The organism is Streptomyces sp. NPDC002463 (assembly GCF_042889835.1).
GTDB classification, from domain to species: Bacteria; Actinomycetota; Actinomycetes; order Streptomycetales; family Streptomycetaceae; genus Streptomyces; species Streptomyces nymphaeiformis.
The window spans coordinates 1-56,881 of record NZ_JBIARL010000015.1; the positions used below are offsets into that span (position 1 = coordinate 1).

Annotated in this window: 50 protein-coding genes and 2 tRNA genes (1 of these 52 cut by a window edge); 26 read left to right on the top strand and 26 right to left on the bottom strand. The window is 71.8% G+C overall.

From position 1 onward, the window contains the following. Positions 1–198 precede the first annotated feature (198 nt). Complete coding sequence (locus tag ACFYX3_RS27795; RefSeq protein ID WP_389018699.1) at positions 199–2,784, top strand: bifunctional FO biosynthesis protein CofGH; 2,586 nt, start codon at positions 199–201, stop codon at positions 2,782–2,784. Between the two features lie 179 nt (positions 2,785–2,963). Continuing rightward, the gene (locus ACFYX3_RS27800) at positions 2,964–4,079 is read left to right on the top strand and encodes an ADP-ribosylglycohydrolase family protein (RefSeq protein ID WP_389018702.1); all 1,116 of its coding nucleotides are present in this window, start codon (positions 2,964–2,966) and stop codon (positions 4,077–4,079) included. Between the two features lie 140 nt (positions 4,080–4,219). Here the strand turns inward: ACFYX3_RS27800 and ACFYX3_RS27805 are convergent, their stop codons facing one another. Together ACFYX3_RS27805 and ACFYX3_RS27810 are read right to left on the bottom strand one after the other, a co-directional pair. Further along, positions 4,220–5,002: an SDR family oxidoreductase gene (locus ACFYX3_RS27805; RefSeq protein ID WP_385659464.1), complete on the bottom strand. Its 783-nt coding sequence runs from the start codon at positions 5,000–5,002 to the stop codon at positions 4,220–4,222. 89 nt (positions 5,003–5,091) lie between these two features. Next, positions 5,092–6,744 carry a recombinase family protein gene (locus ACFYX3_RS27810; protein ID WP_389018707.1) on the bottom strand — a complete coding sequence of 551 codons (1,653 nt, stop codon included), beginning with the start codon at positions 6,742–6,744 and terminating at the stop codon, positions 5,092–5,094. A 177-nt stretch (positions 6,745–6,921) separates the two neighbouring features. Here ACFYX3_RS27810 and ACFYX3_RS27815 point away from each other — a divergent pair, with 177 nt between their 5' ends. Continuing rightward, the gene (locus tag ACFYX3_RS27815) at positions 6,922–7,767 is read left to right on the top strand and encodes a hypothetical protein (RefSeq protein ID WP_389018710.1); all 846 of its coding nucleotides are present in this window, start codon (positions 6,922–6,924) and stop codon (positions 7,765–7,767) included. 97 nt (positions 7,768–7,864) lie between these two features. Here ACFYX3_RS27815 and ACFYX3_RS27820 read toward each other — a convergent pair whose 3' ends face one another. The 3 genes from ACFYX3_RS27820 to ACFYX3_RS27830 form a co-directional block, all read right to left on the bottom strand. Further along, positions 7,865–8,065, bottom strand: a complete 201-nt coding sequence (locus ACFYX3_RS27820; RefSeq protein WP_116160455.1) for a DUF397 domain-containing protein — start codon at positions 8,063–8,065, stop codon at positions 7,865–7,867. A 180-nt stretch (positions 8,066–8,245) separates the two neighbouring features. Then, on the bottom strand, positions 8,246–9,106 hold the full coding sequence (locus ACFYX3_RS27825) for a helix-turn-helix domain-containing protein (RefSeq protein WP_389018714.1): 861 nt from the start codon (positions 9,104–9,106) through the stop codon (positions 8,246–8,248). Between the two features lie 206 nt (positions 9,107–9,312). Further along, complete coding sequence (locus ACFYX3_RS27830) at positions 9,313–10,011, bottom strand: GPP34 family phosphoprotein (RefSeq protein WP_116160457.1); 699 nt, start codon at positions 10,009–10,011, stop codon at positions 9,313–9,315. Positions 10,012–10,194: 183 nt separating this feature from the next. Between ACFYX3_RS27830 and ACFYX3_RS27835 the strand changes: the two genes are divergently transcribed. Both ACFYX3_RS27835 and ACFYX3_RS27840 read left to right on the top strand, forming a co-directional pair. Then, positions 10,195–12,519, top strand: coding sequence for a serine hydrolase (locus ACFYX3_RS27835; RefSeq protein WP_389018719.1), 2,325 nt, complete (start codon positions 10,195–10,197; stop codon positions 12,517–12,519). A gap of 146 nt (positions 12,520–12,665) precedes the next feature. Next, positions 12,666–14,594: an MFS transporter gene (locus ACFYX3_RS27840; RefSeq protein WP_389018722.1), complete on the top strand. Its 1,929-nt coding sequence runs from the start codon at positions 12,666–12,668 to the stop codon at positions 14,592–14,594. A 10-nt stretch (positions 14,595–14,604) separates the two neighbouring features. On the opposite strand, the gene ACFYX3_RS27845 is transcribed toward ACFYX3_RS27840, so the two are convergent. Continuing rightward, a complete protein-coding gene (locus ACFYX3_RS27845) occupies positions 14,605–14,970 on the bottom strand; it encodes a hypothetical protein (RefSeq protein WP_376582367.1) in 366 nt (121 codons plus the stop codon). Positions 14,971–15,128: 158 nt separating this feature from the next. On the opposite strand from ACFYX3_RS27845, the gene ACFYX3_RS27850 reads away from it, so the two are divergent. Further along, complete coding sequence (locus ACFYX3_RS27850; protein ID WP_389018726.1) at positions 15,129–15,422, top strand: hypothetical protein; 294 nt, start codon at positions 15,129–15,131, stop codon at positions 15,420–15,422. A gap of 51 nt (positions 15,423–15,473) precedes the next feature. Here the strand turns inward: ACFYX3_RS27850 and ACFYX3_RS27855 are convergent. Next, positions 15,474–15,546: transfer RNA gene (locus tag ACFYX3_RS27855), tRNA-Arg, on the bottom strand. 163 nt (positions 15,547–15,709) lie between these two features. Between ACFYX3_RS27855 and ACFYX3_RS27860 the strand changes: the two genes are divergently transcribed. After that, on the top strand, positions 15,710–17,329 hold the full coding sequence (locus ACFYX3_RS27860) for a class I adenylate-forming enzyme family protein (protein WP_389019225.1): 1,620 nt from the start codon (positions 15,710–15,712) through the stop codon (positions 17,327–17,329). Here the strand turns inward: ACFYX3_RS27860 and ACFYX3_RS27865 are convergent. Beyond that, complete coding sequence (locus tag ACFYX3_RS27865; RefSeq protein ID WP_389018730.1) at positions 17,316–18,587, bottom strand: M6 family metalloprotease domain-containing protein; 1,272 nt, start codon at positions 18,585–18,587, stop codon at positions 17,316–17,318. The two genes, ACFYX3_RS27860 and ACFYX3_RS27865, sit on opposite strands and share 14 nt — an antisense overlap. A 297-nt stretch (positions 18,588–18,884) precedes the next feature. Between ACFYX3_RS27865 and ACFYX3_RS27870 the strand changes: the two genes are divergently transcribed. Then, the gene (locus ACFYX3_RS27870) at positions 18,885–19,547 is read left to right on the top strand and encodes a TetR/AcrR family transcriptional regulator (RefSeq protein WP_389018733.1); all 663 of its coding nucleotides are present in this window, start codon (positions 18,885–18,887) and stop codon (positions 19,545–19,547) included. A 68-nt stretch (positions 19,548–19,615) separates the two neighbouring features. Then, positions 19,616–21,151 carry an MFS transporter gene (locus ACFYX3_RS27875; RefSeq protein ID WP_389018735.1) on the top strand — a complete coding sequence of 512 codons (1,536 nt, stop codon included), beginning with the start codon at positions 19,616–19,618 and terminating at the stop codon, positions 21,149–21,151. Positions 21,152–21,229: 78 nt separating this feature from the next. On the opposite strand, the gene ACFYX3_RS27880 is transcribed toward ACFYX3_RS27875, so the two are convergent. Beyond that, entirely contained in the window at positions 21,230–21,736 is a 507-nt protein-coding gene (locus tag ACFYX3_RS27880) for a MarR family winged helix-turn-helix transcriptional regulator (protein ID WP_389018739.1), read from the bottom strand. 88 nt (positions 21,737–21,824) lie between these two features. Between ACFYX3_RS27880 and ACFYX3_RS27885 the strand changes: the two genes are divergently transcribed. Then, complete coding sequence (locus tag ACFYX3_RS27885; protein WP_376582357.1) at positions 21,825–22,613, top strand: dioxygenase; 789 nt, start codon at positions 21,825–21,827, stop codon at positions 22,611–22,613. 4 nt (positions 22,614–22,617) lie between these two features. On the opposite strand, the gene ACFYX3_RS27890 is transcribed toward ACFYX3_RS27885, so the two are convergent. Continuing rightward, positions 22,618–23,625, bottom strand: a complete 1,008-nt coding sequence (locus tag ACFYX3_RS27890; RefSeq protein WP_389018744.1) for a questin oxidase family protein — start codon at positions 23,623–23,625, stop codon at positions 22,618–22,620. A gap of 386 nt (positions 23,626–24,011) precedes the next feature. On the opposite strand from ACFYX3_RS27890, the gene ACFYX3_RS27895 reads away from it, so the two are divergent. Beyond that, on the top strand, positions 24,012–25,013 hold the full coding sequence (locus ACFYX3_RS27895) for a sigma-70 family RNA polymerase sigma factor (protein WP_389018747.1): 1,002 nt from the start codon (positions 24,012–24,014) through the stop codon (positions 25,011–25,013). A gap of 334 nt (positions 25,014–25,347) precedes the next feature. Here the strand turns inward: ACFYX3_RS27895 and ACFYX3_RS27900 are convergent, their stop codons facing one another. Further along, positions 25,348–26,307, bottom strand: coding sequence for a helix-turn-helix transcriptional regulator (locus ACFYX3_RS27900; protein WP_389018750.1), 960 nt, complete (start codon positions 26,305–26,307; stop codon positions 25,348–25,350). A gap of 62 nt (positions 26,308–26,369) precedes the next feature. Between ACFYX3_RS27900 and ACFYX3_RS27905 the strand changes: the two genes are divergently transcribed. Further along, positions 26,370–27,911: an MFS transporter gene (locus ACFYX3_RS27905; RefSeq protein WP_389018753.1), complete on the top strand. Its 1,542-nt coding sequence runs from the start codon at positions 26,370–26,372 to the stop codon at positions 27,909–27,911. A gap of 138 nt (positions 27,912–28,049) precedes the next feature. On the opposite strand, the gene ACFYX3_RS27910 is transcribed toward ACFYX3_RS27905, so the two are convergent. From ACFYX3_RS27910 to ACFYX3_RS27930, 5 genes are all read right to left on the bottom strand, one after another. After that, a complete protein-coding gene (locus ACFYX3_RS27910; protein ID WP_376582348.1) occupies positions 28,050–28,892 on the bottom strand; it encodes a DUF6227 family protein in 843 nt (280 codons plus the stop codon). A gap of 72 nt (positions 28,893–28,964) precedes the next feature. Continuing rightward, positions 28,965–30,044, bottom strand: a complete 1,080-nt coding sequence (locus ACFYX3_RS27915; protein ID WP_389018758.1) for a P1 family peptidase — start codon at positions 30,042–30,044, stop codon at positions 28,965–28,967. 26 nt (positions 30,045–30,070) lie between these two features. Beyond that, positions 30,071–30,847 (bottom strand): SDR family oxidoreductase, encoded by a 777-nt coding sequence (locus tag ACFYX3_RS27920; protein ID WP_389018761.1) that lies wholly within the window; start codon positions 30,845–30,847, stop codon positions 30,071–30,073. Positions 30,848–31,043: 196 nt separating this feature from the next. Further along, a complete protein-coding gene (locus ACFYX3_RS27925; protein WP_389018764.1) occupies positions 31,044–33,506 on the bottom strand; it encodes an ATP-binding protein in 2,463 nt (820 codons plus the stop codon). A gap of 32 nt (positions 33,507–33,538) precedes the next feature. Then, positions 33,539–34,720 carry a low temperature requirement protein A gene (locus tag ACFYX3_RS27930; protein ID WP_389018767.1) on the bottom strand — a complete coding sequence of 394 codons (1,182 nt, stop codon included), beginning with the start codon at positions 34,718–34,720 and terminating at the stop codon, positions 33,539–33,541. A gap of 114 nt (positions 34,721–34,834) precedes the next feature. On the opposite strand from ACFYX3_RS27930, the gene ACFYX3_RS27935 reads away from it, so the two are divergent. From ACFYX3_RS27935 to ACFYX3_RS27960, 6 genes are read left to right on the top strand one after another with little or no spacing between them, the layout of a single operon-like run. Beyond that, positions 34,835–35,980, top strand: coding sequence for an MFS transporter (locus tag ACFYX3_RS27935; RefSeq protein WP_389018770.1), 1,146 nt, complete (start codon positions 34,835–34,837; stop codon positions 35,978–35,980). After that, positions 35,977–38,301, top strand: a complete 2,325-nt coding sequence (locus ACFYX3_RS27940; protein WP_389018773.1) for a molybdopterin oxidoreductase family protein — start codon at positions 35,977–35,979, stop codon at positions 38,299–38,301. Before ACFYX3_RS27935 ends, ACFYX3_RS27940 begins: the two co-directional genes overlap by 4 nt. A 7-nt stretch (positions 38,302–38,308) precedes the next feature. Next, positions 38,309–38,956 carry a 4Fe-4S dicluster domain-containing protein gene (locus ACFYX3_RS27945; protein ID WP_389018776.1) on the top strand — a complete coding sequence of 216 codons (648 nt, stop codon included), beginning with the start codon at positions 38,309–38,311 and terminating at the stop codon, positions 38,954–38,956. Further along, positions 38,953–39,588, top strand: coding sequence for a ubiquinol-cytochrome c reductase iron-sulfur subunit (locus ACFYX3_RS27950; protein ID WP_376582334.1), 636 nt, complete (start codon positions 38,953–38,955; stop codon positions 39,586–39,588). Before ACFYX3_RS27945 ends, ACFYX3_RS27950 begins: the two co-directional genes overlap by 4 nt. After that, positions 39,585–40,052, top strand: coding sequence for a hypothetical protein (locus tag ACFYX3_RS27955; protein WP_389018779.1), 468 nt, complete (start codon positions 39,585–39,587; stop codon positions 40,050–40,052). The genes ACFYX3_RS27950 and ACFYX3_RS27955 overlap by 4 nt, the downstream gene beginning before the upstream one ends. A gap of 42 nt (positions 40,053–40,094) precedes the next feature. Continuing rightward, positions 40,095–40,319 carry a hypothetical protein gene (locus ACFYX3_RS27960; protein ID WP_116160477.1) on the top strand — a complete coding sequence of 75 codons (225 nt, stop codon included), beginning with the start codon at positions 40,095–40,097 and terminating at the stop codon, positions 40,317–40,319. Between the two features lie 19 nt (positions 40,320–40,338). Here the strand turns inward: ACFYX3_RS27960 and mscL are convergent, their stop codons facing one another. From mscL to ACFYX3_RS27990, 6 genes are all read right to left on the bottom strand, one after another. Then, positions 40,339–40,860 (bottom strand): large conductance mechanosensitive channel protein MscL, encoded by a 522-nt coding sequence (gene mscL, locus ACFYX3_RS27965; protein ID WP_376582332.1) that lies wholly within the window; start codon positions 40,858–40,860, stop codon positions 40,339–40,341. A 126-nt stretch (positions 40,861–40,986) separates the two neighbouring features. Next, complete coding sequence (locus tag ACFYX3_RS27970; protein ID WP_389018784.1) at positions 40,987–41,499, bottom strand: hypothetical protein; 513 nt, start codon at positions 41,497–41,499, stop codon at positions 40,987–40,989. A gap of 192 nt (positions 41,500–41,691) precedes the next feature. Continuing rightward, positions 41,692–42,537, bottom strand: a complete 846-nt coding sequence (locus ACFYX3_RS27975) for an S-methyl-5'-thioadenosine phosphorylase (protein ID WP_389018787.1) — start codon at positions 42,535–42,537, stop codon at positions 41,692–41,694. A 97-nt stretch (positions 42,538–42,634) separates the two neighbouring features. Further along, positions 42,635–42,958 carry an FmdB family zinc ribbon protein gene (locus tag ACFYX3_RS27980; protein WP_116160481.1) on the bottom strand — a complete coding sequence of 108 codons (324 nt, stop codon included), beginning with the start codon at positions 42,956–42,958 and terminating at the stop codon, positions 42,635–42,637. 68 nt (positions 42,959–43,026) lie between these two features. After that, positions 43,027–44,307 (bottom strand): MFS transporter, encoded by a 1,281-nt coding sequence (locus tag ACFYX3_RS27985; protein WP_389018790.1) that lies wholly within the window; start codon positions 44,305–44,307, stop codon positions 43,027–43,029. Between the two features lie 252 nt (positions 44,308–44,559). Continuing rightward, a complete protein-coding gene (locus tag ACFYX3_RS27990) occupies positions 44,560–46,173 on the bottom strand; it encodes a potassium/proton antiporter (protein ID WP_389019228.1) in 1,614 nt (537 codons plus the stop codon). 214 nt (positions 46,174–46,387) lie between these two features. Between ACFYX3_RS27990 and ACFYX3_RS27995 the strand changes: the two genes are divergently transcribed. Then, entirely contained in the window at positions 46,388–49,138 is a 2,751-nt protein-coding gene (locus ACFYX3_RS27995) for a penicillin acylase family protein (RefSeq protein ID WP_389018793.1), read from the top strand. An 18-nt stretch (positions 49,139–49,156) separates the two neighbouring features. Here ACFYX3_RS27995 and ACFYX3_RS28000 read toward each other — a convergent pair whose 3' ends face one another. Then, on the bottom strand, positions 49,157–49,759 hold the full coding sequence (locus ACFYX3_RS28000; RefSeq protein WP_389018796.1) for a 5-formyltetrahydrofolate cyclo-ligase: 603 nt from the start codon (positions 49,757–49,759) through the stop codon (positions 49,157–49,159). Positions 49,760–49,863: 104 nt separating this feature from the next. Here ACFYX3_RS28000 and galU point away from each other — a divergent pair, with 104 nt between their 5' ends. The 7 genes from galU (at position 49,864) to ACFYX3_RS28035 (ending at position 55,181) form a co-directional block, all read left to right on the top strand. Then, a complete protein-coding gene (gene galU / locus ACFYX3_RS28005) occupies positions 49,864–50,775 on the top strand; it encodes a UTP--glucose-1-phosphate uridylyltransferase GalU (RefSeq protein ID WP_359508275.1) in 912 nt (303 codons plus the stop codon). A gap of 4 nt (positions 50,776–50,779) precedes the next feature. After that, positions 50,780–52,129, top strand: a complete 1,350-nt coding sequence (gene glp, locus ACFYX3_RS28010; protein ID WP_389018800.1) for a gephyrin-like molybdotransferase Glp — start codon at positions 50,780–50,782, stop codon at positions 52,127–52,129. Positions 52,130–52,188: 59 nt separating this feature from the next. Further along, entirely contained in the window at positions 52,189–52,674 is a 486-nt protein-coding gene (gene moaC, locus ACFYX3_RS28015) for a cyclic pyranopterin monophosphate synthase MoaC (RefSeq protein WP_030546596.1), read from the top strand. 38 nt (positions 52,675–52,712) lie between these two features. Beyond that, entirely contained in the window at positions 52,713–53,228 is a 516-nt protein-coding gene (locus tag ACFYX3_RS28020) for a molybdenum cofactor biosynthesis protein B (RefSeq protein WP_389019231.1), read from the top strand. Beyond that, positions 53,225–53,836 carry a GNAT family N-acetyltransferase gene (locus tag ACFYX3_RS28025; RefSeq protein WP_389018805.1) on the top strand — a complete coding sequence of 204 codons (612 nt, stop codon included), beginning with the start codon at positions 53,225–53,227 and terminating at the stop codon, positions 53,834–53,836. Before ACFYX3_RS28020 ends, ACFYX3_RS28025 begins: the two co-directional genes overlap by 4 nt. A gap of 137 nt (positions 53,837–53,973) precedes the next feature. Then, positions 53,974–55,011 (top strand): gephyrin-like molybdotransferase receptor GlpR, encoded by a 1,038-nt coding sequence (gene glpR / locus ACFYX3_RS28030; RefSeq protein WP_389018809.1) that lies wholly within the window; start codon positions 53,974–53,976, stop codon positions 55,009–55,011. Between the two features lie 96 nt (positions 55,012–55,107). Further along, positions 55,108–55,181: transfer RNA gene (locus ACFYX3_RS28035), tRNA-Ala, on the top strand. A gap of 92 nt (positions 55,182–55,273) precedes the next feature. On the opposite strand, the gene ACFYX3_RS28040 is transcribed toward ACFYX3_RS28035, so the two are convergent. The 3 genes from ACFYX3_RS28040 to ACFYX3_RS28050 form a co-directional block, all read right to left on the bottom strand. Further along, positions 55,274–55,999, bottom strand: coding sequence for a class I SAM-dependent methyltransferase (locus ACFYX3_RS28040; RefSeq protein ID WP_382659901.1), 726 nt, complete (start codon positions 55,997–55,999; stop codon positions 55,274–55,276). Positions 56,000–56,124: 125 nt separating this feature from the next. Next, complete coding sequence (locus ACFYX3_RS28045; RefSeq protein ID WP_382659899.1) at positions 56,125–56,790, bottom strand: O-methyltransferase; 666 nt, start codon at positions 56,788–56,790, stop codon at positions 56,125–56,127. A gap of 16 nt (positions 56,791–56,806) precedes the next feature. Beyond that, positions 56,807–56,881, bottom strand: the end of a protein-coding gene (locus ACFYX3_RS28050; protein WP_382659897.1) for an aspartyl/asparaginyl beta-hydroxylase domain-containing protein. 732 nt of this gene lie beyond the right edge of the window; 75 of the gene's 807 nt are visible here — the last part of the coding sequence; its start codon lies beyond the right edge, outside the window — the gene reads right to left on this strand; its stop codon occupies positions 56,807–56,809.

The window sequence follows — 56,881 nt, forward strand, 5'->3', positions numbered from 1 at the left end:
CGGGCGGGGGGCCGAGGGGCCGCCGGGGCGTGTTGTGCACCGGGGGGGGTGGGGGTAGTAGTGGGGCGCCCGCCCGGGGGGGGGGGGGGGCGGCGCGGCGGGGGCCCGGGGGGCGCGGGGGGGGGGCCCCGCCCCCCCCGGGGGGCCCCCCCCCCCCACGACGGACGGCGGAGCCCGGCCCGCTCGTATGCTCGGTTCATGACGGATCACCAGGCAGGACGACCCACCGAGAACGCCATGCGCCGCGCCCTCAAGCGGGCCAGGGACGGGGTCGCGCTCGATGTCGCCGAGGCCGCCGTGCTGTTGCGGGCGCGGGGGAGCGATCTGGACGACCTCGTCGCCTCCGCGGGGCGCGTGCGGGACGCAGGGCTCGAGGCCGCGGGGCGGCCCGGGGTCGTCACGTACTCGAAGAGCGTGTTCATACCGCTCACCCGGCTCTGCCGGGACAAGTGCCACTACTGCACCTTCGTCACCGTCCCCGGCAAGCTCCGCCGCGACGGCCACGGGATGTTCATGTCGCCGGACGAGGTCCTCGACATCGCCCGCCGCGGCGCCGAGGCGGGCTGCAAGGAGGCCCTGATCACCCTCGGCGACAAGCCCGAGGACCGTTGGCCCGAGGCCCGCGAGTGGCTCGACGCGCACGGGTACGACGACACCATCGCGTACGTACGGGCCATGGCGATCCGCATCCTGGAGGAGACCGGGCTCCTTCCCCACCTCAACCCCGGCGTCCTGTCCTGGACCGACTTCCAGCGGCTCAAGCCCGTCGCGCCCTCCATGGGCATGATGCTGGAGACGACCGCGACCCGCCTCTGGTCCGAGCCCGGCGGTCCCCACTACGGGTCCCCCGACAAGGAACCGGCCGTGCGGCTCAGGGTGTTGGAGGACGCCGGCCGTTCCTCGGTGCCGTTCACGAGTGGGCTGCTGCTCGGCATCGGGGAGACCCTGGAGGAGCGGGCCGAGTCCCTCTTCGCGCTGCGCCGGATCGCCCGCGCCTACCACTCCGTCCAAGAACTGATCATCCAGAACTTCCGCGCCAAGCCGGACACGGCGATGCGCGGGATGCCGGACGCCGAGCTCGACGACCTCGTCGCCACCGTCGCCGTCGCCCGGCTCATCATGGGCCCCTCCGCCTGCCTCCAGGCCCCGCCGAACCTCGTCGACTCCGAGTACGAGCGGCTGATCGCCGCCGGCATCGACGACTGGGGCGGCGTCTCCCCCCTCACCATCGACCACGTCAACCCCGAGCGCCCCTGGCCGCAGATCGAGGAGCTCGCCGAGAGGTCCCGCGCCGCCGGCTTCGAGCTGCGCGAACGGCTCTGCGTCTACCCCGAGTTCGTCACCCGGGGCGAACCCTGGCTCGACCCCCGGCTCCTCCCGCACGTCCGCGCCCTCGCCGACCCCGAGACCGGCCTCGCGAACCCCGGCGCGCCCGTCCGCGGACTGCCCTGGCAGGAGCCCGACGAGGCCTTCACCGCCACCGGCCGTACGGACCTGCACGCGACCATCGACACCGAGGGCCGCACGTCCGACCGGCGCGAGGACTTCGACGTCGTGTACGGGGACTGGGAGGCGCTCCGCGAGGCCGCCGCGCCCGGGATGGTGCCGGAGCGCGTCGACGCCGACGTCCGCGAGGCGCTCTCCGTCGCCGCCGACGACCCGACGAGGCTCACCGACGCCCAGGCGCTCGCCCTGCTGCACGCCGACGGCCCGGCGCTCGACGCCCTCACGCGGATCGCGGACGACGTCCGCGAGTCCGTCGTCGGCGACGACGTCACGTACATCGTCACGCGGAACATCAACTTCACCAACGTCTGCTACACCGGCTGCCGTTTCTGCGCCTTCGCCCAGCGGCGCACCGACGCCGACGCGTACACCCTCTCCCTCGACCAGGTCGCGGACCGCGCCGAGCAGGCCTGGGACGTCGGCGCAGTCGAGGTCTGCATGCAGGGCGGCATCCACCCGGACCTGCCGGGCACGGCGTACTTCGACATCGCGAGGGCGGTGAAGGAACGGGTCCCGGGGATGCACGTCCACGCCTTCTCGCCGATGGAGGTGGTCAACGGCGCGACCCGCACGGGCCTCTCGATCCGCGAGTGGCTGACGGCGGCGAAGGAGGCCGGACTCGACTCGATCCCGGGCACGGCGGCGGAGATCCTGGACGACGAGGTCCGCTGGGTGCTGACGAAGGGCAAGCTGCCGACGGCGACGTGGATCGAGGTCATCACCACGGCGCACGAACTCGGCATCCGCTCCTCCTCCACGATGATGTACGGGCACGTGGACCAGCCCCGGCACTGGCTCGGCCACTTCCGCACGCTCTCCCGCATCCAGCAGGAGACGGGTGGGTTCACAGAGTTCGTGACCCTCCCCTTCATCCACACCAACGCGCCCGTCTACCTCGCCGGCATCGCCCGCCCCGGTCCGACCGCCCGCGACAACCGCGCGGTCATCGCCATGGCCCGGCTCCTCCTCCACCCGCACATCCCCAACATCCAGACCAGCTGGGTGAAGCTCGGGACGGAGGGCGCGGCGGAGATGCTCCGCTCGGGCGCCAACGACCTGGGCGGCACCCTCATGGAGGAGACCATCTCCCGCATGGCGGGCTCCAGCTACGGCTCGTACCGCTCCATCCGCGACCTGGAGGCCATCGCGGAGGCGGCGGGCCGCCCGGCGAAGCCGCGCACGACGCTCTACGGCGAGGTCCCGGAGGAACGACAGCGCACGGCCCGAGCCTCGGACGGCCACCTCCCGGAACTCCTCCCGGTGCTGCCCCAGGAGTAGGGCCTCCGGGTGCGCCCGCGCCGCGCCCCGCCCGCCACGGCGGGGCGCGGGCTCACATCGGACGGCGCGGTCAAAAACCGCCTGAAGGGCGTCCGATCACATAACGTTCCGCACCCCGAACGCGCGTATCCGGTCCATTACAGTGCTGCGCAGACCGGTCTACGGGGGGAGGGCACGTCGTGGTCACGACAGCCGCAGCCGTGTGGGGTCGCGCCGAGCAGCAGGACTTCCGGTCCCGCGTACGGGGCTGCCTGCTCGGCGGGGCCCTCGGTGACGCCCTGGGCGCCGGCGCCGACGGACGTCTGGAAGAGCTGCGCGAGGCGTACGGACCTGACGGACTCACCGACCCCGTGCCCGCGTTCGGCCGCCGCGGCGCCGTCACCGCCGCGACCCAGATGGCCCTGTTCACCGTCGACGGCCTCATCCGCGCCCAGGTCCGCCGGGACACCGGCCACTGGCACCCGCCCACCGACGTCCACCGGGCCCATCTCCGCTGGGCGGCCACCCAGCGCGACTGGGGCCCCGACGAGCGCCGCAAGGACAACGGCTGGCTGGCCCGCGAGGAGTGGCTCTACGCCCGCCGCAACCCGCCCCGCGCCTGCCTCACCGGCCTCGGCGACGACACCCTCGGCACCCTCGAAAAACCCAAGAACCCGGACGCCGAGGACTCCGGCGCCCTGGCCCGCTCGGCCCCCTACGGGCTGCTCGTCGGCTGGGAGCCGCAGCTCGTCTGCCAGCTCGCCGTGGAGTGCGCCGCGCAGACGCACGGCGCCCCGGCGGCCGGCCTCGCGGCGGGCGCGTTCGCGGTGACCGTCCACGGCCTGGCGCGCGGCGGCTCCGTGGAGGCGGCGGTGGCCCGCGCCCTGGAGCAGCTCGCGGTGCGCCCCGGGCACGAGCCGGTGACGGAGGCGCTCGCCCGGGCCCTCGGAGCCGTACGGGAGGGGGCGCCGGACGCGGACCGGGTGACGGCCCTGGGGGCCGGCGAGGACCGGGCCGAGGGGCAGCTGGCGGCGGCCGTCTACTGCGCGCTCGTCGGCGAGGACGTGCGGCACGGGCTGCGGCTCGCGGTGAACCACGACGGTCCCTCGGCCGTGACGGGCGCGCTCACGGGCGCGCTGCTCGGCGCCCTGCACGGCGAGACGGCCCTCCCGCCGGCCTGGCTGGCCGAACTGGAGGGCCGCGCGACGGTCCTGGAACTCGCGGACGACTTCTCGATGGAGATGACGCAGGGCGCGGCCCTGCACGGCGCGGCGGAGTCCTCCCCGGGCTGGCTGACGCGCTACCCGAGGGGCTGACGGGCCGCGGACCGAGGGGCTGAGCCGGCTCCCGGGCCTGCTGCCCGACGGGCTGAGACGGCTCCCGGGCCCGCTGCCCGAGGGCTGACGGGCCGCGGGGGAGAGGACCCAGCGCATCAGCGCTCCCCCTCCGCACGGGCTCAGCGCATCAGCTCCCCCGCATTGACCAGCAGCGACTGCCCCGTGATCGCCCGGGCCCGGTCCGAGGCCAGGAAGGCGGCCGCCTCCGCCACGTCCCCGTCCGTCGCCAGTTCCGGCAGGGCCATCCGCTCGGTGAGCCGGGCGAGGACCTCGGCCTCCGGCACCCCCTCGGTGTGCGCGGCGAACCGGACGTACGCCTGGACCGGCGGCCCCCACATCCAGCCCGGCAGCACGGTGTTGACCCGGATCCGGTGCGGCCCGAGCTCGTGCGCGAGCGAGTACATCGCCGAGGTCAGCGCCCCCTTCGAGGCCGCGTACGCCGCCTGCCGCACCTGCGAGGGCGCCGCCACCGCCGACTGCGTCCCGATCAGGACCACGGAGCCTCCGTGCTCCTTCAGCGCCGGCAGGCAGGCCCGGGTCATCCGCAGCGTGCCGAGCAGGTTGACGTCCAGGACCCCCTGCCAGGTCCCGAAGTCGGCGTCCTCCAGGCCCCCGAAGTAGGAGTCCCAGGCGGCGACGTGGACGACCGCGTCGATCCCGCCGAATCGCTCGACGGCGAGCGCCGCGAGGGCCTCGCACTGCGCCTCGTCGGTGATGTCGGTGACCCGGTAGGCGGTCTTCGTGCCGGTCGGGTCGATCTCGGCGGCGGACTTGGCGAGGTTGGCCTCGGTGCGGGCGCCGAGCACCGCGTGGCCCCCGTCCCGTACCACCGTCTCCGCGATCCGGTGGCCGAGCCCGGCACCGACCCCCGACACGACGACCGTCTTCCCCTGGAGCAGCATCCGGACCCTCCTCGACCCTGGCCAAGCATCTGACGGTCAGTCAGGGTAGGGGGGATGTGTATGGTAGGGAAGGCGCCTGGGTGCGCCAGTCAGGGTAGATACTGCGGCTTGATGTGGTCGGGGTTGAACGGGGCGCGACCCTTGCCCGACGGCATCACATGGATGGCGCTGAAGATCTCCCCCACCAAAGCGCGGCGCTGCTCCAGCCCTCCCGTTCGCCATTCGCTTTCGTAGTCTCGGGGTCTGCGGCGCCGGGCATGGGAGTCGTGGATCGCAAGCTCGACCTCCAGTCGGTCGAGTTCGGTGTTCATCGAGGCGAGGGCTTGGTAGTAGTCGTCCGCGCGCATTCCCCTTACTCGCTCCGAACCCTCGGCCCACGACGATGTGAGATCCCGCTTACGGGCGGCGATGTCCGAGATCCGAGTCCGGAGAACTTCCGCGAGGCCGTCCTGCTCTGCTGCCTCCTCTCGCGTGGGCGGCTTCGCCGAGTGGGCTTTGGCCCACTCGGCGATCAGAGCCTCCAGATGTAGATCCACTGGTTGTGCGCGCCGACTCACCTTGCCGCAGGCGTTGCGCCCTTTGCCCGGGCAGTAGTAGATGACATGCCCGCGTACAGCAACGCGTTTGGCGCTCATGGCTGCCTGGCAGATCCCGCATCTCAGGTAGCCGGTGAACACGTACTTGCGGTAGTTGTCCCCCTCCGGATTGCGCAGGATGCCACGCTGTTCGCCGATCAGCCTTCGCTGATCCAGCTGGAGTTGGGTGTCAGCCCACAACTTCTTCGAAACGACCGGCTCCCACCGTCCCAGGGTGGGTAGCCCGTCTTCACCGAGAAGGACGCGACCCCAACCGTCCCGCTGCCGGGGGATCTCGTTCCGATGCCTTCCCCGGTAGGAGACGAAGCCGCAGTAGCGAGGGTTGGTGAGGATTGCCTTCACGGTGGGTTGTGTCCACTTGGTGTCGCGCGGGGAAGGGATCTTGTCCTCGTTGAGATCCCGCGCGATACCGGTGATGGACCTGCCCGCAGCGAACTGGTCGTAGATGCGCCGTGCGATGCGCGCCCGGTCCGGACACAGGGTTCCGTCGGGGTTCCAGGCGTAGGGTGTTCTGCCGGTCAGTTCGCCGGCCGACGCGTCCGCAAGGTGGTTCCTGGCCACGCGGCGGGAGGTGTCCTCCGACGCCTTGAGGGCCATGAGGCACAGCATTCTGGCCATGTGTCGATCGGCGTCGTTGAGGAGGTTGAGTGCCCCGGTGACGCCGACCGCCGGCCGTGTCGTGTGCTCGACGATGTCGATGAGGTCCTCAAGATCCCTCGGCTGGCGCGCCAGCCTGTCCGTGTCGTAGAAGATGACGCCGTCGATTTCGCCCGACAGCAGGTCGCTGAGCATGCGCCGGAAGGCGGGCCGGATCACCACCCAGTCCACTGTGCCGTCGTTCTTCGTGAGCCGCTTCTTCTTGAACGCCCCGGTGTCGTTCTCGCGGTAGACCTGAGCGAAGGGGCCCCAGGCGAGGTCGATGCGCTTCCGGTCGACGTCCTGTAGCTGGAGGTCGAGCCCCTTCTCGTCGCCGCGTCGGTCGCAGGAGGTTCGCAGGTAGCAGCCGGGGCGTTGTGGAACGTACCTGCGCAACGAGTCTCCGACGGCGAGTGCGACCGACGTGCGGTTCCGAACGCGCTCAGGGATCACGACGCCATCCCAAGACGCGTCGAGCTCAGTTGGATCGGTGGCGTCGAAAGCGTTCACGGCTCCTCCAGGCGCTGAGGGAATGCACCCTGAATCTAGCTACCAACGGTGATGCCGAGGGCGCAATGAGTGGTTTCACCCGCAAGGTCGATCGCTCGCGCGCGCGTTCCCCTGTATCAAAATCTGACGTACCGTCAAATGTGTTCGGGTTGAGTTGGCTCTGGCGCGGGAGGGTGCATGGAAGCGAGTGGTCGCGAGGAGCGACACCTGGAGATGTACGCCGAGTTGGCCTCGGTCGGCCCGTACGGCGTGAACGTCGGACATGCCTTGATCACCATGGTCGAACCGCATGCCGGGCACGAGTTGGCATACCACAGATGGTATGAAGATGATCATTACTATGCGGGCGCCATGGCCATGCCCTGGATGTACGCCGGCCGCCGCTGGGTCGCCACCCGCGAGCTCCAGCTCCTGCGCGGCCCGGAGAAGTCGGCCGTCGCCCAGCCGGTCACCGCCGGCTGCTACCTCTCCACGTACTGGATCACCGAGGGCCGCTACGACGAGCACATGAAGTGGACGGTCGGCATCAACAAACGGCTCAACCGCGACGCCCGCGTCCACCACGCCCGTACCCACGTCTTCACCGCGTTCCAGGACCACGAGGCCACCGTCTACCGCGACGGAGCGGCCGGCCCGCGCGACTTCCACGCCCTCGACCACCCCTACGCGGGCCTGATCCTCCAGGTGATCGACACGGACGGCCCGGAGTGCCGGGCGGACCTGCTCGACCGGCTGCGCGACCGGGAACTGCCCCGCCGCCTCGCCGGCTCACCGGCGGCGATGGTGACGGTCTTCCGCCCGACCCCGCTGCCCGGCGACCGCATGACGTACGTGAAGCAGGTCGAGGGCGTCGACACCCGGCTGACCCTGCTCTGGTTCCTGGAGGAGGACCCCCGCGCGTGCTGGGCGGAGCACTTCGCGGACCTGGAGTCCCTGGGCGGGGGCGCGGGGAGGGTGGAACTGGTGGCGCCGTTCATCCCGACGGTCCCGGGCACGGACCGCTACGTGGACGAGCTGCGGTAGCCCGGCCCGGGCAAAGGCCGAGCCCCCTCGGCCAGGACGGCGGACCGGTCGAGAGGGCTCATACGTACTGCTGGTGACGGCGTGCGCGCAACGGGGCTCAGAGGGCCCCGTTGCTCACCTCGCCGACGAAGGCGTTCCACGATCCCGGACCGAAAGAGAGGGACGGGCCCTCGGGAGCCTTGGAGTCCCGCACCGCGATCGCGGACACGACGGGGGACTTCACCTCGACGCAGGCCCCGTTCCCGCCCGAGTACGAGGACTTCGTCCAGGTGTCCGTTCCGCCCTGAATAATCGCCATGCCGCTCACTCCGGTTTCTGTCGAGTAGTGTGTCGCGCCAACGTTCTTGATGGCGTGATCGACGCTACTCACCAATCCCGGGCGGCGGGACCGGCGTTCACACGTCCGAGTGGCATATTCCAACTGGGCTTCCGTGGAAGCGATCACGGGGTGTACGGTGCCTTCCCCACCCCGCGGCGATCAGCCCTGGGCGTGCTTCTTCGCCATCTTCGAGATGAACTCCCGCGTCTGGTCCACGTTCAGCGCCTGCGCCCTGAGGTGCTCGTACATGACGGAGTACTTGCCGACGTCCTGCGCCTTCTCCAGGTACAGATCGCTCGTCACGCCCTCGATGTACACGACGCTGGAGTCCGAGGTGTCCGGGAACTCGAGGATCGAGTACTGCCCGCTGATCCCCGGGTGCGCGCCCATCTCGAACGGGATCACCTGCACGGTCACGTGCGGCAGGTGCGACTGCTCGATGAGGTGCTCCAGCTGGTCGACCATCAGCTGCCGGCTGCCCACGATCCGGTGCAGCGCGCCCTCGTCGATGACCGCCCACAGCCGCAGCGGACGCTCCTCGTCCCGGATCCGCTCCTGGCGGCGGGTCCGCACGGTGACCCGCTTCTCGATGTCCGCCGGCGCGGACTCGGGCATCGCGCCGGAGATCACGGCCTCCGCGTACGCGGGGGTCTGGAGCAGTCCGGGGATGATCTGCGACTCGTACATCCGCAGGCTCTCCGCGTCGGTCTCCAGGCCGATGTAGACGCTGTACGGGATGTCGCCGAAGGCGTGCCACCAGCCCTGCTGGCGCGAGTCCTTGGCCATCTGCATGAGGGAGTCGACCATGCGCTCGTCCTCGACCTCGTACACGCCGCACAGGTCCCGGACGTCACGCTGGCTGATGGAGCGACGGCCGTTCTCCAGCCGGCTGATCTTGGACTGGGAGACGAGAAGGCGCTCGGCGACCTGCTCGGCCGTCATGTTCTTCGCCTCGCGGAGCTTGCGCAGCTCCTGGCCCAATCGGCGTCGCCTGACGGTGGGGTTGACGTTGGACGCCACGGAAACTGCACCTCCGGCTGTCTGCTGCGTAGCTGTGAGTATCTACCGCTTGGCAGATTGCCACCAAAGGCCGGGTGCGCGCTGGAAAACCCGGACAACGCACATGTGCGGAGCGGCCGTCCAGACCGCCCCGCACATCCGTGCGGCTCCCGGGATGGTTCCAGGTGGTACGTGGTACCGGTTGCTCTGTGAGGGCCGCGCGTCGGTCAGTGCGCGGCCGCGCGGGCCATGCTGCCGCGAGGCTGCGCCGGGACGCCCGCGGCGCTCCGGCGCGGCTGTGCGGCCGCACCGTTCTGGACGTCCATCACGGCGTGCGCCACGAGTCCGCCCATGGGGTCGTGCCGGATCAGATCGCGCAGCCGGGACCGCGACGACCGTCCTTCGTTGCCGGGGTAGAGGTGCTTGCCGAGACCGACCGCGTGGGCCAGCGCGGCGAGCGCCGCGGTCCGCGGGTCCGGCGGTACGCCGGTGCGGATCGCACTGTCCAGCCGGGCACGGATCTCCCGACTGATCGCCGTGTCCGTCGCCTGGTAGCGAGTCGTCGGCAACACCCCGCACATCTGGCCCTCCACGGCATGCACCATGCCGCATCGCTCCAGATGCGAGAGATACGTCTGACGGAGCCCCAGCCGGGGCCCGCCGATCCAGTGGACGGCCCGAACCGGGCTGCCACGCCTGCGCAGCAGCTCCAGTGCGGAGTCCAGTGTCGGATCTCCGGTCGGCCGTGGCATCACCACGGCGATACGATCCCCGTCAGGGGCTATCCGGCCTGCCAGAGCCAGCTCCACTAGCTGTGCTCCGGCCAGACCGAGGTCGAGCGACTGCGGCTGCGCTGTGGTACCCGTGGTCGGGTCCAGAGCGAGCAGCAGAAGCTCTTCCGGAATAGTTCTGCGGCTCCTGCCCATCCATGCCTCCCCGCGTGGATGAATGACAGGGTGACCCCTCTCACATTCATCTGTCGAGAGTGCCTGGGTGGTTCATCCGGGAACCAGTAGGTATGTCGTTCTCGTCTAGCACGGGAGCCAAGGGGTTCACACAGGACACTGGTAGACGGTTCGGACGTACGTATGACGCATGGAGGAGGCACGGTGGCGGGCGAGTCCCCCGACAAGGCGGAGCAGCAGGGGTCGTCGCAGGAGACGGCGGCCTCGGGCGGCGGCGGCCGGGATCCCAGGCTTTCCGTGCTCCGTGAGTCAGAGTCCTCGCCGTCCTCGGCGGTTCGGGTCGACCAGCCGACGGCCGTGTTCAAGACCCTGGCGCCGCGCACGCCGGAGGACGACGAGCCGACGGCGGCCCCCGAGCCGGAGCCGGAGCCGGAGGCCGAGGGCGACCGCCTGAAGGCGGCCGTGGCGGCGTGGGTCGCGACGGAGGGGGAGCCGGAGGAGTCGGAGGAGTCGGAGCCCAAGGCTTCGGAGTCCACGGCTTCGGACGCGGAGACCGAGGCGTCGGTCGAGGAGCCGGAGGGCGAGATCGAGGCCGACGACTCCGAGGCCGAGGACGAGCCGGTCGACGAGGAGTCGGACGACGAGCCCGAGGACGGCCCCGAGGAGACGGACGACGCGCCCGGCGACGAGGCGGACGAGGAGCCGGTCGAGGACGTAGAGGACAAGGCTCCCGTAAAGAACGTAGAGAACGTAAAGGACGGAGAGGGCAAGGCGTCCTCCGAGTCCTGGTTCGCCGCGCGCAAGCAGTCGGCGGAGGAGAAGCCCTCTGACGCACCCTCACCCGCCGCCTCCGAGGACAAGGGCGAGGACAAGGGCGAGGACGCGGACAAGGACGCGGACAAGGACGCGGACAAGGACGCGGACAAGGACGACGAGCCGGTCGACCAGCCGACGACCATGTTCAAGATGGTCCGTCCCCCGGTCGTGGACCAGCCGACGACCGCCCTGAAGCTGCCGCCCTCCCTGACCGGGGACTCCGACAGCGAGCGCACCAGCGTCTTCCGCGCGCTGCGCCCCGACATCCCGGCCGACCAGAAGGCCGAGAAGGCGGCGCAGGAGGCCACCAAGGCCCCCGAGCCGGCCGCGCCCAAGGCCCCCGAGGTCAAGGCGCCCGCGCCCGCCCCCGCACGGTCGCGATCTGGGCTCTCCGAGCCGGAGCGGACCCGGCAGCAGCCGCTGCCCCCGCTGCCCCCGCTCGACCTGCTCGCGGAGCTGACGAACACGCCGCCCCCGCCGCCGAGCGCGCTGCGGACGACCCTGAGACGCCTCCGGATCTGGACCCCGCTGGTCCTGCTGCTCCTGATCGTCTTTGCGATCGTGCAGATGGTCCGCCCGCTGCCCGCGCCCGCGCTGACCCTGTCGGCCGATCCGACGTTCACCTTCGAGGGCGGCGAGCTGAAGATGCCGTGGCCCGGCGAGGGCCAAGGCGCCGTCGAGGTCGAGGGCGTCGGTTCCATGGGCATGTACGGAGCGCAGAAGCCGGCTCCGATCGCGTCCGTGACGAAGACGATGACGGCGTACGTGATCCTCCGCGACCACCCGATCAAGGGCAAGCAGCAGGGTCCCGAGATCACGATCGACAAGAAGGCCGCCGATCAGGGCAAGGAGACGAGCGAGTCGACCGCGCTGGTCCAGGAGGGCCAGAAGTACACGGAGAAGGAGCTCCTCGAGCTCCTGATGATCCCCTCCGCGAACAACGTGGCCCGGCTGCTCGCGCGCTGGGACGCCGGTTCGGAGGCCGCGTTCGTCGAGAAGATGAACGCCGCGGCGAAGGACCTGGGGATGACCCAGTCGACGTACACGGACCCGTCCGGTCTGCTCGACAGCACGATGTCGACCCCGCAGGACCAGCTGAAGCTGGCGAAGGCGGTCATGCAGTACGACGTGTTCCGCGAGATCGTGGACATGCCGAACGTGACGGTCGACGGCCTCCCCGGCCGGATCGAGAACAACAACAACATCCTGCTCCACGACGGTGTCAGCGGCATCAAGACCGGCTCCTCCACCCCGGCCGGCGGCAACCTGCTCTGGGCGGCGAACACCGTCGTCGACGGCAAGAACCGCCGGATCCTCGGCATCGTGATGGGAGCGAAGGACGCCAAGCTCCTCATCGACAAGCTCCAGCTCGCCATCGACAACAGCCTCAAGCTGATCCAGCAGGCGCAGAAGGACGTCACCTCGGCCGCCGTGGTCAAGGAGGGCCAGGTCCTGGGCTACGTCGACGACGGTCTCGGCGGCCGGACGCCGGTCGTGGCCACCAAGGAGCTCAAGGCGGTCGGCTGGCCGGGCCTCCAGGTGAAGCTGGAGCTCACGGACGGCGGAAAGGCCCTCCCGCACTCCGGGAAGGCGGGCGACGTCGTCGGCCAGGTGTCGATCGGTACGGGCGCCGGCAAGGTCAGCTCCCCGGTCGCCCTCCAGAAGGACCTGGTGGAGCCCGGCTTCGACAAGAAGCTGACCCACCTGGGCTGAGAGGCCACCCGCTCGGCCGGGCGCCCCGGGTTCTCCGGGGCGCCCGGCTGTTAGCGTTTCCGGGGGGACGAGAAGCACGGGTGACGTACGCGGGACACGCGTGACCTACGCGAGAAGCGAGACGGGCAACACGGGAAAGGGCCGCAGTGACCACCGCCGAGCCGACACGCGCCGACCGCGCGGACTCCGACCCCGACGTCTACGGTGAAGCCCATGAAGCTCGTGACGCTCGTGACGACAGGGACGCCGACGGCATCGCGCCGCCCACGGATACCGGATCCTCTTCGCCCTCGCGAATAGTGCTCCCGACGCAACGGCCGGTCCCCGCGCCGGCCCCGGCGCCGTCTGCCCCGACCCCCGTCCGGCGCCGCAAGCGCCGCTACACGGTCCTGGCAGCCACCGGGCTCGCCGCCCTCACGCACGTCCTGTGGTTCTTCCTCTTCGCGAACAGCGGCGGGGACCTGGCCGCGCAGGACGCGTGGGCCGAGTTCGTGGGACGGCACCCGGACTCCGCGTACAACCTGGCCTGGTACGGCGGGATGCACCCCGTCTCGTACAGCGTGGTCTCGCCCTATCTGATGTCGGTGCTCGGCGTCCGCAGCACGATGATGGTCGCGGGGACGCTGTCGGCGGGCCTGACGGCGCTGATCCTGGTGCGGGTGCGGGCGGTCCGTAACCCGATGGTCTGTTCGATCGCGGGCGTCTTCGCGTTCCTGTGCAACGCGCTCTCGGGCCGGGTGACGTTCGGCCTCGGCATGATGTTCGCGCTGGGCGCGGTCGCCGCGGTCTTCTGCTGGCCGTACCGCTGGCGGCGCAAACGCTGGGCGAAGGCGGCGGTCGCGGCCCCGCTGGCGGGTCTGGCGACGGCGTGCAGCCCGGTCGCGGGCCTGTTCCTGGGGGTCGCGGCGGCGGCCCTGTTCCTGAACAAGCGCCGCCCGGGCGCGTACGCCCTGGGCCTCGCCCCGGTCGCCGTCGTGGCCCTGTCCTCCTGGCTCTTCCCGTTCTCGGGCACGCAGCCGATGGCCTTCGGATCGACGGTCCTGCCGCTCCTCTTCGGCGTCCTGACCTTCGTCCTGGTCCCCAAGACCTGGCGGACGGTCCGCACGGCGGCAGCGGTCTACTCGATCGGCACGGTGCTGACCTGGCTGATCGACTCCCAGATCGGCTCGAACATCTCCCGGCTGCCGATGCTCTTCGCGGGCGTCGTGCTGCTCGCGGCCCTGCCGTACACGGCGCCGCGCTCACGCCGCTGGTACGCGCTGCTGCTCGCCGTCGCGGGACTGAACTTCTGGATCGGCTTCAAGGGCGTCGACGACGTCATCCGCACCGCCCCGGACGCCTCCTGGGCGCGCGAGCTCGCGCCGCTCGTCAACCAGCTCCAGGTCCGGGACGCGGGCAAGGCGCGGGTCGAGGTCGTGCCGGCGTCCAGCCACCGCGAGTCCTCCGCGCTCAGCCCGTACATCAACCTGGCGCGCGGCTGGAACCGGCAGGCGGACATGGAGCGCAACCCGCTCTTCTACGACGACACGCTGAACGCCGCGAACTACCAGGACTGGCTCGACCGCTGGGCCGTCCACTACGTCGTCCTGCCCACCGGCGCCCCTGACTCGGGCGCCGAGCGGGAGGCGGAACTGGTCCGCGAGGGCCTGCCGTACCTGAACCAGGTCTGGTCGGACGAGAACTGGCGGCTGTACGAGGTCGAGAACCCGACCCCGCTGGCGGACCCGCCGGCCCAGGTGCAGAGCGCGGAGGAGAACGAGGTCGTGATCCGGGTCGACCGGCCCGGCCGGGTCCTCATCCGCGTCCCGTACTCGCCGTGGCTCGCCCTCGTGGACGAGAACGGCGCCAAGATCGAACCGCCGAAGGAGACGGAGGCCTCGAAGCTGGCGCGGGAGAACTCGGACTCGGAGCTCCCGAAGGTCTTCGCCAACGAGAAGGGCTGCCTCTTCAAGACGGAGGCGGACCCGGAGGGCGACGAATGGACGGAGCTGATCGCCCCGAAACCCGGGACCTACCGCCTGGCGGCCCCGTACAAACTCTCCCGCGGCACGGCCTGCCCGGAGGAACTCCGCTGAGCCGCGGCCCTCAGGCCAGATCCGTCAGCTCGTCGGCGAACACCTGCGACAGCGGCTGCGGCCCGACGTACTGCTGACAGTTGCACGTACCGGCCTCGTACCGCACCGGCTTCTTGTTCTCGTCCCAGGCGGTCGGCACCTCCACCCGCTCATGGCACCGCCCCTGCTTGTCGTGCTTCGCCAGATGATGCGTGCACCCGCACACGGGCTCCGGCGTCCGCTGCGAGGCCTCGAGCGCCAACCGTTCCTGCTTGGCCGCCTCCAGAACCTCCATCTTCCGCTCGTGCCGATGCCGCAACGCGGTCCGCACGTTGTCAGCGGCCCAAGCGAACCCGCCACTCCAGAACAGAATGAGCACCCACCAGAACCACTCCATGGTTCCCCCCGCTTTCCCCCGGTAAGGAGCCCAGGATAGAACCGGCGGCGGCCGACGTCACGGATAGTGTCGTCGCTCCGCGAATCCACCCGATTACCGAACGCTAGGATCGCGGGCGCCGCCGCAGTCGCGCGGCGGCTGGAGAGAGGGGCATTCGCATGGCCGTCATCGTCACCTTCGACCTCCCTGGCGCCGGGCAGGAGCTCTACGACGAAGTCATCGCGCGCGTGACCGGCGGGAAGGGCTTCGCGCGCTTCGCCGACGTGGGGGATCCGGGCCTCCTCTCCCACGCCGCGGGTCCGATCGACGGAGGATTCCGCGTGACCGAGGTCTGGGAGAGCGAGGAGGCCCTCGCCGCCCACGCGAAGACCTTCGGCCCGATCCTGGCCGACCTCGGCCACGCCGACGCACAGCCCACGATCATCCCGGCGCACAACGTCGTCGTCCGGTAGGGGCAACACCAAAGGGCACCTACCAAAATTGGTAGGTGCCCTTTCGGCTTGTGCCCCCGGCAGGATTCGAACCTGCGACACCCGCTTTAGGAGAGCGGTGCTCTATCCCCTGAGCTACGAAGGCGACTGACCGCAGACAGCCTAGCGGATGGGGGTTGTGCGGGTCGCCCCTGTTGTCGCCGAACGTCGCGCGCGGTCGTGTTCCTCTGTGCCGGGTTGACCCGGGGCGGGGAGCCGCATAGCGTCGCCGCGCTGGGTGAGCGGGCGCTTAGGAGGGGTTTGTGGTGGTGGCTGGTGGGGTCGAGCGGCTCTGCGCGCCCGGGGCGCCCTTCGCCGTCGAGGGCGGGGTGTACGTCGGCGGGCCGCGGACGTTGCGGGAGTTCGTCGAGGTGACCTGGGGGTACGGGGACCGGACGTTCCTCGTGGCCGAGGGCGTGCGGATGAGCTACCGGGAGTTCTTCGACGCCGCCTGCGGGCTCGCGCGGAGGCTCGTCGGGGAGTACGGGCTGCGGCCGGGGGACCGGGCCGTCGTGGCCATGCGGAACCTGCCCGAGTGGCAGGTGGCCTTCTGGGCCGTCCAGCTCGCCGGGCTCGTCGCCGTACCGCTCAACGCCTGGTGGACCGAGGACGAGTTCGCGTACGCCCTCGACGACTGCTCTCCCGGCGTGCTGCTCGTCGACGGCGAGCGGGTCGGGCGCGTGCGGGAGTGGGCCGTGCGGAACGGGGTGCCCGGGATCGTCTTCCGGGGGGAGGGCGAGTGCGAGGGGTTCGTCGAGTACGTCGCCGACGACGATCCTCTGCTCGGGCCTCCCGACGTCCATGTCCTGCCCGAGTCCGACTCCACCATCATCTACACCTCCGGCACAACCGGACGCCCCAAGGGCGCCGTCGCCACGCATCTCGCGCAGGTCGGGGCCGCCATGAACCCGCGGTACTTCGCCGCCGCCGCCGCCCTCGCGCGCGGTGAGGTGCCGGGGGTGGGGGCGGCGCCCGTCTCGCTGACCACCTTTCCCTTCTTCCACGTCGCCGCCTTCACCTCCTTCTACGCCGTCATGGCGGCCGGCGGGACCCTCGTGATGATGCGGAAGTGGGACGCGGGCAGGGCGCTTGAGCTGATTCGGGACGAAGGGGTCACCCACTTCGCCGGGGTGCCCACCACCGCGCTCCAGCTGCTCGCGCTCGCCCGGAGCCGCCGTGATCCGCTCGCCGGCCTCGCCCTCCTCAGCACCGGAGGCGCCGCCGCCCCGCCCGGGATCGTCGGGGGGATCACCGAGGGGTACGGGGAGCGGATCGAGCCCCGGAACGGGTACGGGCTCACCGAGACCTGCGGAGGGGTTCTGTCGAACGTCGGTGCCGAGTACCGCGCCCATCCCGGGAGTGTCGGGCGGCCCTCGCCCGTCACCGAGGTGCGGATCGAGCGGCCCGATGCGGAGGGGGTGGGCGAGTTGTTGCTGCGCGGGCAGTGCCTTGTACGCGGGTACTGGGGGGATCCGGACGCCACCCGCGCCGCCTTCACCGAGGACGGCTGGTTCAGGACCGGTGACCTCGCCCGCGTCGACGCGGACGGGCGGGTCAGTGTCGTCGACCGGCTCACCGACATGGTGATCCGCGGCGGCGAGAACGTGTACTGCGTCGAGGTCGAGGGCGTGCTGCACGAGCATCCGGATGTCGTCGATGCCGCTGTGTTCGGGGTGCCTCATCCGCTGCTCGGGGAAGAGGTCGTGGGTGTCGTGCGGCTGCGGGCCGGCGCGGATGTGGAACCCGAGGCCTTGCGCGCACACGTCGGGGCGCGGCTCGCCGGGTTCAAGGTGCCTGCCCGGATCCTCGTACGGGACGCGGAGCTGCCTCGGAATCCGACCGGGAAGGTTCTCAAGCGGGAGCTCCGGGAGCAGGTCAGCGGCGGGTGATCCTCACCCGGTACGTTCCCGTCCCGTCCTCCTCCAGGACCTCGATCCGGATCCCGTTCGCGCGGTCCGTGAACGTCTCGCCCGGGGCGTACGGCGCGTCCGACAGTTCCGCGTGGACGTTGGCCCGGCGCGTGCAGCCGCCGCTGGACCGGTCGCTGTCGGCCACGGTCACCGGGCCGTGGCCGGTGTCCACGTCGGACTCCACCCGGTAGACGAGGACGCCCTGCTTGCAGACGGCCTCGTCGTTGCCGTCCTTGCTGCGGACCTCGACGGCGTATCCGGAGGTGCCGGAGAGCGGGACGAAGACGAGCTTGGGGCCGCCGGAGATCGCGAGCGGGGTGAGGCTGTAGTCGCCGGTTCCGGGCGTGGAGGCGCAGCTGACCTGGTCGTTGTCGAGCCAGCCCAGCTTCCACTTGTGCCAGCCGAGGAGGTCGTTGTCGGCGCCCCAGTCCTCGGACATGATGTCCCAGTGCCCGACGGTGCCTCCGCCGTCCGAGGTGTAGAGGTCGGGCAGGCCGAAGACGTGGCCGTTCTCGTGCGGCAGGACGCGGTAGCCGGTCTCGGGGAAACTGCCGGAGCCGTCGTCCTGGCGGCTGTAGACGAAGGACGTGTTGGCGAGCGGCACGCCGTCGGCGTAGGGGGCGTCGTCGTTGCCGGAGAAGGTCACGGACAGCACGGTGTCGAGGGCGGAGGGCCCGGCGTTCGGCGTGACGAGGATGTTGACCAGGTCGTACGCGCTGAAGTCCACCCGCGCGTCGGCGGCCTTCACGATGTCCTCGACGAGGGAGCGGTAGCCCGGTTCGTACGGTGAGCCGCGCTCGATGCCGTACGAGGAGAAGGGCCGGGGCATCCGCAGCCAGTCGGGTATCGGCGTCTCGGCCTGGTAGTGCAGGCGCCCGTACGAGCTGACGCGGAACCAGTCGGCGGTCTGCGGGAAGAACTCGCGGAAGCGGCCCATCGCCGGGCCGTCCCCGGGGGCGTCGGGGAAGTCGATCATCAGGTTGAGGGCCCTGACGCGGCCCGTGGAGCGTACGTATCCGGGGGCCGTGGGCAACCCCTCCGACATCTGCACGCCCATCGTGGTGGCGATGCGGCACGGTCCCAGCTGGGCGCCGCTCGGCGCGGCGGCCACGGGGCCCGCCGAGGCCGGGGCGGGCCCGGGAAGGGTGCTGCTCGCCGAGGCGAGCAGGGCGAGGGAGAGTGCCGTGGTCGCCGCCAGGGCGATGGGTCTGCGTATCCGTCGGCGGGGGTGCTGCATACGTCGCCTCTCCGATGGGGGCAGGTCGGCGCCGCGACCCCTTCCGCGGGTCAGCGCTGTGCGATCAGCCTGTGGCGCGGGCTCCGGGTGCGCGCGCCGGGTGGCCCGATCGTGGGTATTCCGGGAAGGCGAGCAATTGTGACCCAGGTCACATGATGGGCGGGAAATAAGCGGGGACTCGGTCCCCGTTTACACCTCTGTCGCTGCAAGTGGGGAATCATTCCCCGGATTCGTTCGTGGATCCGTTCTTCGTGGGTCCGTCGCTCGTGGATCCGTTGACTGTGAGGAGGTCGTGGCGTGACCAGCACCCCCGCCACCGCGCCCGCCCGCCGCGTACCCCGCCCGCGGGCCGACGCCCTGCGCAACCGCGAGCGGATCGTGACGGCGGCCCGCGAGATGTTCGTCGAGTTCGGCTCCCAGGTGCCGTACGACGAGATCGCGCGCCGCGCCGGCGTCGGGAACGCCACGCTCTACCGGAACTTCCCCGAGCGCGCCGACCTCGTCCACGAGGTCGTCCTCTCGCTCATGGCCCGGGTCACCGAGGTCGCCGAGCGGGCCGCCGAGGAGGAGGACGACACGTTCGCCGCCCTCCGCCGCTTCGCCCACGGTGCCGCCGACGAGCGCGTCGGCGCCCTGTGTCCGATGCTCGACGGCGCCTTCGACCGGGACCACCCCGACCTGCTCGCCGAGCGCGACCGTCTGGAGGGGGTCGTCCAGGGCCTCGTCGAGCGGGCGCAGGCGGCCGGCCGGCTCCGCGTCGACGTCGGCGTCGGCGACCTGATGGTGGCGCTCTCCCAGCTGACCCGCCCGCTGCCCGGAGCCGGCTGCGGGGCCTTCGACCGGTTCGTCCACCGCCATCTGCAGCTCTTCCTCGACGGCCTGGAGACGCCCGCCCGCTCCGAGCTGCCCGGGAAGGCCGCGACTCTCGAGGACCTGAGGCGGGACGCCTGCTCCTCGTGATCCGACCCGCACTTCCTTAAGACTTACGTCCCTTTTTCACCAGTACGCGCCAAGAGGTGGCTACCCCCATGCCGAAAATCCCCGACACGACCGCGGTCCAGGCCGACCCCGGCCGCTGGAAAGCCCTCATCTTCATCGCCCTCGCCCAGCTGATGGTCGTGCTCGACGCGACGATCGTGAACATCGCCCTGCCCTCCGCCCAGCACGACCTCGGGATCTCGGACGGCAACCGGCAGTGGGTCATCACCGCCTACGCCCTCGCCTTCGGCGGTCTGCTCCTCTTCGGCGGCCGCATAGCCGACCTGTGGGGCCGCAAGCGGACCTTCGTCACCGGCCTGATCGGCTTCGCCGCCGCCTCCGCCCTCGGCGGCGCCGCGACCGGCGAGGCGATGATGCTCGGTGCCCGCGCGCTCCAGGGCGCCTTCGGTGCGCTCCTCGCGCCCGCCGCGCTCTCCCTGCTCGCCGTGACCTTCACCGACGCCAAGGAGCGCGCGAAGGCCTTCGGCATCTACGGCGCGATCGCCGGCGGCGGCGGCGCCGTGGGCCTGATCCTCGGCGGCTTCCTCACCGAGTACCTGAACTGGCGCTGGACCTTCTTCGTCAACATCCCGTTCGCGATCGTCGCCGCCACCGGCGCGTACCTCGTCGTCCGTGAGCCCGCCGGCGGCCGCAACCGCTCGCCGCTCGACATCCCCGGCGTGATCCTCTCCACCCTCGGCCTGGTCTCGCTCGTCTACGGCTTCACGCGCGCCGAGTCCGCCGGCTGGAGCGACGCCGGCACGATCGGCCTCTTCATCGCCTCCGGCGTGCTGCTCCTCGCCTTCGCGCTCACCGAGTCGCGGGTCAAGCATCCGCTGCTGCCGCTGCGCGTCGTGGCCGACCGCAACCGCGGCGGCGTCTACCTGTCGCTGGGTCTCGCCGTCATCGCGATGTTCGGCCTGTTCCTCTTCCTGACGTACTACCTCCAGGTCGTGAAGGGGTACTCGCCGGTCAAGACGGGCTTCGCGTTCCTGCCGATGATCGTCGGCATGATCACGGGCTCGACCCAGATCGGCACCCGTCTGATGACCCGCGTCCCGCCGCGGTTCCTGATGGCCCCGGGCTTCCTGACCGCCGGCGTCGGCATGCTGCTGCTGACCCAGCTGGAGATCGGCACCTCGTACGCCGGTCTCATCCTGCCCGCGCAGCTGCTCCTCGGCCTGGGCATGGGTACGGCGTTCATGCCGGCCATGTCGCTGGCGACGCTCGGCGTGGACCCGCGGGACGCCGGTGTGGCCTCCGCGATGGTCAACACCTCGCAGCAGGTCGGCGGCGCCATCGGTACGGCCCTGCTGAACACGATCGCCGCCTCGGCGACCGCCGCCTACGTGGCCGACCACGTCGCCGGCGCGACCACCCCGGCCGCGCAGAAGCTGCTCCGGTTCCAGAGCATGGTCGAGGGGTACACGGCGGCCATCTGGTGGGCGGTCGGCATCCTGGTCGTCTCGGCCACGATCGCCTTCGTGTTCATCAACACCGGGAAGCCGGGCGGCGGCCCGGTCGCCGGGTCCGGCGCGGACGCGGGCGCGGAGGACGAGGTGAAGGTGCCGGTCATCGCGCACTGATCGTCGGACGACACGTCACACCGCCTGCCCTGGTTCCGCTCAGCGGAGCCGGGGCAGGTCCGTTCCCGGTGCAGTGGCTCAGCGGAGCCAGGGCAGGTCCGCGTCCGCGTCCTCGGGTTCGAGGCCCTCGGCCATCACGCGCATGATCGCGCCGAGCTGCGTCACCTGTTCGGGGGAGAGCCGGTCGAACATGGCCTGGCGGACGGCCGTCACATGGCCGGGGGCGTTCCGCCGGAGGACCTCCATGCCCTCGTCCGTCAGCTGGGCGAACTGGCCGCGCTTGTCGGAGGGGCAGTTCTCGCGCCGTACCCAGCCGTTCTTCTCCAGGCGGGCGATCGCGTGGGAGAGGCGGGACCGGGTGATCTTGGCGCTGCGGGCCAGCTCGGTCATCCGGAGCCGGCGGCGCGGGGCCTGGGAGAGCTGGACGAGGAGCCCGTAGTAGACGTGCGGCATTCCGGCGTCGCGCTGCAACTGGCGGTCGAGGTGGTCCTCCAGGAGCGTGGTGGCGTGCAGGTACGCGCGCCAGACGTGCTGCTCCTCGTCGGTCAGCCAGCGGGGTTCGGTCATGTCTCCCATGCGTCCCATCGTACGACCCATTCTTGAAAGTTGAACTATTCAGAGCTATGGTGTGCGTAGTGAGCTTGAAGTTTCAAGGACCAGGAGGAAGGTCGCCATGGACGCCACCCTCGAACGGATGCCGGCCCTCTACCTGTCCCACGGCGCCCCGCCGCTCGCCGACGACCCCGTCTGGCCCGGCCAGCTCGCCGCCTGGTCCGCCGGCCTGCCGCGGCCCAAGGCGATCCTCATGGTCTCCGCCCACTGGGAGGAGGCCCCGCTCGCGCTCGGCGCCACCGAGACCGTCCCCCTCGTCTACGACTTCTGGGGCTTCCCCGAGCACTACTACCGCGTCCAGTACGCCGCCCCCGGCGCCCCGCAGCTCGCCGAGGCCGTCCGCAAGCTGCTCCACGGGCCCGGCACGCCCGTGCAGGACATCCCCGACCGGGGCCTCGACCACGGCGCGTACGTACCGCTCGTCGAGATGTACCCCGACGCCGACATCCCCGTCCTCCAGATCTCCATGCCCACCCTCGACCCGCGCCGGCTCATGGACATCGGGCGCAAGCTCGCCCCGCTGCGCGACGAGGGCGTCCTGATCGTCGGCAGCGGCTTCTTCACCCACAACCTCGCCGCCCTCCGCCACACCGGCCCAGGCGTCCCCGGCTGGTCCGCCGAGTTCGACGCCTGGGGGCACGAGGCGCTCGTCGCGCACGACGTCGACGCCCTCCTGGACTTCGAGCACAAGTCGCCCGCCGGCCGCCTCGCCCACCCCCGTACGGAGCACTTCGCCCCGCTCTTCGTCGCCATGGGCGCGGCGGACGCGGCCGGCGACCTCGACGCGGAGAAGTCGGTGATCGACGGCTTCTGGATGGGGCTCGCGAAGCGCTCCGTCCAGTTCGGCTGAACCCTCACAGGACGGGTGGATTGAGGTCGATCGAGCGGACGGCGGCGGCCAGCGCGAGCGGGTCGCCCACGTCGAGCGCCGTGTCCGTGAACTTGATCGTGTGGTCGTCGCCGTGGGCGGCGGCCCGCTCGAAGACCTCCTCGGCGGTGAGGGCCGTGTTCTCGTACGGGGCGGCCTCGCGCGGCGTGTAGGCCGCCGTCACCGCGGCCGCCGCGGCCCAGGCCGCGGCCACGCTCGGCGCCCACAGCCCGCGCGGGAGCGCGGGCAGGGTCCGCAGGACCGCGTTCGGCGCGGTCGCCGCGTGCACCAGCATGATCGGCTCGCCGTGGCCGTGCGTCGCGTACCGGTGCGTCGCCGCCCTCACCAGCTCGGTGAGCAGTGCCTTCGCCGCATCGGGATCCGGAGCCTCCCCCCAGACCGGGAACGCCGTCAGCTGTGCGAGCCGCGCCCGGATCCCGCCGTCCTGCTCGGGAACCGGCGGTACGGCGTCCAGCGCGGCCGCCGCGGAGGGCGCCGGGGCCAGCGGGGCGAGCGGCGGGAGTGGCTGGTGGCGGGCAGCCCAGTAACCGAGGGCGTGCGCCAGCTCGGCGCGGCGCGGTGCCGTCTCCTCCGAGCCCAGGAGGGTCCGTACGGCGTGACCGGTGCGGATCACCGGATGCGTCGCCCCGCCCGCGATGCCGGGCAGCAGCCGGGGCCACCACTCGGCGAGGACCTCCTGCCAGGGGCGGTCCGCCAGCTCGCGGGAGAAGAAACGGGTCCAGTCGGTGATCCGGGCCGGGTCGCCGAGCGCCTCCCGCCAGTCGCCGGCGGTGACCGGGGCGTGCGGGGCGGGCGCCTCCTCCAGTTTGGGCGCGTAGTGGTCGAGCCAGCGGTGCACGGCGGGGGCCTGGCCGTGGCGGACCAGGGCCTCGACGGCCATGGGGGCGTGGTTGGTGAGCCAGCCGTTGCGCTCGGGGCCCGTGGTGTGGAGCCGTTCGAGGGCCTCGTCGAGGGTGCCGGTGGTGTCGGTCATGGGGCGACGCTAGGCCGGGGGAGCGGGGCGGGGGAACGGGCTGGGGACCTAGGACCTGTCGTAGGTCCTCGGGGCGGAGGCGGTCGTGGGGCAACCGTTGATCGCGCCGAGGCGTCTGAAGGGGTGGCGCCGCATGTGATCGCGGTCTCACCGACAGTGTGGTCGTGGGCTTCGCGAAGGGGCGCCGCTGCACCCTCCGTGCCGGTCTGACCTGCGTCTCCGTGGGTATCCGCGGCGTGCCCGCGGGGGTGGCGGCCGCGCAGGATACTGCATGATCGCCAAAATCCATGTGCCGGGTGGGAATTCTGTCCTGATTCCAGTCGTTGTTTCCGTCGGATGCAGGGCACCCGCAAGGGTGTCGCGACCTACTCAGCAAGGGAGCACGCATGGCAACCCGTGCCGTCGCCCGTCGTCAGACCTCCGCCCAGAGCGGGGCCGCACGGGCAAGCAGCGTTCGCGCCGTGGGCGGGGAGATCGCCGACCGCGACCTGGTCGGCATGTACCTCGACGAGATCGCGCGCACGCCCCTGCTCGACGCCGCCAAGGAGGTCGAGCTCTCCCAGACGATCGAGGCGGGTGTCTACGCCCAGCAGATACTCGACGAAGAGGTGGAGAGCGAGGCCGGCGGGGCGACCCGCGAGGAGCTCGAAGCGCTGGTCGCCGAGGGCGAGCGGGCCAAGGACCTCTTCATCAAGTCCAACCTGCGGCTCGTGGTGGCCGTCGCCCGGCGCTACCCGCGCAGCGGGCTGCCGCTGCTCGACCTCATCCAGGAGGGGAACGCGGGCCTGGTGCGCGCGGTCGAGAAGTTCGACTACGCGAAGGGCTTCAAGTTCTCCACGTACGCGACGTGGTGGATCCGCCAGGCCATCACCCGCTCCATCGCCGACCAGTCCCGGACCATCCGGCTCCCCGTCCACCTCGTCGAGGAGCTCGGCCGGATCCGGCGGGTGCAGCGCGAGTTCAACCGGGAGCACGGGCGGGAGCCCGAGCCCGCCGAGATCGCGGAGGAGCTGGGCTCGACGCCCGAGCGCGTCACCGACGTCCTGGACTGGGCGCGGGACCCGGTCTCCCTCAACATGTCGGTCGACGACGAGGGCGAGACCCAGTTCGGCGACCTGCTCGAGGACACCTCGGCGGTCTCCCCGGAGCAGTCCGTCCTCACGCTGCTGCGCAGCGAGGAGCTCGACGACCTCATCGACAAGCTCGACCACCGCACGGCGTCGATCATCCGCATGCGGTACGGGATCGAGGACGGGCGCGAGCGGACGCTGACGGAGGTCGGCAAGGAACACGGACTGACGCGCGAGCGAATCCGCCAGATCGAGAAGCACGCGCTGCTGGAGCTCAAGAAGATGGCGCACGACACGGGCTTCGACGCGGTGGCCTAGAGCGGCCGGCGGCCTGGCCCACCCCGTGTGCCCCCGCTCGGCTGGGCGGTGCCCCGGCCCAGGCCCGTGTGGGCGCGTTCCGCCGGGGCGGGACGGGTGGGCACACGGGACGGCGCCCATCAGCGGCGCCTCCGCGTTCCGGGCCTGGACCCGCACCACCTGGGTGCCGTCATTCGCGGTGCGGGTTCAGGCGCGGGAGCCTCTGGCGCCGGCAAGGGCGCCGTTCCGTTGTGCCCACCCTCCCCCGAGCTCTCGGCTTCGCTCGAGCAGGGGGGACCCCCTCGCCCCGGCGGGACGATTGCCCACAACGGGCGGGCGCGCGCCCACAGCGGCGTCAGGCGTTCGTCGCCGCTTCCAAGCGCGCCGACAGGTCCCGCATGTACGTGATCAGGGGCTCCGGGCCGTGGACCGTGAAGGTGATGTCCATCAGGGCCAGGCGTAGGGCCAGCCATTCCACCGAGTCCGCCACCCGGGCGCGGAGCCGGCAGCGGTCCGGGCCCTCCGCCACCGGGACCAGGTGGGACGGCAGGCGCGCCACCACGAATTCCGCCGGCGCCGCGAACGACACGTCGAGGTCGACCTCGCCCTGGGCCCGCGACATGGAGCGGGCCATGTACGTCGCCGCATCACCGGACGGCAGCTCCCGCGGAGCGAACCGCGCGCCCGTCGCGAACGGCTCGCTCACCCGGTCCACCCGGAACGTCCGCCAGTCCTCCCGCCCCAGGTCGTACGCGACGAGGTACCAGCGCCGCCCCGTCGACACCAGCCGGTACGGCTCCACGAGCCGCTTCGTCTCCGACCCGTCCCCCGCCCGGTAGCCGAACCGCAGCCGCTCGTGCGCCGTCACCGTGCCCGCGAGCGTGGTCAGGGTCGCGGGGGTGACGGTGGCGCCGTCGCCCCGGGTCAGCGGGATCGTCGCGTTCTGGAGGACCGAGACCCGGTGCCGGAGCCGCGACGGCAGCACCTGCTCCAGCTTCGCCAGGGCCCGTACGGACGCCTCCTCGACGCCCTCGATGGCGTGCCCGGCCCCCGCCCGCAGGCCGACGGCGATCGCGACGGCCTCCTCGTCGTCGAGGAGCAGCGGCGGCATCGCCGTACCCGCGACGAGGCGGTAGCCGCCGACCGCGCCCATCGTCGCCTCGACGGGGTAGCCGAGGTCGCGGAGCCGGTCGATGTCACGGCGGATGGTGCGCGGGGAGACCGAGAGCCGTTCGGCGAGTTCGCTTCCGGGCCACTCGCGCGGGGTCTGGAGGAGCGAGAGCAGATTCAGGAGTCGTGCCGGGGTATCCGTCATGTCTTCAAGGATGCGGCCCATCTAGGACATGAGCTGACCTACATGACTTCTATCTTCTTCGTATGAGTTCACACGACGCCGCCACCGAAGCGGCCACGGCAGGCGACAAGCGGCGCTGGATCGCCCTCGCCATCGTCATGACCGCCGCCTTCATGGACCTGGTCGACGCCACGATCGTCAACATCGCGATCCCCAGCATCGAGAAGGACCTCGGCGCCTCGTTCGGGGCCATCCAGTGGATCACCGCCGGGTACGCGCTCGCGTTCGCCGCCGGCCTGATCACCGGCGGACGGCTCGGGGACATCTACGGCCGCAAGCGCCTCTTCCTCCTCGGCACGGCCGGCTTCACCCTCGCCTCGGCGCTCTGCGGCTTCGCGGCCAACCAGGAGATGCTGGTCGGCTCCCGGCTGCTCCAGGGAGCGGCGGCCGCGATGATGGTGCCGCAGGTCCTGTCGATCATCCACGTCACCTTCCCGGCGCACGAGCGCGGCAAGGTCTTCGGGATGTTCGGCGCGATCATCGGCCTCGGCGCGGTCTCGGGCCCGCTGCTCGGCGCGCTGCTCACCCAGTGGAACATCGCGGACCTGGAGTGGCGCCCGATCTTCCTCATCAACCTGCCGGTCGGCATCGCCGCGCTGATCCTGGGCCGGAAGTTCATCACCGAGTCGAAGGCGCCGAAGGCGCTCAAGCTCGACATGGTCGGCGTGCTCCTGGTGACGACCGCGCTGCTGATGCTGGTCTACCCGCTGACGCGCGGCCGTGAGCTGGACTGGCCGCTGTGGGGTCACCTGATGATGGCCGGCAGCCTGCTCGTCTTCGGCGCGCTCGTGGCGTACGAGAAGTACAAGACGAAGAAGGACGGTTCGCCGCTGATCGAGCTGTCGCTGTTCAAGGTGAAGAGCTTCGCGGCCGGTATCGCGGTGCAGCTGACCTTCGGTGTCGTGCTCGGCATCTTCTTCCTGGTCTGGACGCTGTACATGCAGATCGGGCTCGGCTGGAGCCCGCTGAAGGCGGGCCTGACCGGAGTGCCGTTCTCGATCTCGGTGTCGGTGGCCGCGGGCATGTCCGTGCAGAAGCTGGTGCCGCGCTTCGGCCGGAAGGTGCTCCAGGCGGGCGCGCTGACGATGATCGCGGGCATCCTGCTCTACTTCTTCGTCGCGGGCCGGTACGAGACCGGGATCCACTCCTGGCAGATGATTCCGCCGCTGGTGGTCATGGGTCTCGGCATGGGCCTGATCGTGGCGCCGCTGACGGACGCGGTGCTCTCGGAGGTGCCGAAGGAGCACGCCGGTTCGGCCTCGGGCCTGATCAACACGACCGGCCAGATGGGCAACGCGCTCGGCCTCGGCCTGGTGTCGGTGGTCTTCTTCGGGACGATCGACGACGAGCGGCTCGCGAAGGCCCCGGCCGAGGTGGGGACGGCGTTCACGAACGCCTTCCAGAACTCGCTGGGCTGGGCGGCGGGCGTGCTCGCCCTGATCTTCCTGGTGATGTTCGCGCTGCCGGCGAAGCCGAAGCAGCACCTGGAGGGCGGCGGCGACGGTGACGCCGACGGCGAGGCCGGGACGGTCGACGTCGACAAGGAGCCGGTGCTCACGCACTGAGTCGCCGGAAGAGCCGGAAGCGCTAAGGGCCCTGGCCCCGGGATTAACCCCGGGGCCAGGGCCCTTAGCCGTACCCGGCCCGGCGGGTCGCGAGCCCACCCGGCCCGGCGGGTCGCCGGCGCGCGTGGACCGGCGCCGTCAGCGCACCCGCGAGCGGGACTCCATCGCTCCCCGCGCCGTGTGCTCGTCCTCGTACACCTCGCACATGTGCCGGCCGTCCGGCGTCGCCGTGTGCTCGACCTCCCAGAGGCTGACCTCGCTGCCGTCGAGCAGCAGGAACTGGTGCTCGTAGAGGGTGAAGCCGGCGTCCCGGCCGCCTTCCACCGGGCAGTGGCGTCCGAAGGCCTGCGTGATGTGGTGCGCGAAGGCCAGCCGGAGCCGGCGGGCCGTCCGCTCGCCCGGCCGGTCCGCGTTCTCCGCGCGGCGCAGGACGCGGCGCGCGTGGTCGGCCGAGTTGTCCGGCACGTACATCCGGGGCTGGGCGGGTATCGGGCGGGCGAGGAGCGCGCTCAGCAGCTCCAGGTCGTCGTCCTCGTCGAGGACGCGGCCGTCGGAGTGCTCCGCCGTCCAGCGGGGCAGCGGCCCGGTCGGGAGGCGGGAGGCGGCGAGCCGCGCCTCCGACTCCTCCGCGTACAGCTCGAACTGCTCGGTGCCGTCCCGGCCGGCGTTGTGCGCGAGCTCCCAGAGGCTGAGCGCGCTGCCGTCGGCGAGCAGATACGTGTGGCGGTGGGTCGTGCGGTGCAGCGACGCGCTGTGGTGCGAGGAGTGCAGCGCGCTGGAGTGGGCGAGCGCCGTGCCGAGGCGCTCGACGATCGAGTCGGGCAGGTCGAAGGAGTTGAGCGCCCGGCCGAGGAGCCGCTCAAGGTGCGTCTCGGTCGTCTCGTACGGATCGTGAGGATCCTGCGGATCGTTCAAGAGGGTCTCCAGGCCGTCGCCGCATGTCACTTGGTGCTTGCTTAACGTAGTCCCTGGGTCTGACATCTGGTCCGGGGTTCGGGAAAACGAAGGGCGCGCTTGGGAAGTTCCCGCCCCTTTCCTTCAACTCCCTTGGGCTTACCGGGAGTACGCCTCCGCGTCCGTCCCGTACAGCTCGCGGTACGAGGGGAGGTCGCCGCCCGGACCGCGCAGGCCGCCGGGGGCGGCGAGGACGGCGCGGACGATCGCCCGGGTCACGAGGTCCGCGCCCGCCGCCAGGATCTCGTTCAGGGCGAGCGGGCCCGGCCCCTCCGGCAGCTCCCGCGCCCCCGTGGCGAGCGCGAAGACCGTGTCCCCGTCGTTCATCAGGTGCACCGGCCGCACCGCGCGCGCGATGCCGTCGTGCGCCGTGCCCGCGACCTTCTGCGCCTGGGCCCGGGTCAGCGCGGCGTCCGTGGCGACGACGGCGAGCGTCGTGTTCATCGGGGGAGGGGCTGCGGCCCTCCGCGCCTCCGCGAGGCGCCGCTGTGCCGCCTCGTGGACCGCGGTGTCCGGGAAGGCGGGCCGGCCGGGCTCGAAGTAGCTGCCGTACGGGACGCCGGTCGTCGGGTCGACGGCCGAGCCCACCGCGTTCACGACGACGAGTGCGGCGACCGTGATCCCCGACTCCAGGACGGTGCTCGCCGTCCCCACCCCGCCGCGCAGCCCGCCGGCCACGGCCCCGGTGCCCGCGCCGACCGCGCCCGTCTCCACGTGCGCGCGGTCCCCGCTCGCGGCGGCCTCCTCCGCCGCGGCCCGGCCCGTCGACGCGTCCGGGCGGGCGGTGAAGTCGCCGCCCCGGCCCAGGTCGAAGACGCACGCGGCGGGCACCACCGGTACGACGTGGGACGGGTCGGGGCCCACGCGCACGCCGCGGTTCCGCTCCGCCAGCCAGGCCATCACCCCGGCGGCGGAATCCAGGCCGTACGCGCTGCCGCCGGTCAGGACGACCGCGTCGATCCGCTGGACCACGTTCCGCGGGTCCAGGGCGTCCGTCTCCCGCGTGCCGGGGCCGCCGCCCCGTACGTCCACGGCGGCGACGGCCCCGCCCTCCGGGGCGAGGACCACGGTGGTGCCGCTCAGCGCCCCGGGCCCGGCCACACGCGCGTGGCCCACGCGCAGCCCGCTCACGTCGGTGATCGCGTCCCGCCGGTTCGTCGTCTCCTCGGGCAGTGTCATGTCCCCTGCCTACCACGGGTCTTGGCTCAGCGCTTCGGACCGAGGTACGTGCCGCCGGAGGCGTCGATCACCGTGCCGGTGATCCAGCGGCCGTCCTCCGAGGCCAGGAAGGCGACCGGGTCGGCGATGTCCTCCGGCTGCCCGACCCACGGCAGCGCCTGACCGTCGATCAGCATGCCCTCCAGCTGCGGCATCGCGACGAGGGCGGCGGTGAGCCCGGCGGTCTGCGTCGGCCCGGGGGCGACGGTGTTGACGGTGATCCGGCGCGGCCCGACGACGTTGGCGAGCGTGCGGGTGAAGGTCTCCATCGCGCCCTTCGTCATCGCGTACGCCAGCTCGTCGGCGAGCGCGATGCGGGTGACGGCCGAACCGATGTTGATGATCCGGCCGCCGTCCCGCAGCATCGGCAGCAGGCCCTGCACGAGGAAGTACGGCGCCCGGACGTTGACCGCGAAGACGCGGTCGAACTGCTCGGGGGTCTCGTCCGCGAGGTGCCCGCCGGAGGTGGTCGCGGCGGCGTTGTTGACCAGGACGTCGAGTGCCGCCTCGCCGGTGTGGGCGGCGAGGCCGGCCCGGACGCCCTCGACGAGAGCGGTCACGCCGTCGGGCGCGGCCAGGTCGGCCCCGACGGAGAACGCCCGCCCGCCGTCCCGGACGATCAGGTCCACGGTCTCCTGCGCGGCGGCGGCGTCCTGCCCGTAGTGCACGGCGACGACCATCCCGTCGCCGGCGAGCCGACGGGCGATGGCGCGCCCGATGCCACGGGAGGAACCGGTGACGAGGGCGGTGCGGGGCTGCGACATGGCGTTCTCCTCGGTCTGCGGCCCGGGGCGGCTCCCCGGGGCACGGGAAGAACACTCGCGCGGCGCGCTGACGAACCACTGACGACGGACTGACACCCACTGACGGCCCCGTCGCGGGCGGCGCTTCCGCGCCCCGTCGTGGGCCTGCGCACCGCCCCGGCCGCGCGCGTGGGTGCGCAGAGGGCCGCCGCGGACGTCAGCCCGGCAGCCCCGCCCGGCGTGCCGTCTCCCGTGCGCGGGCGCGGTCCGCCGAGGCCGAACCCGAGTCCCCCGCCGCCTCGTGGACCGCGGCGCGGCGGTGGAGGAGGTCCACGACGTCCTCGGCCACGCCCAGGGACTCGAAGAGGGTCAGGGCCTCCGCGAGGAGGGGGAGGGGGTCCGTGGAGTGCGCCGCGAGGCCCTCCAGGGCCGTTGCCGTGCCCCAGCGTTCGCCCAGCGCCCGGAATTCGGCGAGGGCCTCCAGGAACAGGGGCTCCGAGGACGACAGGTGGGCGTTGCCCACCAGGCCCAGGGCGTGCGACCAGGCGTCGTCGCCCAGGCGGAGGCCCTCCAGGGGGCCGATGGACGTCGACCAGAGGAAGGCCGTGTACGGCTGCCGCAGCGGAGCCGTACGCCCGGCGAGGAACCCCCGCGCCCGGTCCACGTGTTCGCCCTCCCTCAGGCCCGCCGCCAGGACGCACAGCGCGTACTCCTCGCCGAGTTCCGCCGTCGGCTCCACCCGGTCCAGAAGCTCCGCGACCGGCGCCGCCACCCGGCCCCGGAGCCCGCGCAGCCACCAGTACGGACTGAGCGCCGCCACCAGCCGCAGCCCGTCCTCCGGTGTGCCGCGCCGCAGCGCCGCCCGCAGGTTCGCGTCCTCCGCGTCCAGCCGGGCCAGCCACTCCAGCTGGGCCGGCCCCCGCAGTTCAGGATCGGCCGCCTCGGCGAGCTCCCGGTAGTACGCGTGGTGCGCGGCGACCGCAGGGTCCCCCTCCGGGAGCCGCTCGGCGGCGTACGCCCGGATCGTCTCGAGCATCCGGTACCGGCCGTCGTCCCGTACCTCCACCAGCGACTTCTCCACCAGTGACGCCGGCGCGTCCGCGTCCGCCCCGCACACCCGGGCCACCGCCTCCGCCGTCGCCCCGCCCCGGAACACCGAGAGCCGCGCGGCCAGTTCCCGCTCGCCGGGTTCGAGCAGCGACCAGCTCCACTCCACCACCGCCCGCAGCGTGCGGTGCCGCTCCGGCGCCGTGCGGTCCCCGCGCGAGAGCAGCTCGAACCGCGCCCCGAGACCGTCCGCCAGCTCCTCCACGGACAGGGTCCGCAACCGGGCCGCCGCCAGCTCGACCGCGAGCGGCAGCCCGTCGAGTCCCGCGCAGAGCTCCGCCACGCGCGCGTGGCCCGTGAAACCGGGCCGGACCGCCGCAGCCCGCCGCACGAACAACTCCTCCGCCGCCTCCGGCGCCAGCGCGCCGAGCGGCAGCAGGGACTCCCCGGTGATGCCGAGCGCCTCCCGGCTCGTCGTCAGCACCCGCAGCCCCGGGCAGGCGGCGAGCAGCCGCCGTACGAGGAGCGCCGTCTCCGCGACGACGTGCTCGCAGTTGTCCACGATCAGCAGCACCGGCCGCCCGGCCAGGGCCGCCTCGAGCCGCGCCGCCCCCCGCACACCGAGCGCCGCCGCGAACGCCTCCCCGACCTCGCCGGAAGCGGAACCCGACCCCGTGCCCCCCACCGCCCCCAGGTCCACGAACCCCACCTCCCCCGGCAGCCCCGCCCCCACCTCCACGGCCAGGCGGGTCTTGCCCGCGCCTCCCGCGCCCACCAGGGTCACCAGCCGCGCGGCGCCCAGCAGCGCCGTCAGCCGTTCCCGTTCCCGTTCGCGGCCCACGAAGTCCGTCAGGGGTGCCGGTAGAGGGGGGAAGGAACGGTCCCGCGTCGCCGGTCCGCCCCGCAGCACCTCCAGGTGCACGGCCGACAGCTCCGGTGACGGATCCGCCCCCAGCTCCTCGGCGAGGGCCGCCCGTACCTCCTCGTACACCGCGAGCGCCTCCGCCTGCCGCCCCGTCGCGCCGAGCGCCCGCATCTGCAGCCCCCGCAGCCGCTCCCGCAGCGGCTGCTCCCGTACCGGCTCCTCCAACGCCCGTACGAGGTGGGTCAGGTCGCCGCCGACGGCCAGCTCGGCGGTCGCCCACTCCTCCACCACGTCGAGCCGCAGCGCTTCGAGGCGGGCCGCCTGGGCCGCTGCGAACGGCGCGTCCCGTACGTCGGCCAGCGCCGGGCCCCGCCAGAGTCCGAGCGCCTCCCGCAGCAGGCCGGCCGCGCGGACGGGGTCGCCGCCCGCCTTCGCGCCCTCCCCGGCGAGCGCCTCGAAGCGCAGGACGTCCACGTCCGTGGCCGGGTCACCGACCGCCAGCCGGTAACCGGCCGGTGAGAACTCCACCGTCACGCCCGGCGGGAGAGCCCGACGCAGTCGGGACACCTGGGCCTGGAGCGCCCCCTGCGCGTCGGCCGGGGGCTCGTCCCCGTACAGCCCGTCGACGAGCCGTTCCACCGGGACGGTCCGGCCCGCGTCGAGGAGGAGCCGGGCGAGCAGTGCGCGGACCTTGGGGCCGCCGACGGCGGGGACCGGTGTTCCGGTGGTGTCCGACATCGCGAGCGGCCCGAGGAGGTGGAAGATCATGTGCGGATTGTGGCCCGGCGGACGGCGGCGCGTCAGGCCGTCTCCGCCGTCGCCCGCGTACGCGGGTTGCGCGCCGTCAGCGTCACCCCGACCGCGACCGTGACCGCTGCGACGATCCCGGCCGCGAGCACCGCCCAGCGGCCCGCGAACGAGCACATCAGGATCGCGAACGACGCGACCGGCAGGACCAGTTGCTGCGCGATGCCGACCTTGAAGTAGCGGGCGTGCAGCAGCCACACCGACAGCAGGAACACGGCCGACGGGATCGTCACGGCGGCCGAGGCCGCGAGCGTGGAGAGGTGGGCCTTGCCCACGGCCTGCTCGACGGCGATCTCCAGGCCCGCCCCGACGGCCGCGGCCGACGCGAAGATCACATAGTGGCCGTAGCCCCACAGGAAGCCCTGGCGGCTGGAGGTCAACCGGTCGTGGGCGGGCACGACGAAGTAGATCCACCAGGCGGAGAAGACGAGCAGCAGACCGCCCGCGGCGATCGGCAGCACCTCGCCGAGGGCGTCGTTCTCCTCGATGCCCGTCTTCACGGCGACCGTCGCCGCGGCGACCGTCTCGCCCAGCACGATGATGGTGAACAGGCCGTACCGCTCGGCGATGTGGTGCGGGTGCCAGTTGCTGGGGGCGTCCTTCTCCGCGTACACCGGAACGGCCATCTCGGCGAGCGCCATGACCAGGAAGACCCACGGACGGGCCGGCTCGGGCGCGAGGACCAGCGCGAGCCAGCCGACCTGGACGACGAGGACCCCGCCCGCGTACCGGCGGCACATCGTCCGCTCGGCCGGGGCGGTGGCGTGGCGGGCGGCGCGCAGCCACTGCGAGGCCATGGCGAGCCGCATCACCACGTAACCGAGGTAGACCACGAGGAAGTCGTGCTCCTCGAAGGCGCGCGAGACGCCGGCGGCGAGGACGAGCACGCCGGCGATCTGCAGGAGGGTGATGACCCGGTAGAGCACGTCGTCGTTGTCATAGGCCGAGGCGAACCAGGAGAAGTTCATCCAGGCCCACCAGATCGCGAAGAAGACCATCGCGTAGTCGGCGATGCCCTGGCCGGCGTGGCCCTCGGCGACCGCGTGCACGAGCTCGGCGCCCGCCTGGGCGACGGCCACCACGAAACACAGATCGAAGAAGAGCTCAAGGGGAGTGGCGACCCGGTGGGACTCCTCGCGGGAGCGGGCGGTGAGGGGCAGGAACGGTTGTGTCATGCGCCCCAGCACAGCAGAGCGGGCGGCGAGCCCGCTCACCTGCCACGCCTGCGTACGTCACTCCCAACGTGGTCAAAACAGGACTGAACGGGGCATACGGCTTACCGTGGCCGCGTGACCGAGCCACCGCAGACAGCCGAGCCGAGCCCCCCGTCCGGCGCCGCCCCCGCCCCGGGCCCCGCGCCCGGAGTCACCGCGGACGGTGGCCCCTCGCCGCAGACCCCCGCCGCCGTGCGCCGTCGCGCCGTCCTCGCCGGCACCGCCGTCTCCGTCCTGCTGATCCTCGCGATCGTCTTCGGCAGCCGTCTGCTCCGCGACTTCGACTCGGCCCTCCTGCCCTACGCCGTCGCCACCGTCTTCCTCGCCTTCGGTGTCGCCTACCGCTACACGGTCTGGATCTCCGCCCCCGGCGCCCGCCGCCTCTTCCGGCAGGGCTGGCGCTCCTTCTTCTCGGCCGCGAACTTCCGCCGGGCGCCCACCGCCCTGCCGGGGATGATCGCCACCTACCTCGGCTTCCAGAAGTTCCTCGGCGCCCGCTCGCACGCCCGCTGGGCCGCCCACCAGCTCCTCTTCTGGGGCTGTCTGCTCGCCGCGGCGATCACCTTCCCCCTCACCTGGGGCTGGTTCACCTTCACCTCCGCCACCGGCTCCGGACCCGGTTACGAGATGCGGATCTGGGGTTTCAAGATCATCGGCTTCGACGCCCTCGGCTTCCTCGGCTGGCTCATGTTCCACGGCCTCGACATCGCCGCCGTCCTCGTCATCGCCGGCGCCGCCTACTTCCTCTGGCGCCGCATGAAGGACCGGGGCGCCATCACCGGCCAGCGCTTCGCCTACGACCTGGTGCCGCTGATCGCCCTCGTCGTCATCTCGGTCACCGGGCTGCTGCTGACCTTCTCCTCGATCTTCCTGCACGGCGGCGGCTACGAGTTCCTCGCCGTCCTCCACATGGTGTCCGTCGTCTTCACCCTCATCTACATCCCCTTCGGGAAGTTCTTCCACATCGTCCAGCGGCCCGCCGCCGTCGGCATGCAGCTCTTCAAATACACCTCCCGCCGCACGAGCGAGGGCGAGGACGAGGTCCTCGTCTGCCGCCGCTGCCACGAGCCCATCGACACCGCCCCGTACGTGGCGAACCTGCGCGGCACCATGCGCGACCTCGACCTCGGCTTCGACGCATGGGCCGAGTACTGCCCCCGCTGCAAACGCGTCCTCCGCGGCACCGCCTACCTCGACCACGTGAAGAAGGGCTTCAAGTGACCGCGACCGACCCCGCGACCACCCCCGGCCGGCCGCTGCCGCTCGACCCCTCCCTCGCCCCGCCCGGCACCCGGAACTTCCGCGACGCCGGAGGCATCCCCGCCGACCGCTGGCACGCCGACCAGCACGGCGAGACCCTCGTCCCCACCCACTGCTGCTTCTGCGGCGTCCAGTGCGGCATGTACCTCCGCGTCGACCACCACGGCAAGGTCTTCGGCGTCGAACCCCGCAACCACGACATCAACCGCATGCGGCTCTGCCCCAAGGGCATCAACGCCTACCAGCAGGTCAACCACCCCGACCGGCTCACCGCACCCCTCATGCGCCGCAGCCGCGACGAGGAGTTCCACGAGGTCAGCTGGGAAGAGGCCCTCGACCACACCATCGCCGAGATCCGCCGCATCCAGGGGCAGCACGGCAACGACGCCTTCGGGCTCCTCGGCGGCGCCAGCCTCTTCTCCGAGAAGACCTACCTCGTCGGCAAGTTCGCCCGCGTCGCCCTCAAGTCCCGGCACGTCGACTACAACGGCCGCCTCTGCATGGTCTCCGCCGCCGGCGCCAACAAACTCGCCTTCGGCATCGACCGCGCCGGCAACCCCTTCTCCGACATCCTCCTCACCGACTGCCTCCTCATCGCCGGCTCCAACGTCGGCGAATGCTTCCCCGTCATGACCCAGTACCTGTGGGGAGCCCGCGACCGGGGCGCCACCCTCGTCGTCGTCGACCCCCGCGAGACCGCGATCGCGCGCACCGCCGACGTCCACGTCGCCCTCAAGCCCGGCACCGACTCGGCCTTCTTCAACGCCGTCCTGCACGTCGTCGTCGCCGAAGGCCTCACCGACGAGGACTACCTCGCCGCACACACCACCGGCTGGGACGAGGTCAGGAAGACCGTCGCCGACTACCCGCCCGCCCGCTCCGCCGAGATCTGCGGCGTCCCCGAGGAACAGATCGTCCGGGTCGCCCGCATGTTCGCCGGCGCCGACAAGGCCATGGCCTGGCACGCCCGCGGCGTCGAGCACCACTCCCAGGGCGTCGAGAACTGCCTGTCGATCATCAACCTCTGCGTCGCCACCGGGAACATCGGCAGGCCCGGCGCCGGCTACGGCACCATCACCGGCCAGGGCAACGGCCAGGGCGGCCGCGAACACGGCCAGAAGTCCGACCTCCTCCCCGGCGGCCGCTCCATCACCAACCCCGAGCACCGCCGTCAGATCTGCGAGATCTGGGGCATCGAGGAACCAGAACTCCCACCCGCCGGCACCTCCATGATGGAGATGGTCTGGCAGATGCAGCGCCAGGAGATCCGCGGCCTCATCGGCATCTGCAACAACCCCTTCGTCTCCCTCCCGAACTACGCCACCGTCAAGGACGGCTACGACACCCTCGAATTCCACGCCCAGTTCGACTTCTTCCTCTCCGAGACCGCAGCCAACGCCCACGTCGTCTTCCCCGTCACCGTCTGGGCCGAGGACGAAGGCGTCATGGCCAACGCCGAGGCCCGCGTCGTCAAGCACAACAAGGCCCAGGAACCACCCGCCGGCGTCCGCACCGACACCTGGGTCATCTGCGAACTCGCCAAACGGCTCGGCGCCGGCGACAAGTTCGCCTTCCCCGACTCCCGCTCCGTCTTCGAGGAGCTCCGCACCGCCTCCGCCGGAACCGTCAACGACTACTACGGCATCACGTACGAACGCCTGGAGGAGACCGGCGGCATCGCCTGGCCCTGCCCGACCACCGACCACCCCGGCACCCCCCGCCTCTTCGAGGACGGCCGCACCTACCACCCCGACGGCAGGATCCACCTGCAGACCGTCGCCTGGCACCCGCCCATGGACCCGTACAGCGACGAGTACCCCCTCTCGCTCACCACCGGCCGCACCGTCGCCCACTTCCTCTCCGGCAACCAGACCCGCCGCCTCGGCGCCCTCGTCGAACAGACCCCCCGCCCCTGGGTCGAGGTCCACCCCTCGCACGGCTTCCGCAACGGCGACCCCGTCCGCGTCGTCACCCGCCGCGGCAGCGAGGTCTTCCCCGCACTCGTCACCGAGGCCATCCGCCCCGACACCGTCTTCGTGCCCTACCACTGGCCCGTCCCCACGGCCGCGAACGCCCTCACCATCGACGCCCTCGACCCGCGCTCCAAGATCCCGGAGTACAAGGTGTGCGCCGCCCGCATCGAGGCCGCCGACCGCGTCGACGAGGTCCCCGCCCCGCCCACCGCCCCCGGACAGCAGGCCTACCCGGAGACCCAGGTCTCCCGCACCGACCCGCTGCCCCCCACCTCCCCCCAGGGCCGCGGCACCGCGGAGAGGAGCTGACCCGCACATGATGGGCCGCACGATCTTCATCGACCCCGGCCGCTGCATCGGCTGCCAGGCCTGCGTCTCCGCCTGCCGCGAATGCGACTCGCACCGCGGCAAGTCGATGATCCACCTCGACTACCCCGACGAGGGCCGCTCCGTCGCCTCCCTCCCCACCGTCTGCATGCACTGCGAGGACCCCGTCGCCCCCTGCGCCGAGGTCTGCCCCGCCGACGCGATCCTCGTCACCGCCGACGGCGTCGTGCAGCAGGCCGACACCACCCGCTGCATCGGCTGCGCCAACTGCGTCAACGCCTGCCCCTTCGGCGTACCGAAGATCGACCTCCAGGCGAAGCTCCAGATGAAGTGCAACCTCTGCTACGACCGCACCGCCTACGGCCTCGCCCCGATGTGCGCCACCGTCTGCCCCACCGGCGCCCTCTTCTACGGAACCCTCGACGAGCTCCGCGCCGAGCGGCCCGGCGTCCAGGTCGCCGACTCCTTCACCTTCGGCACCACCACCGTCTCCACCGGGGTGGCGATGGTCGTCCCCGCCGACAAGGTCCAGTGGCCGGTGCCCGGCGGGCTCCCCGTCGTCGAGATCAACGGAAGGGACGTGAGCGAAGTGAACTCGGACAAGGGTGGCGGCGGGCGACGGGAGGGCGTCCGTTGAGCGTCACCGACCCGCAGCCACCGGCCCCGGACCCCCGCACCGACGCGGCCCGGGAAGCGCTCCACGACCGGATCGCCGCCGACTCCCTCACCACCCGCCGCGACTATCTGAGGATCGTCGCCACCGTCTCCGGCGGCCTCGCCGTCGGCGGCGTCGCCGTCGCCTCCGGCATCCTGCACCGGCACGGCGACCCCGACGGCCTCCCCGCGATCAAGAAGATCGCCGACCGGATCGAACCCGGCGAGTCGCTCGCCTTCCGCTACCCGGGGGACGAGGACCGGGCGATCGCCGTCCGTATGGACGACGGCACCCTCGCCGGCTACTCCGCCGTCTGCACCCACCTCGCCTGCGCCGTCCTGTGGCGCAGGGAACGGGGGAGCGAGGGCGAGCTGTACTGCCCCTGCCACGAGGGCGTCTTCGACGCCCGCACGGGCGAGGTCACCGCCGGACCGCCCCCGCGCGGCCTGCCCAAGGTGATCCTGATCGAACAGGTCGACGGCAGCGTCTGGGCCATCGGCACCGCCCGCTCCGGCGAAAGCCTCCAGGAGGGCTACTGCCGCCAGCGCGGCGAGGGCAGCCCCCTCTGCACCCGCCTGGAGGGCGAGGCCACGGAGAGGAGTGAGGGCGCGTGACCGAGACGCCGTTCCCGAAGGACCCGGAGAGCCCAGGACCAGGACCAGGCTCCCACGCAGACCCCGGCCCCGGCGCAGACCCAGGGGGGCCCTCCCCCTCCCCCTCCCCCATCCCGCCCCGCCCCGCCTACGCCCCCGGCAGTGCTCAGCCGCGGTTGAACCGGCCCGTGCATGAGCGGTACCCGCAGATCCGGGCCACCAGTGGGTACGGCGATCCGCGGATCCGGCACACCGGGCCTGGGCCCGGGGCGGGGGCCGAGCAGGAGCCGGAGCGGTCGTCGAAGCTGTCGGCGCGGCTGGCGCTGGCGCTCACGGTGGTGATCGGCCAGCTCTGGGGGCTGACCGTCGTGGTGGACGAGTGGATGTCCGGGAACACCGGCACCGCCTGGTGGGGCGCGGGCTTCCTCGTCCTGTCGTTCCTGGTGGTCCTGGGACTCTGGGCGATCGACCCGAAAGACCGCTGATCAGAGGGGTACGGGGCGGGCGAGCAGGCGTAGTCTGAAGAGATGAGCACCGCCCCCGCCCACGGACCGCGAGACGCGAAGCAGCCCGGCATGAAGTCCAGCCCCGAGAACACTCCGAAGAAGCCGGTACTCGTCTTCGACGATCCGCTGGACCAGCAATCCGCGGACGACACGGACCGCGGGTGGGGCGAGCGGCCTCCGGCCGGCGGCGACAGCGCCGCCGACCTCGCGCGCTTCCTCGACGAGAAGCCGCCGCACCACCTCTGACACCGGCGTGTCCCGCCGGTCAGGAGGTGGAGTGCGCCCCCGCGCTCCCCCCGCCGGCGACCGCGGAGCCCGGCGTCGTGTTGTTCACGGACGGGCCGCGCTGCGAGACCAGGTGGTCGCGGATCTCCTTGAGGACCTCCAGCTCGCTGACCTCCAGGACCTCCTCGACGCCCTCCTTCGCCTTCTCGTGCGCGGCGCGCTTGGCGAGGATCTTCGCCATCGGCAGCACCATGAGGAAGTAGACGACGGCCGCGGTGATCAGGAAGCTCAGCACCGCGCTGAGGACGAGGCCCCACTGGAGCTGGATGCCCTGCATCTCGCCGTTGACCACCCGGCAGGGGTCCTTGAGGCAGGACGCGTAGCTCTCCAGGTCCTTGGTGCCGAAGGCGCCGACGATCGGGTTGATGATGCCCTTGACCACCGAGTTCACGATGTTCGTGAAGGCGGCACCGATGACGACCGCCACCGCCAGGTCGATCACGTTGCCCCGCATCAGGAAGGCCTTGAAGCCTCCCAGCAAACTTTCCTTCTTCTCGGCCACCGAAGTGCCTTTCGTCGCCTGTGGAATCGCGTGTACCGCTGCGTGCGGAGCCATTAGGCCGTGAACGGCGCAAGGGCGTCCAATCCGTACACACGGGACGGTGACTTGACAGCGAGTCAGTGCGAATCAGCACACCGTCACCGCCAGTCGGGACGTGACGCCGGCACCTGCCAGCACCGCCGCCGTCGACCGCGGCACGGACAGGACGACGAGCGCCCCTCCGTCCGAGCGGGTCTCGCCCTGTCGTGGCACTTCGGCCACTCGGGCGCCCGCGGCGACCACCCGCGCCTCACTCTCGCCGCCCAGTGGCGAGTCGGGCGCGGCGATGACGTCGACCCGGTCGCCGGGCCGCAGGAGTCGTACGGTCGCGGCGTCGGCGATCCGTACCGGCGCGGACACCAGGGGTACGGGGGCGGGCGGCCGCGCGCGGGCGGGCGTCGGCCCTGGCGGTGCGGCCGGAGCGACGCCCGTGTTCGCGACGGCGAGCGCACCCGCCGTCAGGGCCAGGAGCAGCGTCGGCACGAGCCGCCCGCGCCGGAGCGTCCGCCGCAGCCGGTGCCGGGCGCCCCCGACCCGTAGCGGCTCGAACGCCGGGACCGTGCAGGGGGGAGGGACGGAGGAGGAGGTCGTCATGGTCATGGGAGTGCCGCCTGTCCTGTCGGGAACGGGATGTGCTCCCACTCTCCCGACTCCGCCACCGTCCCGCTCCGGCCTGGGGATCACCCCGCGCCTGTGGAGAACTTCCCCGCCCGCAAGGGTGGTTCACGGCAGCACCGCCCAAGGGCGTCACGGCAGCACCGCCCAGGGCGTCACGGCAGCCCTCCAGAGCTTCTACGGCAGCTCGATCCCCAGATCCCAGCCCTCGTGCGCCCGTGTGCACAGGCAGTCCCGGTCCACCGTCGCCGGCAGCGCCCCCACCGCGTCGAAGAGCACCTCCCGCAGCCGTCCCACGTTCTCGCCGAAGACCCGCAGCACCTCGGTGTGCGAGACGCCGTCGCCGGTCTCGGCGCCCGCGTCCAGATCGGTGACGAGGGCGAGCGAGGTGTAGCAGAGGCCGAGCTCGCGGGCGAGGACGGCCTCGGGGTGCCCGGTCATGCCGACGACGGACCAGCCGGCGGCGGCGTGCCAGCGCGATTCGGCGCGGGTGGAGAAGCGGGGGCCCTCGACGACGACCATCGTGCCGCCGTCCACCGGCTCCCAGTCCCGTCCGCGGGCGGCCTTGACCGCGACCCGCCGCCCGTCCGGGCAGTAGGGGTCGGCGAAGGTCACGTGGACGACGTTGGGCACGGCCCCGTCGGCCCGCCGTTCCCCGTCGAAGTAGGTCTGCGCCCGGCTCTTCGTGCGGTCGACGAGCTGGTCGGGCACGACGAGGGTGCCGGGTCCGTACTCCTCGCGCAGTCCGCCGACGGAGCAGGGCCCGAGGACCTGCCGTACGCCCACGGAGCGCAGCGCCCAGAGGTTGGCGCGGTAGTTGATCCGGTGCGGCGGGACGGTGTGGCCGCGGCCGTGCCGGGGGAGGAAGGCGACCCGCCGGCCGGCGATCTCGCCGAGGAACAGGGAGTCGCTGGGGCTGCCGTACGGGGTGTCGACGGACACCTCGGTGACGTCCTCCAGGAACGAGTAGAACCCGGAGCCGCCGATCACGCCGATGCCCGCGTACACGTCATGGTTGGCCATGCCGGTCACCCTACGCAGGACTCGCGGAGGCGCGGGCCGTACGGGAAACACCGAAGGCCCCGTCGCACACGGCGACGGGGCCCTCGGAGAAGTACGGTCAGGCGGCCGAGCTTCCGGTGCTCGACGAGGACGTCGAGGAGGAGGAAGCGGTCGACGCGGCCGGCTTCGCGTCCGAAGAGGACGACGAAGAGGACGACGACGTGGTCGAGGACTTCGACGAGGCCGGCGAGCTGCTGGACGACGAGCCGCGGCTGTCGTTCCGGTAGAAGCCGGAGCCCTTGAAGACGATGCCGACGGCCGAGAACACCTTCTTGAGGCGTCCGTGGCAGCTGGGGCACTCGGTCAGGGCGTCATCGGTGAACTTCTGCACCGCCTCGAGGCCTTCGCCGCACTCGGTGCACTGGTACTGGTAGGTCGGCACTTGACTTCCTCCTGGCACTCACACTCATCGAGTGCTAACGACGATCCATAGTGACGTATTCCGTGGGCTCAGTCCACCGCCACGGGCACGCGGTGACCGATACCACGTGCCGCGACCCGGCTCGCCTCGCGGGGTCGCAGCCGCGACCGCAGGGCGAGGAGCGTGACCAGGGCGAGGGCCGTGCCCGCCATCGGGACCAGGAATCCGGTGCTCGCGCCGTGTGCGTCGGCGAGGCGGCCGGCGACCGTGACGGCGGCGGCCTGGCCGAGCGCGACGGCGCCGGTGAGCCAGGTGAAGGCCTCGGTGCGGGCCGAGGCCGGGATGAGGGTCTCGACGATGGTGTAGCCGGTGATCAGGGCGGGGGCGATGCACAGACCGACGACGAGGCCCAGGGCGCCGAGGAGCAGCACGGAGTGCGCGGTCCACAGCAGGGAGGCGGCGACGGTGAGGCCGGCGTAGCCCAGGATCAGGCGGCGGCGGGGGCCGGTCTTCCAGGCGATGGCGCCCATGGCGATGCCGGCGAGCATGTTGCCGGCGGCGAAGATCCCGTAGAGGAGGCCGTTGGCGCCGGGGTTGCCGATCTCCTCGGTGAAGGCGGTGAGGGAGACCTGCATGCCGCCGAAGACGGAGCCGATGCCGAGGAAGGCGACGATCAGGACGCGGACGCCGGGGATGGACAGGGCCGAGCGGTGCGGCTCGCCGCTGCCGTGGCCGGTCGTGGCGGTCAGGCCGTACGCGGGCTGGGTGGCGCGCTGTGCGGCGAAGAACAGGCCGCCGACGAGGGTGAGGGCGGCCTCGGCGATCAGGCCGGCGGCGGGGTGGACGCCGGTGCACAGGGCGGTCGCGAGGACGGGGCCGACGACGAAGGTGAACTCGTCGGTGACGGATTCGAAGGCGGCGGCCGTCGGCATCAGCGGGGTGCCGTCCAGCTTGGCGGCCCAGCGGGCCCGGACCATCGGGCCGACCTGCGGCACCGAGGCGCCGGAGGGCACGGCGGCCAGGAACAGCGCCCAGAGCGGGGCGCCGCCGAGGGCGAGGGCCACGAGCAGGGAGACGGACGCGGTGTGGACGAGGACGCCGGGGATCAGGACGGCGCGCTGGCCGAAGCGGTCGGCGAGCTTGCCGCTCTGGGGGGCGAAGAGCGCCATGGAGACGCCGGTGACGGCGGCGACCGCGCCGGCGCTGCCGAAGGATCCGGTGGTGTGCTGCACGAGCAGGACGATGCCGATGGTCAGCATCGCGAAGGGCTGCCGGGCGGCGAAGCCGGGGAGCAGGAAGGACAGGGCACCGGGGGTGCGCAGCAGCTGCCCGTAGCCGGGCCGCTTGTCCGTGATGACCGTGGACGCCACGGTCCTTGCCTTTCTGCCGCCTGGTAGCGCGCTCCCTGCACGGTGGTGCGGGTGTCGCCGAGAGCTGTCCTCATGCGCGTTACTGCGGTAGATACCGGGCCGGCCCCACTGTGGAGGGGCGCCACGGCCGCCATACGGTCGCGCCAGCTCTGCGTCAGGCAGAGTTGGTTCGATCTGGTGTGCCTTCATGCTACAGGGAAGAGCGTCTTCCCGCCTGGGAAAACGCTCCCGCACCTGAATTAATGCCTGCGATTAACCGGAAGTTTTCTTCTGTTCGGAAGTTTTCTTCCGTGGACCCTCGTCCGGTACGTGCTTCCGAGAGTCGCCGCCCGGCAGGTGGAACCGTCCCGTGGCCGACGGTGCCGAGGCCGCCGTCGCGCCCCCGGTGCCGAGCCAGCCGGCGAGCTTGCCGCCCTGGCCGACGGCCCGGAGCCGTCGTTCGGTGGCGTCCCGTACGGGGTCGGTGGCGACGACGAGGAGTTCGTCGCCGTGCCGCAGGACGGTCGCGGGCCCGGGGACGAAGCTGCTGTCCTCCCGTACGACGAGGGTGACCGCGGCTCCTGCGGGCAGGCGCAGCTCGGCGACCTCGACGCCGTGCATCCGGGAGCGCTCGGGGATGGCGACGGAGAGCAGGTGTCCGCGCAGTCGTTCCAGCGGGGCGGACTCGACGCCGAGGTCGGCGGCCTCGGCGGAGTCGCCCAGCTTGAGGGCCTTCGCGAGCCAGGGCAGCGTCGGGCCCTGGACGAGGGTGTAGACGACGACGAGGACGAAGACGATGTTGAAGATCCGCTCGCTGCCCTCGATCCCCGACACCATGGGGATGGTGGCGAGGATGATGGGGACGGCTCCGCGCAGGCCGGCCCAGGACATCAGGGCCTGCTCCTGCCAGGGGATCCGGAAGGGCACGAGGCTGATCAGGACCTCCATGGGCCGCGCGACCACCGTCAGGACGAGGCCGATGACGACGGCGGGCCAGAAGTCGTGGACGAGCTCGTGCGGGGTGACGAGCAGGCCGAGCAGGACGAACATGCCGATCTGCGCGATCCAGCCGAGTCCCTCGGCGAAGCCGCGGTTCGCGGGCGCGTGGGGCAGCTTGGCGTTGCCGAGGACCATCGAGGCCAGGTAGACGGCGAGGAAGCCGGAGCCGTGGGCCATGGCTCCGGCGGCGTACGCGACGACGGCGATGGCCATGACGGCGATCGGGTACAGGCCGGAGGCGGGCAGGGCGATGTGCCGCAGCCCGTAGGCGCCGACGAGGCCGACGACGAGGCCGACGGCGACGCCGATGGCGAGTTCGAGGGCTATCTCGGCGACGAGGACCCACCAGTGCTCGACGGGTCCCGCGGTGGAGAAGGCGACGACGAGGATGACGACGGGGGCGTCGTTGAAGCCGGACTCGGCCTCCAGGACGCCGGTGACGCGCGAGGGCAGGGGCACCTTGCGCAGGACGGAGAAGACGGCGGCGGCGTCGGTGGAGGAGACGACGGCGCCGATGATCAGGGCCTGGCGCCAGTCGAGGCCGACGAGGTAGTGGGCGCCGGCGGCGGTGATGCCGACGCTGACGGCGACGCCGACGGTGGAGAGGACGATCGCGGCGGGGAGCGCCGGCTTGATCTCCTTCCACTTCGTGCCGAGGCCGCCCTCGGCGAGGATCACGACGAGGGCCGCGTAGCCGATGACCTGTGTGAGTTCCGCGTTGTCGAAGGCGACGTTGCCGATGCCGTCCTGGCCGATGGCGATGCCGATGCCCAGGTAGAGCAGCAGGCTGGGGAGCCCGCTCCGGGAGGAGATCCGCACGGCCGCGACGGCCACGAGCAGGACGAGTGCGCTGACGAGCAGGAGTTCGTTGAGCTGGTGGACAGTCAGTGGCCGTTCCTTCCCCTCACGTGCGGCTGGATCGTTCCTCCAGCGGCCGGTACTTCGTTACCTTACCTAATCTTTAACGTTTTCTTGACGCTCTCTTTGCGTCTCGTCGCTCACCAGTACGGTTCTCTTCCTGACACCGCGTCCGGGCCGTCCGGACGCTGCGCCTAAGGTTGCTCCCGTACTCCAGGATCACCCTGCCCCTCGAAGGACAGCGATGCCCTCCAACACGACCGCGCCCCCCGGCAAGAAGACCGCCAAGAAGAAAGGGCGGCGTGCCCGCCTTCTCCTCCTCGTTCTGGTCCTCGCACTGGTCGCGGGCATCGGCTTCGGCGGCTACTGGGGTGTCAGCACCGTCCGGGCCTCGTTCCCGCAGACGACCGGCGAGATCCGCCTCGACCGGCTCTCCGCGGACGTCGAGGTGAAGCGGGACGCCAACGGCATCCCGCAGATCTACGCCGACAACGAGGCGGACCTCTTCCGCGCCCAGGGCTACGTCCAGGCGCAGGACCGCTTCTACGAGATGGACGTCCGCCGCCACGTGACCGCCGGCCGGCTCTCCGAGATGTTCGGCGAGAGCCAGGTCGACACCGACGCCTTCCTGCGCACCCTCGGCTGGCGCCGGGTCGCGCAGGAGGAGTACGACAAGGTCCTGTCGCCGGAGACGAAGAAGTACCTCCAGGCGTACGCGGAGGGCGTCAACGCCTACCTGAAGGACCGCGCCCCGAAGGACGTCTCCGTCGAGTACGCGGCGCTCGCCCTCACCAACGACTACACGATCGAGCCGTGGACCCCGGTCGACTCGGTGGCCTGGCTCAAGGCGATGGCCTGGGACCTGCGCGGCAACATGCAGGACGAGATCGACCGCTCGCTGATGACGAGCCGGCTGAGCGCGAAGCAGATCAAGCAGCTGTACCCGGAGTACCCGTACGCGCTCCACCAGCCGATCGTCGACAAGGGCGCGGTCGACGAGTCCACCGGCGCGTTCGACCCGAAGGCCGACGCGACCGAGGGCGACGGGACGACCACCGGCGACACCCCGGGCACCGGCCCGGGTGGTTCCAGCGGCGGAGTCTCCTCCCAGCTCGGCGCGCTCTCCGAGGTCCTCGACACCGTCCCCGCGCTGCTCGGCCCGAACGGCAACGGCATCGGCTCGAACTCCTGGGTCGTCTCCGGTCGGCTCACCACCTCCGGCAAGCCGCTGCTCGCCAACGACCCGCACCTCGCGCCGCAGCTGCCGTCCCTCTGGTACCAGATGGGCCTGCACTGCCGCTCCGTCTCGGCGACCTGCCGCTACGACGTCGCCGGCTACACCTTCTCCGGCATGCCCGGCGTGATCATCGGCCACAACGACAAGATCGCCTGGGGTCTCACCAACCTCGGCGCCGACGTGACCGACCTCTACCTGGAGAAGATCGGCCCCGACGGCTACCTCGTCGACGGCAAGGTCAAGCCGTTCACGAGCCGCGAGGAGACCATCAAGGTCGCCGGCGGCGAGGACCGCAAGATCACCGTCCGCTCCACCGGGCACGGCCCGCTCGTCTCCGACCGCTCCTCCGAGCTGGAGACCGTCGGCCAGAAGGCGCCCGTCGGCAACGCCGCCCCCGACCGCGGCACCGGCTACGGCGTCTCCCTCCAGTGGACCGCCCTCCAGCCGGGCAAGTCGATGGACGCGATCTTCGCGCTCGACCGCGCCAAGGACTTCACCGCCTTCCGGGCCGCCGCGAAGAACTTCGAGGTCCCCTCCCAGAACCTGATCTACGCCGACACCGAGGGCAACATCGGCTACCAGTCGCCCGGCAAGATCCCGCAGCGCTCCAAGGGCGACGGCACCCTGCCCGCGCCCGGCTGGGACTCCTCCTGGAAGTGGAAGGGCTACATCCCCTTCGAGAAGCTGCCGTACGAGGAGAACCCGAAGCGCGGCTACATCGTCACCGCCAACCAGGCCGTCATCGACGAGAAGACCTACCCCGACCTGCTCACCAAGGACTGGGGCTACGGCTCGCGCAGCCAGCGGATCAACGACCTCATCGAGTCGAAGACCAAGGACGGCGGAAAGATCTCGCCGGACGACATGCGGACCATGCAGACGGACAACCGCAGCGAGATCGCGACGCTGCTCAACCCGCTCCTGCTGAAGATCGACATCTCCGACCCGTCCGTCCGCGAGGCGCAGAAGCTCCTGGAGGGCTGGGACTACACCCAGGAGCCCGACTCGGCCGCCGCCGCCTACTTCAACGCGGTCTGGCGCAACGTCCTCAAGCTCGCCTTCGGCAACAAGCTGCCCAAGGAGCTGCGCGCCGAGGGCGACTGCATCAACGTCCGCCCGGCCGAGGCCACCGGACCGGTCGACGAGCAGAACAAGCTCGTCCGCGAGTGCGGCGAGCGCGACCCCGACTCGGCGCAGCCGGACGGCGGCGACCGCTGGTACGAGGTGGTCCGCCCGCTCCTCAAGCAGGAGAAGAGCGAGTGGTGGGTCACCCCGGGCAACCGGCTCGACGCGCCCACCGAGACCCGTGACCAGCTGCTCGCCCAGGCCATGAAGGACGCCCGCTGGGAGCTGACCGCCAAGCTCGGCAAGGACGTCTCCACCTGGAGCTGGGGCCGGCTGCACCAGCTGACCCTGAAGAACCAGACCCTCGGCACCGCCGGACCCGGCGTCGTGCAGAAGCTCCTCAACCGCGGCCCGTGGAACCTGGGCGGCGGCGAGGCGGCCGTCGACGCCACCGGCTGGAACGCGGCCGGCGGCTACGACGTCATCTGGGTGCCGTCGATGCGGATGGTCGTCAACGTCGGCGACTGGGACAAGTCCCGGTGGGTCAACCTGACCGGCGCCTCCGGCCACGCCTTCCACTCGAACTACACCGACCAGACGGACGCCTGGGCGAAGGGCGAGCTGTACGACTGGGTCTACAGCAAGGCGGCGGTCGAGGCGGCCGTGAAGGACACGCTGGTCCTCAAGCCGTAAGGCCTGGGAAGCCGCTTCTCACGCCTCGGCGTCCGAGAAGCGGGTGACTCCCCGCGGGGTCACCACCGCGTGCACGGGGTGGTCGTGCGGTTCCTCCGGGACCCGGGCGACCACCTCGTCCGCGTAGAGGAGCACCACCAGGGCCGGATCCGCGCCCGCGCGTGCGAGCCGGGCGAGGACCCGGTCGTACGAGCCGCCGCCCCGCCCGAGCCGCATCCCGCGCCCGTCGACGGCGAGGCCGGGCAGCAGCACGGCGTCGGCGGCGCACACGGCCTCGGGGCCGAGCCGGGGCCCGGTGGGCTCCAGGAGGCCGCGGCCGGCCTTCGCCAGCGCCTCCGGTCCTTCGTACGCCGCCCAGTCCAGGTCGTTGTCGGGGAGCAGGACGGGGAGCAGGACCCGCACTCCGCGCGCGTGGAGGGCGTCGAGCAGCGCGCGCGTGCCGGGTTCGCGGCCCACCGACACATAGGCGGCGACGGTGGCCGCCTCGGCGAGTTCGGAGAGCTCCATGCCCTGCCGGGCGAGGGATTCGGCGGATTCCACGAGGGATTCGGGGGGCAGTGCGGCGCGGGCGGCCAGAAGTCGGCTGCGCAGCATGGTCTTTTCGGACATCTCGGGTGTCATGGCGGCCTCGTGTGCAGAAAGGAAATTCTCGTAACCGTCTTTATGTGGAGGAAGTTAACCGAAGCCACATCTTCTTCTCATTCCGAACGACTAAGGTGCACGGCATGAATCAGTCGCTCCCCAGGCTCGGTCGGATCAGCAAGGCTGTCATCCCCGCCGCCGGTCTCGGTACCCGCTTCCTCCCGGCGACCAAGGCGACGCCGAAGGAGATGCTGCCGGTCGTCGACAAGCCGGCGATCCAGTACGTCGTCGAGGAGGCCGTTGCGGCCGGGCTCTCGGACGTTCTGATGATCACCGGCCGGAACAAGCGTCCCCTGGAGGACCACTTCGACCGGAACTACGAGCTGGAGGAAGCTCTGAGCCGGAAGGGCGACGCGGCACGCCTCTCCAAGGTCCAGGAGTCCAGCGACCTGGCCACCATGCACTACGTCCGCCAGGGCGCCCCGCGCGGCCTCGGGCACGCCGTGCTCTGCGCGGCCCCGCACGTCGGCGACCAGCCCTTCGCGGTCCTCCTCGGCGACGACCTGATCGACCCGCGCGACCCGCTGCTCTCGCGGATGGTGGAGGTCCAGGAGCGCGAGGGCGGCAGCGTCATCGCCCTCATGGAGGTCGAGCCCTCGCAGATCCACCTCTACGGCTGTGCGGCGGTCGAGCCGACCGCCGACTCGGACGTGGTGAAGGTGACGGATCTGGTCGAGAAGCCGGACCCGGGCGAGGCGCCGAGCAATTACGCGATCATCGGCCGTTATGTACTGGATCCGGCCGTTTTCGACACGCTGCGGGAGACCGAGCCGGGCCGCGGCGGCGAGATCCAGCTGACCGACGCCCTGCAGAAACTCGCCTCGGACGAGAAGATCGGCGGCCCGGTGCACGGCGTCGTGTTCAAGGGTCGCCGCTATGACACCGGTGACCGCGGGGACTATCTGCGTGCCATTGTCAGACTCGCGTGCGAACGTGAAGATCTGGGACCGGACTTCCGGGCCTGGCTCCGGAGATACGTCAGCGAGGAGATGTAGCACCTTGAGCAGCAGCGCGGCACACGATCACGAGCATGACCACGCGGAAGGCGCGCCGGACCCCTGCGCGGGCCCGGCCCGCGGCCTGTGGTCGGTGGACGAGCACCTCGCCGACATCCTCGCGACGGTCTCCCCGCTCGAACCGATCGAGCTGCAACTCCTCGACGCCCAGGGCTGCGTCCTCGTCGAGGACGTGACGGTGCCGGTCGCGCTGCCCCCCTTCGACAACAGCTCCATGGACGGGTACGCGGTCCGGGTCGCCGATGTCACCGGCGCCACCGAGGAGTTCCCGGCCGTCCTCACCGTCATCGGCGACGTCGCCGCGGGCGCCGGCGGCCTGCCCGAGGTCGGCCCCGGCCAGGCCGCCCGGATCATGACCGGCGCCCCGCTGCCGCCCGGCGCCGAGGCCGTCGTCCCCGTCGAGTGGACCGACGGCGGTACGGGCGGGGGCGCGGCCACCGGCATGACCGCCGCAAGCACCGCCCCCGAGGGCGCGGCCGGCGAGGTCCGGGTCCACCGGTCCGCCGAGGCCGGCGCCCATGTCCGCAGGGCGGGCAGCGACGTACGGGCCGGGGAGCTCGCCCTCGCGGCGGGCACGGTCCTCGGGCCGCCGCAGATCGGCCTGCTCGCCGCGATCGGCCGGGGCACCGTGAAGGTCCGCCCCCGCCCCCGGGTGGTCGTCCTGTCCACCGGCAGCGAGCTGGTCCAGCCCGGCGAGCCGCTCGGCGAGGGCCAGATCCACGACTCCAACAGCTTCGCGCTCGCCGCCGCCGCGCGGGACGCCGGCGCCCTGGCGTACCGGGTGGGGGCCGTCGCCGACGACGCCGAGTCGCTGCGCGCCACCATCGAGGACCAGCTCATCCGGGCCGACCTGATCGTGACCACCGGCGGGGTGAGCGTCGGCGCGTACGACGTGGTGAAGGAGGCGCTGACCGCCGACGGCCAGGTCGACTTCCGCAAGCTGGCCATGCAGCCGGGCAAGCCGCAGGGCTTCGGCGCGGTCGGCGCCGAGCAGATCCCGCTGCTCGCCCTGCCGGGCAACCCGGTCTCGTCGTACGTCTCCTTCGAGCTGTTCGTGCGGCCCGCGATCCGCGCGCTGATGGGCGTCGAGGACCTGCAGCGGCCCCGGGTGCGGGCGGTGCTCGACGCGGAGAAGGCCCTGTCGTCGCCGGCCGGCCGCCGCCAGTTCCTGCGCGGCACGTACGACCCTGAGGCGGGCACCGTCACACCCGTGGGCGGTGCCGGCTCCCACCTGATCGCGGCCCTCGCGCACGCGGACTGCCTGCTCGTGGTCCCGGAGGAGACGGAGAGCGTGGAGCCGGGCGCCGAGCTGGAAGTGGTCCTCCTCGGCTGAGGGGGCGACGCTGGGGGTACGGTGTCGTCCTTCACACAGCGACCGGGAGTGTCACGGCCATGAGCACGCAGCAAGGTCTCACCCACATCGACGAGGCGGGCGCGGCCCGCATGGTCGACGTATCGGCGAAGGACGTCACGTCCCGCACCGCGCGCGCCAGCGGGCGGGTCCTCGTCTCGCCGCGCGTGATCGAGCTGCTGCGCGGCGAGGGCGTCCCGAAGGGCGACGCGCTGGCCACCGCCCGCATCGCCGGGATCATGGGCGCCAAGAAGACCCCGGACCTCATCCCGCTCTGCCACCCGCTGGCCGTCTCGGGCGTCACCCTGGACCTGGCGGTCACGGACGACGCGGTCGAGATCCTGGCGACGGTGAAGACCACGGACCGCACGGGCGTCGAGATGGAGGCCCTCACGGCGGTCTCGGTGGCGGCCCTGACCGTCGTCGACATGATCAAGGCGGTCGACAAGGGCGCGGTCATCTCCGACGTGCGGGTGGAGGAGAAGACGGGCGGCAAGTCGGGCCACTGGACGAGGGCCGAGGCGTGACGCGCGCGGGCCGGGTGGCCGGGACGCACGAGGAGCAGGTGGAGCCCGCCCCCGGGGAGATCCCGGCCGAGGCCTGCCGCGCCCTCGTCGTCACCGCCTCCAACCGGGCCTCGGCCGGGGTGTACGAGGACAAGGGCGGTCCGCTGGTCGCCGAGGGCCTGACCCGGATGCGGTTCGCCGTGGACGGCCCGCAGGTCGTCCCGGACGGGGCGCCGGTCGAGGCGGCCCTGCGCGCCGGGGTCGACGCCGGGTACGACGTGATCGTCACCACCGGCGGCACGGGCATCTCGCCCACCGACGAGACCCCCGAGGCGACCCGCCGGGTCCTGGAGCGGGAGATCCCCGGCATCCCGGAGGCCATCCGCGCGTACGGCCGCGAGAAGGTCCCGACGGCGGCGCTCTCGCGCGGTCTGGCCGGGGTCGCGGGCGGCACGCTGATCGTGAACCTGCCGGGGTCCCCGGGCGGCGTGAAGGACGGGCTCGCCGTCCTGGAGCCGCTGCTCCGCCACGCCGTCGACCAGATCCGCGGCGGCGACCACCCGAGAGCGTCGTGATCCCCTCCTGGCCGGTGGTGCTCGTCGACGGCGAGGTGCTGCTCCGACCGATAAAGATGCGCGACCAGGCGGTCTGGCGCGAGGTGAACCGGCGCAACCGCGAATGGCTGCGGCCCTGGGAGGCCACGGTTCCGCCGGCGCCTCCGGGCGCGCCGGTAGCCCAGCGGCCCACGTACCGTCAGATGGTGCGCCATCTGCGGTCGGAGGCGAACGCCGGGCGGATGCTGCCGTTCGTGATCGAGTACCGGGGGCGTCTCGTCGGCCAGTTGACGGTGGCCGGGATCACCTGGGGTTCGATGTGCTCGGGGCACGTGGGGTACTGGGTGGACAGCGAGGTGGCCGGGCGCGGGGTGATGCCGACGGCGGTCGCGCTCGCCGTCGACCACTGCTTCCGGGTGGTCGGGCTGCACCGCATGGAGGTGTGCATCCGCCCGGAGAACGGGCCGTCGCGCCGGGTGGTGGAGAAGCTCGGTTTCCGCGAGGAGGGGCTGCGGCCCCGGTATCTCCACATCGACGGCGCGTGGCGGGACCATCTGGTGTTCGCGCTGACGGCGGAGGAGGTGCCGGAAGGGCTGCTGAGGCGCTGGCACCAATCAAGAATGCAATAAGTGTTCGAATTAAATCGCCAGTTGGCGGTCAATCGATCTGAACAATCACAAAAAAGTTCAGTGATATCAGCCAGATCGTGCGACACACCGGGCCAATTGGCCGATGCGTGTTACGGAACCCCTCTACCGTGTGAGGCGTGAGCAGCAGCGGCCTCATCTACGCAGTCATCGTCGGGGCCTGGGCCGCCTACTTGGTGCCGATGTGGCTCCGCAGGCAGGACGAGCTGAACGAAGCCCGTCCGACGGAACGCTTCAGCACCGCCATCCGGCTGCTTTCCGGACGGGCGGGCATGGAGCGCCGGTACGCCAAGGAGCTCAAGGAGCGGGACCTTGCGGCGGAGGGACCGACGCCCGACGTGGACCCGGACGCGGAGACCGAGCATCTGAGCTCGGTCGACGTCCGGGCCTTCTCCGCGCCCGCGGCCAGGACGGAGGCGCGCCTGGAACTCCCGGCGCCCGAGCCGGAACCGGCACCGGGCCCCGCGCCGGCCCGCCAGGCCGCGGGCGGCGCCGCCGAGCGCGCCCGGCGCGGCAAGGTCCTCGCACGGCGCCGCCGGACCACGACGCTCCTCTTCGCCGCCTTCACCCTCGGCGCGGTCGTCGCGGCCGTCGGCGGTGTCGCCTTCCTGTGGGCCCCGGCGGTCCCCGCGCTGCTCCTCAGCACGTACATCGTGCACCTGCGCGTCCAGGAGCGCCGGCGCTTCGTGTACGTCATGGACCGGCGCCGCGCCGAAGCGGCCGCCGCCCGGCTGCGCGAGAGCCGCCGCCCGGTCCCGACCCCGGAGCCGGAGGCCGACCAGGCTCCCGTGGTCCCGGCGGTCTCCCCGCAGGAGGCGGACCGGCGCGCCCTCGTCGAGCAGACCGACCACGCCGAGTGGGTGGACCAGCAGCGTGAGCGTGGCCCGGCCCGCGGCGACAGCTGGGACCCGGTCCCGGTGCCGCTCCCCACGTACGTCACCGCCCCGGTCGCCCCGCGCGCCACGAGCGGCATCGACATCACGGACCCGGAGACCTGGAGCGCGGCCCGCTCCTCCACGGCGGCGGACCCGACCCCCGCGCCGGCCCCGGCGCCCCGCCAGCGCACCACCCCGCCGCGCCGCGGCCGCGAACACGGCCGCACCCCGCTCTTCGATCAGTACGCGGACGACGACCGCCCTCGCGCGGCCAACGAATGACCCCCGGCCGGGGGTCCGCGACGGTCCCCGGCTGACCTGCGGAGGAAGCGATTTTTGTTCTTCCCCGGAGGGATGCTAATGTTTCACACGTCGCAAGGGCCTGTGGCGCAGTCTGGTAGCGCACCTCGTTCGCATCGAGGGGGTCTGGGGTTCAAATCCCCACAGGTCCACAGACGACTGTTCTTGAGTAGCTCTCAGGGACGTTGACGAGATCCCGTCCGATCGCAAGATCGGGCGGGATCTTCGTCGTTCCGGGGTGCCGTCACAGCGGGCGCTGGAAGAGTCCGGTGTTCAGGAGCGACACACCGAAGAGCGGGGAGTCGGGCGACTGCCTCGTCATGGCGCGCAGCTCGACCGCGGTGAAGGCGGGGAAGAGGCCGCGCAGGTCGTCGAGGGTGTAGGCCAGTCCGCCGTCCAGGCTGCGGGTGCGGTAGAACTCCTCGTCGGGCAGTTTCGAACCCGTCGCTCCCGAGGCGAAGCACGCGAGACCGAAGTGGCCGCCCGGGGCGAGCGCCCGTTCCAGCAGGGCCAGGTAGCTGACACGGCGGTGCGGCGGCAGGTGGTGCAGGCAGCCGGAGTCGTAGATCAGGTCGTAGCGGCCGGGCGGCAGGTCGACGGTGAAGATGTCACCGCAGTGGAAGCGGACGTCCACGCCGGCTTCTCCGGCCCTCTCCCGGCCCCAGGTCACCGCGGTGCGGGAAAGGTCGACCGCGTCCACCTCGTAGCCCTGGGCGGCGAGGAAGACGGCGTTGCGCCCCGGCCCGCAGCCCAGGTCCAGGGCCCGGCCGGGTGTGATGAGGCCGCGTTCCAGGTACGAGGCCAGGTTCTCGTCCGGCTTGTCGACGAAGAACGGGATGTCCCGGGAACGGTTGGCGTAGAACTCGTCCCACCAGTCGCAGGATCCGTCCGTCCAGCGGTCCGTCTCCGCGGTGAACAGCCGATCCAACATGTGCAGGACGTCGTCCACCGTGCGGATATCACGGGTCACTGCAATTTCCTCCTCTTCGGTCACGCCCGTTGATCGGCGTGACTCCTTGGTGTCCCGTCGTCGCGGGCCCACGGGGCGCCTCCCGACGAACCGGTCGGGAGGCACCCGGAGGCCCCGTGCGACTGTCAGCTCATCCGGATGACGAGCATGCCGTCGTGCCCTCGGTGGCCCACCGTCTGGAAGACGACTCCGTCGACCCGGTCGGAGCTGCTGACCAGCTCGAGCACCCGCTGGGTGGCGCGGACGGCGCCGTTCGACGTCTCCAGGTCCCGGACCTCGCCGGCCCTCACGACGTTGTCGAAGACGATGACGCTGCCGGAGCGGCCGAGGCGCAGGCAGCTCTCGAAGTAGGTCACGTTGTTGTGCTGGTCGGCGTCGATGAAGAAGAAGTCGAAGGGCTCGGCCTTCTCCTCCGCGAGCTGTGCCAGCTGTTCGGCGGCATTGCCCACGCGGACCTCGACGCGGTCGTCGAGCCCGGCCGCCTTGAGGTTGTCCGCGGCGACCACGGCGTGCACCGGATTGTTCTCGATGGTCACCATGCGGCCGCCCGGAGGCAGCGTCTTGGCCAGCCACAGGGCGCTGTAGCCGCCGAGGCTTCCCACCTCGAGGATCCGCCGGGCGCCGGCTATCCGCGCCAGCAGGCTGATCTGCTTGCCCTGGAGCGCGGAGACGTTGATGATCGGCAGGTCCGCCTGCTCGCTGACGTCCAGCGCGCGGGCGAGGTCGGGGTCGGGCGCACACAGCACGCCACTGAGGAAGTCCTCGGTCTCGGACCAGGTGTCGACAGCCATGACAGAAACAGTTCTCCTAAGCGGCGAGGGAAGTCGGGCCGGGGGACGAGGCGTCCATCTGGTGCGTCCAGAAGTGCCGTGCGTACATGCG

Excerpts from the sequence above, each read along its gene's own strand:
- ACFYX3_RS27795 (WP_389018699.1), top strand. The coding sequence starts at position 199 with ATGACGGATCACCAGGCAGGACGACCCACCGAGAACGCCATGCGCCGC.
- ACFYX3_RS27805 (WP_385659464.1), bottom strand. The coding sequence starts at position 5,002 with ATGCTGCTCCAGGGGAAGACGGTCGTCGTGTCGGGGGTCGGTGCCGGG.
- ACFYX3_RS27815 (WP_389018710.1), top strand. The coding sequence starts at position 6,922 with ATGGAAGCGAGTGGTCGCGAGGAGCGACACCTGGAGATGTACGCCGAG.
- ACFYX3_RS27820 (WP_116160455.1), bottom strand. The coding sequence starts at position 8,065 with ATGGCGATTATTCAGGGCGGAACGGACACCTGGACGAAGTCCTCGTAC.
- ACFYX3_RS27830 (WP_116160457.1), bottom strand. The coding sequence starts at position 10,011 with ATGGGCAGGAGCCGCAGAACTATTCCGGAAGAGCTTCTGCTGCTCGCT.
- ACFYX3_RS27845 (WP_376582367.1), bottom strand. The coding sequence starts at position 14,970 with ATGGAGTGGTTCTGGTGGGTGCTCATTCTGTTCTGGAGTGGCGGGTTC.
- ACFYX3_RS27850 (WP_389018726.1), top strand. The coding sequence starts at position 15,129 with ATGGCCGTCATCGTCACCTTCGACCTCCCTGGCGCCGGGCAGGAGCTC.
- ACFYX3_RS27865 (WP_389018730.1), bottom strand. The coding sequence starts at position 18,587 with ATGCAGCACCCCCGCCGACGGATACGCAGACCCATCGCCCTGGCGGCG.
- ACFYX3_RS27875 (WP_389018735.1), top strand. The coding sequence starts at position 19,616 with ATGCCGAAAATCCCCGACACGACCGCGGTCCAGGCCGACCCCGGCCGC.
- ACFYX3_RS27880 (WP_389018739.1), bottom strand. The coding sequence starts at position 21,736 with ATGGGACGCATGGGAGACATGACCGAACCCCGCTGGCTGACCGACGAG.
- ACFYX3_RS27885 (WP_376582357.1), top strand. The coding sequence starts at position 21,825 with ATGGACGCCACCCTCGAACGGATGCCGGCCCTCTACCTGTCCCACGGC.
- ACFYX3_RS27890 (WP_389018744.1), bottom strand. The coding sequence starts at position 23,625 with ATGACCGACACCACCGGCACCCTCGACGAGGCCCTCGAACGGCTCCAC.
- ACFYX3_RS27895 (WP_389018747.1), top strand. The coding sequence starts at position 24,012 with ATGGCAACCCGTGCCGTCGCCCGTCGTCAGACCTCCGCCCAGAGCGGG.
- ACFYX3_RS27900 (WP_389018750.1), bottom strand. The coding sequence starts at position 26,307 with ATGACGGATACCCCGGCACGACTCCTGAATCTGCTCTCGCTCCTCCAG.
- ACFYX3_RS27905 (WP_389018753.1), top strand. The coding sequence starts at position 26,370 with ATGAGTTCACACGACGCCGCCACCGAAGCGGCCACGGCAGGCGACAAG.
- ACFYX3_RS27910 (WP_376582348.1), bottom strand. The coding sequence starts at position 28,892 with ATGTCAGACCCAGGGACTACGTTAAGCAAGCACCAAGTGACATGCGGC.
- ACFYX3_RS27915 (WP_389018758.1), bottom strand. The coding sequence starts at position 30,044 with ATGACACTGCCCGAGGAGACGACGAACCGGCGGGACGCGATCACCGAC.
- ACFYX3_RS27920 (WP_389018761.1), bottom strand. The coding sequence starts at position 30,847 with ATGTCGCAGCCCCGCACCGCCCTCGTCACCGGTTCCTCCCGTGGCATC.
- ACFYX3_RS27925 (WP_389018764.1), bottom strand. The coding sequence starts at position 33,506 with ATGATCTTCCACCTCCTCGGGCCGCTCGCGATGTCGGACACCACCGGA.
- ACFYX3_RS27930 (WP_389018767.1), bottom strand. The coding sequence starts at position 34,720 with ATGACACAACCGTTCCTGCCCCTCACCGCCCGCTCCCGCGAGGAGTCC.
- ACFYX3_RS27945 (WP_389018776.1), top strand. The coding sequence starts at position 38,309 with ATGATGGGCCGCACGATCTTCATCGACCCCGGCCGCTGCATCGGCTGC.
- ACFYX3_RS27960 (WP_116160477.1), top strand. The coding sequence starts at position 40,095 with ATGAGCACCGCCCCCGCCCACGGACCGCGAGACGCGAAGCAGCCCGGC.
- ACFYX3_RS27970 (WP_389018784.1), bottom strand. The coding sequence starts at position 41,499 with ATGACCATGACGACCTCCTCCTCCGTCCCTCCCCCCTGCACGGTCCCG.
- ACFYX3_RS27975 (WP_389018787.1), bottom strand. The coding sequence starts at position 42,537 with ATGGCCAACCATGACGTGTACGCGGGCATCGGCGTGATCGGCGGCTCC.
- ACFYX3_RS27995 (WP_389018793.1), top strand. The coding sequence starts at position 46,388 with ATGCCCTCCAACACGACCGCGCCCCCCGGCAAGAAGACCGCCAAGAAG.
- ACFYX3_RS28000 (WP_389018796.1), bottom strand. The coding sequence starts at position 49,759 with ATGACACCCGAGATGTCCGAAAAGACCATGCTGCGCAGCCGACTTCTG.
- galU (WP_359508275.1), top strand. The coding sequence starts at position 49,864 with ATGAATCAGTCGCTCCCCAGGCTCGGTCGGATCAGCAAGGCTGTCATC.
- moaC (WP_030546596.1), top strand. The coding sequence starts at position 52,189 with ATGAGCACGCAGCAAGGTCTCACCCACATCGACGAGGCGGGCGCGGCC.
- ACFYX3_RS28045 (WP_382659899.1), bottom strand. The coding sequence starts at position 56,790 with ATGGCTGTCGACACCTGGTCCGAGACCGAGGACTTCCTCAGTGGCGTG.